Annotated in this window: 59 protein-coding genes (2 of these 59 cut by a window edge); 25 read left to right on the forward strand and 34 right to left on the reverse strand. The window is 45.8% G+C overall.

Annotated elements, in window-relative coordinates:
* Together R7O03_RS07830 and R7O03_RS07835 are read right to left on the reverse strand one after the other, a co-directional pair.
* On the reverse strand, positions 1–144 hold the start of the coding sequence (locus R7O03_RS07830; RefSeq protein ID WP_318131644.1) for a 3-deoxy-D-manno-octulosonic acid kinase. 567 nt of this gene lie to the left of the window's left edge; 144 of the gene's 711 nt are visible here — the first part of the coding sequence; it begins with the start codon at positions 142–144; its stop codon lies beyond the left edge, outside the window.
* Positions 145–155: 11 nt separating this feature from the next.
* Positions 156–563, reverse strand: a complete 408-nt coding sequence (locus R7O03_RS07835; RefSeq protein WP_005395798.1) for a diacylglycerol kinase — start codon at positions 561–563, stop codon at positions 156–158.
* A 107-nt stretch (positions 564–670) separates the two neighbouring features.
* Here R7O03_RS07835 and R7O03_RS07840 point away from each other — a divergent pair, with 107 nt between their 5' ends.
* Genes R7O03_RS07840 through R7O03_RS07850 form a run of 3 tightly spaced genes read left to right on the forward strand, consistent with a single transcriptional unit; the run spans position 671 to position 3,314 of the window.
* Positions 671–1,726: a glycosyltransferase family 9 protein gene (locus tag R7O03_RS07840; protein WP_017820712.1), complete on the forward strand. Its 1,056-nt coding sequence runs from the start codon at positions 671–673 to the stop codon at positions 1,724–1,726.
* A gap of 35 nt (positions 1,727–1,761) precedes the next feature.
* Complete coding sequence (locus R7O03_RS07845) at positions 1,762–2,529, forward strand: glycosyltransferase family 2 protein (protein ID WP_005395793.1); 768 nt, start codon at positions 1,762–1,764, stop codon at positions 2,527–2,529.
* Positions 2,526–3,314, forward strand: coding sequence for a glycosyltransferase family 2 protein (locus R7O03_RS07850; RefSeq protein WP_017634986.1), 789 nt, complete (start codon positions 2,526–2,528; stop codon positions 3,312–3,314). Before R7O03_RS07845 ends, R7O03_RS07850 begins: the two co-directional genes overlap by 4 nt.
* A 31-nt stretch (positions 3,315–3,345) precedes the next feature.
* Here the strand turns inward: R7O03_RS07850 and R7O03_RS07855 are convergent, their stop codons facing one another.
* The 8 genes from R7O03_RS07855 to R7O03_RS07890 all read right to left on the reverse strand — a co-directional run bounded on the left by R7O03_RS07855 (position 3,346) and on the right by R7O03_RS07890 (position 9,687).
* Entirely contained in the window at positions 3,346–4,281 is a 936-nt protein-coding gene (locus R7O03_RS07855; RefSeq protein WP_053307285.1) for a glycosyl transferase family 90, read from the reverse strand.
* Positions 4,268–4,750 carry a pantetheine-phosphate adenylyltransferase gene (gene coaD / locus R7O03_RS07860; RefSeq protein WP_005395788.1) on the reverse strand — a complete coding sequence of 161 codons (483 nt, stop codon included), beginning with the start codon at positions 4,748–4,750 and terminating at the stop codon, positions 4,268–4,270. Before coaD ends, R7O03_RS07855 begins: the two co-directional genes overlap by 14 nt.
* Positions 4,751–4,836: 86 nt before the next feature.
* Entirely contained in the window at positions 4,837–5,646 is an 810-nt protein-coding gene (mutM, locus tag R7O03_RS07865; RefSeq protein ID WP_318131645.1) for a bifunctional DNA-formamidopyrimidine glycosylase/DNA-(apurinic or apyrimidinic site) lyase, read from the reverse strand.
* Positions 5,647–5,748: 102 nt separating this feature from the next.
* A complete protein-coding gene (locus R7O03_RS07870) occupies positions 5,749–6,225 on the reverse strand; it encodes a hypothetical protein (protein ID WP_025998646.1) in 477 nt (158 codons plus the stop codon).
* Between the two features lie 276 nt (positions 6,226–6,501).
* A complete protein-coding gene (gene rpmG, locus R7O03_RS07875; protein ID WP_004410866.1) occupies positions 6,502–6,672 on the reverse strand; it encodes a 50S ribosomal protein L33 in 171 nt (56 codons plus the stop codon).
* 13 nt (positions 6,673–6,685) lie between these two features.
* A complete protein-coding gene (gene rpmB, locus R7O03_RS07880; RefSeq protein WP_005384783.1) occupies positions 6,686–6,922 on the reverse strand; it encodes a 50S ribosomal protein L28 in 237 nt (78 codons plus the stop codon).
* Between the two features lie 302 nt (positions 6,923–7,224).
* Positions 7,225–7,899, reverse strand: a complete 675-nt coding sequence (radC, locus tag R7O03_RS07885) for a RadC family protein (RefSeq protein WP_318131646.1) — start codon at positions 7,897–7,899, stop codon at positions 7,225–7,227.
* Between the two features lie 114 nt (positions 7,900–8,013).
* Positions 8,014–9,687 (reverse strand): methyl-accepting chemotaxis protein, encoded by a 1,674-nt coding sequence (locus R7O03_RS07890; protein ID WP_213869616.1) that lies wholly within the window; start codon positions 9,685–9,687, stop codon positions 8,014–8,016.
* 193 nt (positions 9,688–9,880) lie between these two features.
* On the opposite strand from R7O03_RS07890, the gene coaBC reads away from it, so the two are divergent.
* From coaBC to R7O03_RS07905, 3 genes are all read left to right on the forward strand, one after another.
* Positions 9,881–11,080, forward strand: coding sequence for a bifunctional phosphopantothenoylcysteine decarboxylase/phosphopantothenate--cysteine ligase CoaBC (coaBC, locus tag R7O03_RS07895; RefSeq protein ID WP_005384780.1), 1,200 nt, complete (start codon positions 9,881–9,883; stop codon positions 11,078–11,080).
* Between the two features lie 171 nt (positions 11,081–11,251).
* Positions 11,252–11,842, forward strand: a complete 591-nt coding sequence (gene slmA / locus R7O03_RS07900; protein WP_005379386.1) for a nucleoid occlusion factor SlmA — start codon at positions 11,252–11,254, stop codon at positions 11,840–11,842.
* A gap of 6 nt (positions 11,843–11,848) precedes the next feature.
* Positions 11,849–12,799 (forward strand): Kdo(2)-lipid IV(A) acyltransferase, encoded by a 951-nt coding sequence (locus R7O03_RS07905; protein WP_005379385.1) that lies wholly within the window; start codon positions 11,849–11,851, stop codon positions 12,797–12,799.
* A gap of 84 nt (positions 12,800–12,883) precedes the next feature.
* Here the strand turns inward: R7O03_RS07905 and pyrE are convergent, their stop codons facing one another.
* Positions 12,884–13,525, reverse strand: coding sequence for an orotate phosphoribosyltransferase (gene pyrE, locus R7O03_RS07910; protein WP_054574187.1), 642 nt, complete (start codon positions 13,523–13,525; stop codon positions 12,884–12,886).
* 104 nt (positions 13,526–13,629) lie between these two features.
* Complete coding sequence (gene rph / locus R7O03_RS07915; RefSeq protein ID WP_031780917.1) at positions 13,630–14,346, reverse strand: ribonuclease PH; 717 nt, start codon at positions 14,344–14,346, stop codon at positions 13,630–13,632.
* A 184-nt stretch (positions 14,347–14,530) separates the two neighbouring features.
* On the opposite strand from rph, the gene R7O03_RS07920 reads away from it, so the two are divergent.
* A complete protein-coding gene (locus R7O03_RS07920; protein WP_047103771.1) occupies positions 14,531–15,397 on the forward strand; it encodes a YicC/YloC family endoribonuclease in 867 nt (288 codons plus the stop codon).
* A 55-nt stretch (positions 15,398–15,452) separates the two neighbouring features.
* Here the strand turns inward: R7O03_RS07920 and R7O03_RS07925 are convergent, their stop codons facing one another.
* The 6 genes from R7O03_RS07925 to R7O03_RS07950 all read right to left on the reverse strand — a co-directional run bounded on the left by R7O03_RS07925 (position 15,453) and on the right by R7O03_RS07950 (position 21,724).
* Positions 15,453–15,878 (reverse strand): phosphate-starvation-inducible protein PsiE, encoded by a 426-nt coding sequence (locus R7O03_RS07925; protein ID WP_025768316.1) that lies wholly within the window; start codon positions 15,876–15,878, stop codon positions 15,453–15,455.
* A gap of 168 nt (positions 15,879–16,046) precedes the next feature.
* Positions 16,047–16,886, reverse strand: coding sequence for an ABC transporter ATP-binding protein (locus R7O03_RS07930; RefSeq protein WP_104975751.1), 840 nt, complete (start codon positions 16,884–16,886; stop codon positions 16,047–16,049).
* A 35-nt stretch (positions 16,887–16,921) separates the two neighbouring features.
* Positions 16,922–17,779 (reverse strand): ABC transporter ATP-binding protein, encoded by an 858-nt coding sequence (locus R7O03_RS07935; protein ID WP_005379371.1) that lies wholly within the window; start codon positions 17,777–17,779, stop codon positions 16,922–16,924.
* Between the two features lie 9 nt (positions 17,780–17,788).
* Positions 17,789–19,615 carry an extracellular solute-binding protein gene (locus tag R7O03_RS07940; RefSeq protein ID WP_017634997.1) on the reverse strand — a complete coding sequence of 609 codons (1,827 nt, stop codon included), beginning with the start codon at positions 19,613–19,615 and terminating at the stop codon, positions 17,789–17,791.
* 38 nt (positions 19,616–19,653) lie between these two features.
* Positions 19,654–20,697 carry an ABC transporter permease gene (locus R7O03_RS07945; protein ID WP_005379369.1) on the reverse strand — a complete coding sequence of 348 codons (1,044 nt, stop codon included), beginning with the start codon at positions 20,695–20,697 and terminating at the stop codon, positions 19,654–19,656.
* Between the two features lies 1 nt (position 20,698).
* Positions 20,699–21,724, reverse strand: coding sequence for an ABC transporter permease subunit (locus R7O03_RS07950; protein ID WP_005384771.1), 1,026 nt, complete (start codon positions 21,722–21,724; stop codon positions 20,699–20,701).
* Positions 21,725–22,544: 820 nt separating this feature from the next.
* Between R7O03_RS07950 and R7O03_RS07955 the strand changes: the two genes are divergently transcribed.
* The 13 genes from R7O03_RS07955 (at position 22,545) to R7O03_RS08015 (ending at position 38,561) form a co-directional block, all read left to right on the forward strand.
* Complete coding sequence (locus R7O03_RS07955; protein WP_318131647.1) at positions 22,545–25,148, forward strand: TonB-dependent receptor plug domain-containing protein; 2,604 nt, start codon at positions 22,545–22,547, stop codon at positions 25,146–25,148.
* Positions 25,149–25,219: 71 nt separating this feature from the next.
* A complete protein-coding gene (locus R7O03_RS07960; RefSeq protein ID WP_206949355.1) occupies positions 25,220–25,984 on the forward strand; it encodes a DUF3450 domain-containing protein in 765 nt (254 codons plus the stop codon).
* Positions 25,985–25,987: 3 nt separating this feature from the next.
* A complete protein-coding gene (locus R7O03_RS07965; protein ID WP_318131648.1) occupies positions 25,988–27,349 on the forward strand; it encodes a MotA/TolQ/ExbB proton channel family protein in 1,362 nt (453 codons plus the stop codon).
* Between the two features lie 9 nt (positions 27,350–27,358).
* The gene (locus R7O03_RS07970; protein ID WP_005379363.1) at positions 27,359–27,886 is read left to right on the forward strand and encodes a MotA/TolQ/ExbB proton channel family protein; all 528 of its coding nucleotides are present in this window, start codon (positions 27,359–27,361) and stop codon (positions 27,884–27,886) included.
* 25 nt (positions 27,887–27,911) lie between these two features.
* Positions 27,912–28,319, forward strand: coding sequence for an ExbD/TolR family protein (locus R7O03_RS07975; protein ID WP_005379359.1), 408 nt, complete (start codon positions 27,912–27,914; stop codon positions 28,317–28,319).
* Positions 28,320–28,323: 4 nt separating this feature from the next.
* Positions 28,324–28,956: an energy transducer TonB gene (locus tag R7O03_RS07980; protein WP_005394943.1), complete on the forward strand. Its 633-nt coding sequence runs from the start codon at positions 28,324–28,326 to the stop codon at positions 28,954–28,956.
* An 11-nt stretch (positions 28,957–28,967) separates the two neighbouring features.
* Entirely contained in the window at positions 28,968–30,182 is a 1,215-nt protein-coding gene (locus tag R7O03_RS07985; protein WP_206949358.1) for a tetratricopeptide repeat protein, read from the forward strand.
* Between the two features lie 448 nt (positions 30,183–30,630).
* Positions 30,631–31,254 (forward strand): guanylate kinase, encoded by a 624-nt coding sequence (gene gmk, locus R7O03_RS07990; protein WP_005379347.1) that lies wholly within the window; start codon positions 30,631–30,633, stop codon positions 31,252–31,254.
* Between the two features lie 181 nt (positions 31,255–31,435).
* Entirely contained in the window at positions 31,436–31,708 is a 273-nt protein-coding gene (gene rpoZ / locus R7O03_RS07995) for a DNA-directed RNA polymerase subunit omega (protein ID WP_005379346.1), read from the forward strand.
* A gap of 39 nt (positions 31,709–31,747) precedes the next feature.
* Positions 31,748–33,868, forward strand: coding sequence for a bifunctional GTP diphosphokinase/guanosine-3',5'-bis pyrophosphate 3'-pyrophosphohydrolase (gene spoT, locus R7O03_RS08000; RefSeq protein WP_318131649.1), 2,121 nt, complete (start codon positions 31,748–31,750; stop codon positions 33,866–33,868).
* A gap of 52 nt (positions 33,869–33,920) precedes the next feature.
* Positions 33,921–34,604 (forward strand): tRNA (guanosine(18)-2'-O)-methyltransferase TrmH, encoded by a 684-nt coding sequence (gene trmH, locus R7O03_RS08005; RefSeq protein WP_017820702.1) that lies wholly within the window; start codon positions 33,921–33,923, stop codon positions 34,602–34,604.
* Between the two features lie 253 nt (positions 34,605–34,857).
* Positions 34,858–36,939, forward strand: a complete 2,082-nt coding sequence (gene recG / locus R7O03_RS08010; protein WP_053303399.1) for an ATP-dependent DNA helicase RecG — start codon at positions 34,858–34,860, stop codon at positions 36,937–36,939.
* Positions 36,940–37,172: 233 nt separating this feature from the next.
* Complete coding sequence (locus R7O03_RS08015) at positions 37,173–38,561, forward strand: uracil-xanthine permease family protein (protein WP_318131650.1); 1,389 nt, start codon at positions 37,173–37,175, stop codon at positions 38,559–38,561.
* Positions 38,562–38,632: 71 nt separating this feature from the next.
* Here the strand turns inward: R7O03_RS08015 and envZ are convergent, their stop codons facing one another.
* The 5 genes from envZ to R7O03_RS08040 all read right to left on the reverse strand — a co-directional run bounded on the left by envZ (position 38,633) and on the right by R7O03_RS08040 (position 43,867).
* Complete coding sequence (gene envZ, locus R7O03_RS08020; protein WP_318131651.1) at positions 38,633–39,925, reverse strand: two-component system sensor histidine kinase EnvZ; 1,293 nt, start codon at positions 39,923–39,925, stop codon at positions 38,633–38,635.
* Between the two features lie 102 nt (positions 39,926–40,027).
* Positions 40,028–40,747 (reverse strand): two-component system response regulator OmpR, encoded by a 720-nt coding sequence (gene ompR / locus R7O03_RS08025; RefSeq protein WP_005379333.1) that lies wholly within the window; start codon positions 40,745–40,747, stop codon positions 40,028–40,030.
* A gap of 129 nt (positions 40,748–40,876) precedes the next feature.
* On the reverse strand, positions 40,877–41,272 hold the full coding sequence (locus R7O03_RS08030) for a DUF1090 domain-containing protein (protein ID WP_017635004.1): 396 nt from the start codon (positions 41,270–41,272) through the stop codon (positions 40,877–40,879).
* A 105-nt stretch (positions 41,273–41,377) separates the two neighbouring features.
* On the reverse strand, positions 41,378–41,869 hold the full coding sequence (gene greB / locus R7O03_RS08035) for a transcription elongation factor GreB (RefSeq protein ID WP_005379321.1): 492 nt from the start codon (positions 41,867–41,869) through the stop codon (positions 41,378–41,380).
* Between the two features lie 117 nt (positions 41,870–41,986).
* Complete coding sequence (locus R7O03_RS08040) at positions 41,987–43,867, reverse strand: ATP-dependent zinc protease (RefSeq protein ID WP_318131652.1); 1,881 nt, start codon at positions 43,865–43,867, stop codon at positions 41,987–41,989.
* Positions 43,868–44,096: 229 nt separating this feature from the next.
* Here R7O03_RS08040 and R7O03_RS08045 point away from each other — a divergent pair, with 229 nt between their 5' ends.
* Positions 44,097–46,418 carry a Tex family protein gene (locus R7O03_RS08045; RefSeq protein ID WP_318131653.1) on the forward strand — a complete coding sequence of 774 codons (2,322 nt, stop codon included), beginning with the start codon at positions 44,097–44,099 and terminating at the stop codon, positions 46,416–46,418.
* 104 nt (positions 46,419–46,522) lie between these two features.
* On the opposite strand, the gene R7O03_RS08050 is transcribed toward R7O03_RS08045, so the two are convergent.
* Positions 46,523–46,987 (reverse strand): ATP-dependent Lon protease, encoded by a 465-nt coding sequence (locus R7O03_RS08050; protein ID WP_318131654.1) that lies wholly within the window; start codon positions 46,985–46,987, stop codon positions 46,523–46,525.
* A gap of 124 nt (positions 46,988–47,111) precedes the next feature.
* Positions 47,112–47,879 (reverse strand): pimeloyl-ACP methyl ester esterase BioH, encoded by a 768-nt coding sequence (gene bioH, locus R7O03_RS08055; RefSeq protein ID WP_005384724.1) that lies wholly within the window; start codon positions 47,877–47,879, stop codon positions 47,112–47,114.
* Positions 47,880–47,963: 84 nt separating this feature from the next.
* Here bioH and R7O03_RS08060 point away from each other — a divergent pair, with 84 nt between their 5' ends.
* The 4 genes from R7O03_RS08060 to cysQ all read left to right on the forward strand — a co-directional run bounded on the left by R7O03_RS08060 (position 47,964) and on the right by cysQ (position 50,989).
* On the forward strand, positions 47,964–48,689 hold the full coding sequence (locus tag R7O03_RS08060) for an amidophosphoribosyltransferase (protein WP_025998648.1): 726 nt from the start codon (positions 47,964–47,966) through the stop codon (positions 48,687–48,689).
* A 97-nt stretch (positions 48,690–48,786) separates the two neighbouring features.
* Positions 48,787–49,371: a Fe-S biogenesis protein NfuA gene (gene nfuA, locus R7O03_RS08065; protein ID WP_005379313.1), complete on the forward strand. Its 585-nt coding sequence runs from the start codon at positions 48,787–48,789 to the stop codon at positions 49,369–49,371.
* 176 nt (positions 49,372–49,547) lie between these two features.
* Positions 49,548–50,117, forward strand: a complete 570-nt coding sequence (gene nudE, locus R7O03_RS08070; protein ID WP_005379309.1) for an ADP compounds hydrolase NudE — start codon at positions 49,548–49,550, stop codon at positions 50,115–50,117.
* A 44-nt stretch (positions 50,118–50,161) separates the two neighbouring features.
* Entirely contained in the window at positions 50,162–50,989 is an 828-nt protein-coding gene (gene cysQ / locus R7O03_RS08075; RefSeq protein WP_005379308.1) for a 3'(2'),5'-bisphosphate nucleotidase CysQ, read from the forward strand.
* Between the two features lie 303 nt (positions 50,990–51,292).
* Here cysQ and R7O03_RS08080 read toward each other — a convergent pair whose 3' ends face one another.
* The 9 genes in view from R7O03_RS08080 to gspF are tightly spaced (at most 59 nt apart) and all read right to left on the reverse strand, a layout consistent with a single transcriptional unit that may run on beyond the window.
* Entirely contained in the window at positions 51,293–52,054 is a 762-nt protein-coding gene (locus R7O03_RS08080) for a type II secretion system protein N (protein ID WP_017635007.1), read from the reverse strand.
* A 1-nt stretch (position 52,055) separates the two neighbouring features.
* Positions 52,056–52,547 (reverse strand): type II secretion system protein M, encoded by a 492-nt coding sequence (locus R7O03_RS08085; RefSeq protein WP_318131655.1) that lies wholly within the window; start codon positions 52,545–52,547, stop codon positions 52,056–52,058.
* Positions 52,548–52,554: 7 nt separating this feature from the next.
* Positions 52,555–53,757 carry a type II secretion system protein GspL gene (gene gspL, locus R7O03_RS08090; protein WP_165401605.1) on the reverse strand — a complete coding sequence of 401 codons (1,203 nt, stop codon included), beginning with the start codon at positions 53,755–53,757 and terminating at the stop codon, positions 52,555–52,557.
* Positions 53,726–54,736, reverse strand: coding sequence for a type II secretion system minor pseudopilin GspK (gene gspK, locus R7O03_RS08095; protein ID WP_005379302.1), 1,011 nt, complete (start codon positions 54,734–54,736; stop codon positions 53,726–53,728). Before gspK ends, gspL begins: the two co-directional genes overlap by 32 nt.
* The gene (gene gspJ, locus R7O03_RS08100; RefSeq protein WP_104975742.1) at positions 54,729–55,406 is read right to left on the reverse strand and encodes a type II secretion system minor pseudopilin GspJ; all 678 of its coding nucleotides are present in this window, start codon (positions 55,404–55,406) and stop codon (positions 54,729–54,731) included. Before gspJ ends, gspK begins: the two co-directional genes overlap by 8 nt.
* Positions 55,393–55,782 carry a type II secretion system minor pseudopilin GspI gene (gene gspI, locus R7O03_RS08105; protein ID WP_170960382.1) on the reverse strand — a complete coding sequence of 130 codons (390 nt, stop codon included), beginning with the start codon at positions 55,780–55,782 and terminating at the stop codon, positions 55,393–55,395. Before gspI ends, gspJ begins: the two co-directional genes overlap by 14 nt.
* The gene (locus R7O03_RS08110) at positions 55,769–56,368 is read right to left on the reverse strand and encodes a prepilin-type N-terminal cleavage/methylation domain-containing protein (RefSeq protein WP_017635010.1); all 600 of its coding nucleotides are present in this window, start codon (positions 56,366–56,368) and stop codon (positions 55,769–55,771) included. Before R7O03_RS08110 ends, gspI begins: the two co-directional genes overlap by 14 nt.
* Before the next feature lie 29 nt (positions 56,369–56,397).
* Positions 56,398–56,841: a type II secretion system major pseudopilin GspG gene (gene gspG, locus R7O03_RS08115; protein WP_005379298.1), complete on the reverse strand. Its 444-nt coding sequence runs from the start codon at positions 56,839–56,841 to the stop codon at positions 56,398–56,400.
* A 59-nt stretch (positions 56,842–56,900) separates the two neighbouring features.
* Positions 56,901–57,671, reverse strand: partial view of a type II secretion system inner membrane protein GspF gene (gene gspF / locus R7O03_RS08120; protein WP_033905910.1) — the 3' portion only. Its footprint extends 447 nt past the window's final position; 771 of the gene's 1,218 nt are visible here — the last part of the coding sequence; its start codon lies off the right edge, out of view; its stop codon occupies positions 56,901–56,903.

Consider the following 57,671-nt stretch of genomic DNA (forward strand, 5'->3'; position numbering starts at 1 on the left):
TGTCGTGCCTCGCCCCGTCGCACTGCCAACCACCTTGTCGGAGGACTGCCAGTATTCCTCATCAAATATCGGTTGGCTAGGGTCTGTAATGATCTCGTCATCAAACCAGATCACTTGGTTGTTGTTTTTATACTGTTGAATCATACGCTCACCCTCTAGCCTAAATACCGGCTGGCTAATATATACAACCAAGTAAATGCAGCAAACGCCAAAGCAACCATAACGGCAGCAGAGCCTATATCTTTAGCTCGACCACTGAGTTCATGCCGTTCAATACCGATACGATCAACCACTGCCTCAATCGCTGAGTTTACAAGCTCTACAATCAAGACTAATACCACGACCCCGATCATTAAGATACGCTCAACCATGCCGACATCCACTAGCCAAGCCAAAATCACGGCGATACTCAACAGAGCCAACTCTTGTCGAATGGCAGCTTCATGCTTAAAAGCCGCTTTTAATCCTTGGATCGAATAACCCGTCGCTTTAACGATACGCTTTAGCCCGGTGTTACCCGGCTTGCCAGATTCTTGCGATTGATGTGGTGTTGTCTTTGACATTGCAGAACACTTATCAGTACTTAGCTATATTCGAGCCGTGTATTTTACATTTATTGGGGATGTCTGCATAATTTACCTGCCTCTATTCATCGAATCAGACAATAATTATGTTCACTTCTGCCCCATCGTCACTATGCGTCTTGCGTTTGTCCGCTATCGGAGACGTTTGCAATACTATCGCCAGCATTCAAGCTATTCAGAAACACTGGCCTTCGACCCAGATTACTTGGATAACGGGTAAACTTGAAGCCCAGTTATTAGCCGCCATCGATGGTGTAGAAGTGATTGTTTTTGATAAAAAAGCGGGACTTGATGGCTACAAATCACTTTGGCGACAGCTGAAAGGCAGAGAGTTTGATGCGCTATTGCATATGCAGTACGCGATTCGAGCGAGTGTCGCAACGTTGGGCATTAAAGCAAAATACAAACTTGGTTTCTCTTCTGATAGAAGCCAGGACTTTCAAACACTATTTACCAATGTCAAAGTGCCTTCCCCGCAATCTCTGCATGTCGCAGATGGCTTAATGGCCTTTGCCCATCAAATTGGGGTACCAAAGGCAGGACTAGACTGGGTACTTTCTTATTCAGACCACGATCAAGCTTGGGCAGAGTCTCATATTTCTCGTAGTAAACCTAACCTGCTGATTGTGCCTGGTGCGAGCAAAGCTTATAAAAACTGGAACGCGGAAGGTTATGTGGATGTGATTCATCACGCCAGAGCAAAAGGCTGGAACGTGATTCTGGCAGGCAGCCCTGCTCAGGTAGAATTGGATCTGGCAGAGGCCATTCAATCTCGCTTGGAAGAACCGTGTCTAAATTTAGTTGGACAAAGTTCAATTCTGCAAATGCTTGCGTTAATAGATAAGGTTGAAATGGTCATCGCCCCCGATACCGGACCAGCACACATGGCGAATGCAATGAAAACACCAATCATCGGGCTCTATGCACACCATAATCCGCTGCGAGTGGGACCTTACCGTTATCTAAAATACGTTGTCTCAGTGTATGAAGAAACGATCTTTGCGGAAACAGGTAAAAACAGTCACGAGTTAAGCTGGCGAACTCGCGCTAAAGATGAAACGGCAATGAACCGCATTACCAGCACTCAAGTAATGAGCATGTTCGATCAAGTCTTAGAAGATTTGTATCCTCAATACCAGTAAACTTACTGTCTTGATTTGTTAAGAAGGAAATGACCTTGTCCAAACCAACCTTAGCCGTTGCCTTAATTGTAAAAAATGAAGAGAAGCACTTACAAGCTTGTCTAGACACAGTAAAAGATTGGGTCGATGAGATTGTCCTTCTAGACTCGGGCAGCACTGATCGCACCGAAGAAATCGCCCGACAATACACAGATAAGTTTTACACCAACCTAGATTGGCCAGGATTCGGTAAACAGCGCCAACTGGCGCAGCAATACGTTACGGCAGACTACGTTTTGTGGCTTGATGCGGACGAACAAGTCACTCCAGAGCTAAAAGAAAGTATCTTACACGCGGTATCAGCCAATAAGCCGAACGTTTTATACAAACTTAATCGACTAAGCTCAGCGTTTGGTAAGTTCATCTACCATTCTGGTTGGTCTCCAGACTGGATTGTGCGCTTATATCGCACCGAATATACACAATATAATGATTCGCTCGTTCATGAAAAAGTTGATGAGAAAAACTATCAAACTGAAAAACTGGATGGTCGACTGCATCACTACACTTACGAGCACCTTCATCATTACATCAATAAAACCACTGGCTACCTCAAGGCCTGGACGGATGAACGTGAAGGTAAAAAGAAAGCGGGGTTAACGACCGCTATCGTTCACGCTCTTGCTAGCTTTTTGAAGATGTATGTTCTCAAACGAGGCTTCCTTGATGGCAAGCATGGCTTCATTCTAGCTTGGCTAAGCATGCACTCTACTTTTGTAAAATATATCGATCTCTACTTACGTGAACAGGCAAAAAAATCATGAAAACGACTTTAATTATCACCACTTACAACTGGAAAGAAGCATTAAAAGCGGTGTTAGAAAGCGTGAAACGTCAAACCGTTTTGCCTGACGAAGTAATTGTTGCAGATGACGGTTCTCGAGACGATACCAAAGCAATGATCGACCAACTGCGTGACGGCTTTCCAGTACCACTTATTCATAGCTGGCACGAAGATAATGGCTTTCAACTTTCAATGAGCCGCAACCGCGCGATCGCCAAAGCATCAGGTGACTACCTCATCATGATTGATGGCGACATGGTGCTGTCCCAAACGTTTATTGAATCACATAAGCAAGTCGCAAAACCAAATTGGTTTGTGCAGGGCGGACGTGTGTTAACGGATGAAAGCTGCAGCAAGGCCATCATGGAAAACGGCTTAGTGCCTTCCATTTTCAGCAAAGGCATTCGCAATCGTAAAAACTGCATCACCAACGCTTTGCTATCGAAATGGTTCTCTTACGAGCGCAATAACGATAAAGCCACTCGCGGTTGCAACATGGCGTTTTGGCGACAAGATGTCATCGAGGTGAATGGCTTCAACCAAGATTTTGTTGGATGGGGACGCGAAGACAGCGAGTTTGTTCATCGCATGTTGAATGCGGGTAAGTCACGTCTTTACCTAAAATTCGCAGGTGTAGGCTACCACTTGTACCACGTAGAAAACTCTCGCGCGTCACTCGGACAAAATGACGAGATTTTAGAGAACACCATTAAAAACAAGCTTAAACGCTGTGAGAATGGTGTTGATCAATTTCTAGAAGCTTAAGATTATAAAAAAGGGGCGTTTCGCCCCTTTTTTATTGTTGCTGAGATAAAGCGAAGTACTTATCGGCAACCATCAATGAGATCAAACGCTCTTTACGTTTATCTTTGAACTGCTCAACCCACTGGTGCGCATTTTCAATGATCGCTAATGCTTCTTGCTCATTCGCTAGGTAATAATCCATCTTTTCGGGCAAATCCGAATAGTCATCCTTCACTTCAACATAGTGGACGCCTGCCTCTAACTTACCTTCCATAAACCAAGTCTCATATTTTGGCTTTGACATAATAACCAAGGAGTTAGACGACATAGCCCACTTAAGGTTGGTGGCCACATCATTGCCTTCTATACAGAGCAAAAACTTATACTGCAGTTGCTCTTCAATACTCATAAAGCCCTTTTCCCATGGTTTCCCTTCTACCGGGCGGGTCTGGCCAATATTGCATTGCGGATGGTTGTAAAACGCATGAATCACCTTTTTACGATGCGGCTGAAAACCCACGCCACGCCACGCTACCATGTCCTTTTTATCTTGATAGCGAACAGGATCATCAATAAATTTAAAATGACGAACTTGATTAAGTTTCAACACCACTGAATTTTGGTTGCTACCAAAAATAGGGCGGCTTTTTATAAAGCTCGGTACATTGGGAATGTGTGTAACATCACCGTTGATGTAGTTAAACGCAAAACTGGAAGGGAAATAGCGTACAACTTGGCGAAGATCGAAAAAATACGTCCAACCTTTCGTTTTTTTGAATGTATCGACAGTCGCGTAACTTTGTTCTCGGCTATCGACTGAAAACGGCGTTTCACACTTGTTGTAATAGTTCACCCGCTCCAGGCAGAGTTGCTTCTCGGCTTCAGTTAAATTCGAAAGTAAACGCTTGGCTTGTGCTCGATATACAAAACGAGGGATAAGTATCGAGAGAGCGTTTGAGAAATAATAAGGGAATTTACTGTCTTTCATTCAGTTTTTCCCCAATCGCGATGGCTACTGGCTTGGGAACGAACTGATCGATACTTCCGCCATGAATGGCCACTTCTCTCACGATAGTCGACGATAGAAACGCAAACTCTTCTTCAGGTGTCAAAAATACACTTTCGATACCTGGTAACAGCTTTCGATACATGTTGGTCAGTCCAAACTCGTATTCAAAGTCTACCGTTGTTCGCAAACCACGAATAAGAACCTTAGCTTGCTCATCTCTCGCGAAATCCACTAATAACCCAGAGAACCCCTTTACCGTCACACCAGGTAAATGCGCTACAACGTCCTGCATCAGTGCAACACGCTCTTCCAATGAAAACATGGTGTTCTTCGATGGGCTTGCGGCTACGCCAATCACAACCTCATCAAACATTTCGTGAGTACGTTCTATTAGATTGAGGTGACCATTAGTCACTGGATCAAAAGTGCCCGGATAAATGACTTTCATATAATTTACTAAGTTATTCGAAACTGATTGAATTATTGAGGCTCTAGCGCAAGATTACAACAACTTAAGCTCGATATTAGCTCGTCTTACTTCTGACACTCACCACAAAAGAAGGTATTACGCTGCCCTATTTTTAGCTCTTGAAGTCGTTCGCCGCATTCTGGGCATGGCTCTCCGGCTTTTCCGTAAACCAATAACTCTTGTGCAAAGTAACCCGGCTTTCCATCGGCTTGCGCAAAGTCTTTCAGCGTAGTCCCACCTTGCGTAATGGCAATCTCAAGTATCATTTTGATATTTTCAACAAGTAACCCCCACTCTTGAGAAGTTAGCTTACCTGCAGGCCTTGAAGGGTGAATTCGAGATTTAAACAACGACTCATTCGCGTAGATGTTCCCGACACCAACCACGACTTTGTTGTCCATGATGAACTGCTTGACGGCGACACGCTTATTTTTAGCTTTCTCCGCTACATATTCCGCATTGAACTCTTCAGTTAAAGGCTCAGGCCCCATGTTTGCTAGTACAGCATGTGACTCGTCAGGAGCACACCACAGCCATGCCCCAAAACGACGCGGATCGTTATAACGCAGTATTTTTCCACTGCTTAGTTTGAGATCCACATGATCGTGCTTTGCTGGCGGAAAGTCAGCATCTAGGACACGTAAAGACCCAGACATGCCCAAGTGAACAATGGCTGTACCTGTGTTTGTCTCGATCAGTAAGTATTTCGCACGACGACTAATCGCACGGATCACCTGCCCTTCCAATTTTTTAAGCTCTGTAGGAATATCCCAGCGCAATTTAGGCGTTCGAAAAGTAAACGACTGGATCGTTTGTCCAACCATGTGGGGGCTAATTCCCATACGACTGACTTCAACTTCTGGCAACTCAGGCATTAGATTCTCCAATTCACCGGCTAATAGTTCTCGCTGCTAGCATAATCGAAAAGAAAAACGATAAATAGGGAAGCTTATTAGGGGTATAGGCGCAAAAAGGCTCTACTCTGGCATAAGGTAGTTTTCATCGACGGAGATAGCGACCCATTTGTCTTGCCAGGTTTTAAATAGCCAAAAATCAGGTAAACGAAAGAAAGTCACCCGCTGCGGCTCTTCGAGATCCTGATACCAAACTTCTACCGTTTCAGGTACCGCCAGGTTAGGTTTTAAATGATCGTACTGTTCTGAGGTAAGCTCGGTCCCTTCCAATGATTGCCAGCGTGATACAAGTTCACTGATCGGTGCATCAACTTTGATGTTGGATTGCCACCGTCCATCATGCAGCTCGAACTCCCAGCCACTATAGTACAAAGACTCCACCGTATAGTCGGAGCGAAGTACATTTGGGTAAGGGTCTGCTTGATCTGTTAATAGGTAAGTTTTGATCCACATCGGCGCATTTAAGATCACTATAAACGCGATAATGCCCAGAATAAGAATATTGTTCCATCGGCGGCGACGAGCCGGACTCACACGCATAACCATCTCTACTCTCTTATCGTTATGAGTAAATTACCAAAGAGTATTGAGCTTGACTAGAACAACGGTGTGCAAGTGTGTAGGGAAGTGGTAACTAAGCGGCAGAGAGCGATCAATCAAAAATTCGAGTATAGAGTCGGACCAGTAAAATAACTTCAGCAGTACTTTATAATCCGATGACGTACTGAACACTTTATCTTCAGCACTTTTATTCAGGTAATAAAAAACCCAACTCGAAAGTTGGGTTTTTCAATTCATCAAAGAGACTGAAACCAATTATTTGATTTTTGCTTCTTTGTACATAACGTGCTGGCGAACTACTGGATCAAACTTTTTGATCTCAAATTTGCCTGGCATGTTACGCTTGTTCTTATCAGTTGTGTAGAAGTGGCCTGTACCTGCAGAAGATACTAGACGGATTTTCTCACGAACGCCTTTCTTTGCCATTGCTTATTTCCTCTTAAACGTTTTCGCCACGTGCACGCATGTCTGCAAGAACAGTATCAATACCTTTCTTGTCGATGATGCGCATACCTTTAGCAGATAGACGTAGTTTAACAAAACGTTTTTCGCTCTCTACCCAGAAACGATGAGTTTGTAGGTTCGGCAGAAAACGACGCTTAGTAGCATTTCGTGCGTGTGAACGGTTGTTACCCGTTACTGGACGCTTACCAGTTACTTGGCATACTCGTGACATGAATGTCTTCTCCAAAATCGTTTCAGCTCGATATCAACCTTGGTGGCCGAACCTCTCTATCTCTCGAAAAGAAGTTAGAGGTTAAGAACCGCTATGGAAAATCCATACAAGGCTATCAAAGGTCGCGCATTATACTAACTTGATATGCATTGCTCAAGACCCGAACAGATCCTTTTTACAGGTTTTCGTGATCTTTTTTTAGACAGCAGATTTTTTTAGCAGTCCAAGCTGAATTCAGTTAAAAATTTAGTGGCGTGGATGATAGCAGATTTTTAGCAACTAACAACCTAAAAAACGCACAGTTACATCCAGCCTCTTTCAGCAAAAGAGACACTTTCCCCATCTCCGATGACGAAATGGTCCAAAATACGAATATCCACCAATGCTAATGCGTCGGTGAGACGCCTTGTAATCCTTCTGTCAGCTTGGCTCGGCTCAGCGACGCCTGAAGGATGATTGTGCGCTAGAATCAAAGCCGCCGCGTTATGATGCAGAGCACGCTTGACGACTTCTCTCGGATACACCGACGCTGCATCCAACGTTCCTTCAAATAAAATTTCATCTTTTATCACTCGGTGCTGGTTATCGAGAAAAAGAATATAAAAAGCCTCTCTGTGCCGATCCCTTAAAATAGAAGACAGATATAACTTAGTTTGGTCGGGGCTGGTTAAGGCATCACCACGCTTTAGCGTCTCCGCCAAGTAACGTTGTGTCATTTCTAGTACCGCTTGCAACTGAACATACTTGGCTTGCCCTAATCCTTTGTGACGACAAAACTCTTCTTCTGATGCTGAAAATAGTTGTCTGAGCGAACCAAAGTCTTGAATAAGGAAGTCTGCAAGCTCAATCACGTTCATTCCGCGGGTGCCTGTGCGCAAGAAGATGGCCAGCAGTTCGGCATCGGTCAAAGCTTGCGGCCCTCGTTGCAGTAGCTTCTCCCTGGGCATGGACTCATTTGGCAAAGCTTTCAGTATCATCTGATGTCTCTTTATATGGAAAGTGTCCCTATTCCACAAAACAAAAAGCGAAAGTCGAGTATGACTTTCGCTTTCTTCGTACCATCAGTGCTTTCCATGCAACTTAACAGTTCATCAGAGTTTAAAGTTGCCAACCAAGCCGTGAATTTCCGTTCCAGACTGTGATAGCTGCGTGCTGATTGACTCGGCATGCTGCAACGTCTCATTAATGTTGTTCACGATCTGTTGAATAGCCACTAAGTTTTGGTTGATGTCTTCTGCAACCGCACTTTGTTCTTCTGCGGCAGACGCGGTTTGAATACCCATATCTCGAATTGTTCCGATAGAATGATGAACACCAGAAAGAGATTGCTGAATGAGCGCAGATTCTTCCGCCGTTTTGACACCTCGTTTTTGGCTCACCGACATCGTACTGACCGCTCTTGATACACCATTTTGTAGCTGCTTGAGCATGTCGCCAATTTCATGAGTACTATTTTGCGTACGACTGGCTAACGAGCGCACTTCATCCGCAACGACGGCAAACCCTCGACCTTGCTCACCGGCTCTAGCCGCTTCAATCGCCGCATTTAGGGCCAACAAATTCGTTTGCTCGGCTATCTCGCCAATCACATCCAGCACTTTGGTTATTTTTTCGGTCTGTAAACTCAACTCAGAAATTGCATCTGACGTGCTGTCTATCTCCGTCACGAGTTCGGTAATGCCTTCTATTGCTTGCTCGACCTCATGTTGAGCGGCGGTGACTTGACTGTTGGCATCGTCAATTGCCTGCGCGGTCGCATTGGTATTGCTGGCTACTTCTTTGGCAGTCATGCTCATTTGCGTCACTGCCGTCACGACTTTGTCCGTCTCTAAACAGTGATCCTGCATTTGACCGCTCGCTTGGCTGGTCTGAGTGTTCAGGCTTTGAGAAACGGTCTGTACTGTCGTCGCAGAGCGATGAATGTCCTGCATCAGTGGGTGCAGCTTATCCATAAACTCATTAAACGCGGCCGCCACTTCACCGACTTCATCCTGACTTTCGACTTTTAAACGAGCCGTTAAGTCACCGCCGCCTGCGGCAACATCTTTTAATGAAGCCGCGACATGTTGTAATGGCTGAATGCCTTTAGACACCACGATACTGGTGAGAACACTGGTAATGATCAATCCAATAACGGAAATCAACACGGCAGATAATGTATGCTCTTTTAGCTCTTGAGTCTTTAACTCTCTGTGCATCGCAACTTGCTGGTCGATGTCATCAATATAAACGCCAGTACCTAAAACCCAGTCCCATTTCGATAGATATTCTGCATAGCCCAACTTAGGCGCTTGTGCGTCAATGGTCGGTTTGTGCCACGAGAAATAGAGGAACCCATCCCCTTTTTGAGAAGCGTCAATCAAGCCCGCAATAACTGCGACCCCATTTTCATCTTTTAAGTCGTAAAGGTTTTTACCCTCTAATGCAGGTTTGATGGCGTGCAACGTATTCACACCTTGAGAGTCGTAGGCAAAAAAGTAGCCATCGCTTTCAAAGCGCATGGCTTTCAGAATTTCTTTTGCTGCCTCTTTATTACTTCCATTTACATCCGTGTCGTATAACGGTTTTATCGCCGTCACGCCCATCATCATATAGGCTTGTAACTCTTTCTTTTTCGTTTCGATGAGCTCTTGCCTGTCTCTTGCCAGCTCCGCTTCCAAACTTTTACTGCTGTTGATGTAATACACCACTGAGATCAACGTGGTGATCAACAACAGCGGAATTAGGGTTATCAGCAGCAATTTGTTTCGACTTTTCAACACCATGGTTTCCACTACCTCTTTTTCTTTTCAGACTTGCAAACTCCGCGCAACTTGTCTGTGAGGTAGGCGAGAATTTTCCCTTCCTCGGTCAGATTAATACTCTGGAGTTTGATGTGAATTATCTTCTCGTTATATATGCTCGGGCGGTCAGACTTTGAATTGTGTTAAAATCCGGTCATCAAATTGGAGATCTCACATGCAAACACTAGCAGGAAAGAAAATTCTACTCGGCATCAGTGGCGGTATTGCCGCGTATAAATGTGCGGAGCTAACCCGTCGCCTCATAGAGAGAGGAGCGCAAGTTCAAGTTGTAATGACGAAAGCCGCAAAAGAGTTCATTACCCCTTTAACCATGCAAGCCGTTTCGGGCCGTCCTGTCTCGGACAGTTTACTAGACCCAGCAGCGGAAGCCTCTATGGGCCATATTGAATTGGCCAAATGGGCAGATTTAGTGCTATTAGCGCCCGCGACCGCGGACTTAATCGCGCGCATGTCCGCAGGCATGGGGAACGATTTACTTACTACGCTCGTGCTCGCGACGGATTCCCCTGTTGCTGTTTCTCCTGCGATGAATCAACAGATGTATCGCAATATCGCAACCCAAGAGAACATCGCTACGTTAGCGCGTCGTGGTATGCACATCTGGGGCCCTGCGGCAGGAGAGCAAGCCTGTGGTGATGTGGGACCAGGTCGAATGCTGGAACCAATGCAGCTAGTACATCTATGTGAACAGTTCTTTCAACCAAAATTGCTAGAAGGTAGGTCGATACTCATTACCGCCGGACCAACTCGCGAAGCGATTGATCCAGTGCGTTACATTACGAACCATAGCTCCGGGAAAATGGGCTATGCATTGGCGAGCGCCGCAGCGCAGATGGGAGCAAAAGTCACCCTCGTGAGCGGTCCTGTCAGTTTAAATACGCCCGTAGGTGTTGAGCGCATAAATGTTTCCAGTGCACAAGAGATGCACGAAGCCGTTATGACACATGCAAACCAGCATGATGCCTTTATTAGCTGCGCTGCCGTTGCCGACTACCGCCCACAAACGATCGCGTCTCAAAAGTTGAAAAAGACAGAAGACAACGACGAAATGGTCATTAATATGGTTAAAAATCCTGATATTGTTGCATCTGTGGCAGCAATGACGGAGAAGCGTCCGTTTACCGTCGGTTTTGCGGCTGAAACCAATGATGTAGAGACCTATGCTCGAGGCAAGTTAACAAAGAAAAACCTCGATATGATCTGTGCAAACGACGTTTCGGTTGCAGGGCAAGGATTTAACAGCAACGACAACGCAATTACCCTTTACTGGCCTGAAGGTGAACTTGCGCTCGCTTTAGAATCAAAAGAAGCATTGAGCTTTAAAATTCTCGAAAAAATGCATCAATTGATGTAACTAACGTTTGAAAACCCTGCCAATTTTTTACAAAAGCTGGCATAAATTTGGTACAAAAATGACAACTAAGGGTGTTAAATCTCCCATTCCACCCTTAGTGGTCTAGTTTGAGGCGAAATAGCGTCTTATAATCCCCTCCGCTCAACTTTGTATTTTGAAAGGAAGTAACTAATGGCCGGCAGTAAAAAATCCAACCGTCGTGAAGAAATCTTACAAGCATTGGCAGAAATGCTTGAATCAACAGATGGCGCTTCACGCATTACTACGGCAAAACTGGCCAAGCAAGTCGGCGTTTCAGAAGCCGCGCTGTATCGTCATTTCCCAAGTAAAGCGCGCATGTTCGAAGGGTTGATTGAGTTCATTGAAGAAGCCTTGATGACACGTATCAACCGTATTCTAGACGACGAAAAAGATACACTAGAGCGTATTCGTATGGTGATGCACCTTATTTTGGCGTTCTCTGAACGTAACCCAGGTCTGACACGCATTTTGTCGGGTCATGCTCTAATGTTTGAAAATGAACGTCTACGTGAACGCATCAATCAACTCTTTGAGCGTATAGAAACACAATTGCGCCAAATCCTGCGTGAACGTAAGATTCGTGAAGGGAAGTCCTTCCCTGTCGAAGAGCGCATCCTAGCCGCGCAAATTCTGGGGCAAGTTGAGGGGAGCCTAAACCGCTTTGTGCGTAGCGACTTTAAATACCAGCCGACTGCAAACTTTGACGAGTACTGGGCGCTTTTGAGTGCACAAATAAAGTAAAAGACTATGAGTAAAGACAAATACACGCAGCCCGAGTTTTCTCTTTCACTTCTTCACCCTCGTAACTGGGGCGTATGGCTTGGTTTTGGTCTGTTGGCCATCCTCGTCAATATTCTTCCTTATCGGCTGCTGCTTTCATTAGGTCGTTCACTCGGTAAACTTGGCATGCGCTACGGTAAAAAGCGTGTCCACGTTGCTCAGCGTAACTTAGAATTGGCCTTTCCAGACAAAACACCTGAAGAGATTCAACATATTGTTGAAGAGAACTTCAAAAATACCGGTATGGCACTGATAGAAACCGGAATCACTTGGTTCTGGCCGACTTGGCGCTTTAAAAACCTGATCGTCGAGAAAGATCTCGGCGCACTGCGTGAAAAAGCCAAAGAAGGTAAAGGCGTCCTACTTTGTTGTGTCCACGCTCTTAATCTAGAGATCACTGCGCGTGCTTTCGCCGTGTTAGGCGTGGCCGGGTACGGCGCGTTTCGTCCGCATAATAATCCTGCTTATAACTTTATCCAGTATTGGGGACGGACACATAACGGCAATAAACTGATTGATCGTAAAGATGTAAAAAAGATGATTCGTGTTTTACGCAGCGGTGAGCGTCTGTTCTATTTACCGGATCACGATTACGGTCGCAAAAAATCAGTATTTGTGCCCTTCTTTGCCGTAGACGATGCGTGTACGACAACAGGCACGAGCATTCTGGCGTATACCTCAAAATGTGCGATCATCCCAGGCTCAGGGTTTCGCAATGACGAAGGAAAATACGACATCATCGCCGATAACTGCATTGAAGCCGATTATCCACAAAAAGACGAAGTCGCCGCTGCCGCTTATATGAACAAGTATGTGGAAGAAGTCATTCTACGCGCTCCAGAGCAATGGATGTGGCTCCATAAACGCTATAAAACCATGCAAGATGAGCATGTCGAGAAAGGCATTCGCTATAAGTAAGTGGTCACGGCGATAAATCCAAAAACAAAAAAGGGCAGATGAATATCCATCTGCCCTTTTTACTTTTTCAGAAAAAGTAACCAATTAAATGCCGTATTCTGCGCGGTACGCTTTGACTGCTTCTAGATGCTCTTTGTCTGTGCCTTTCTCTTCAAGGAAAGTCACAAGGTCAGTCAGGCTAACGATTGAGATGATTGCACAACCAAAATCACGCTCCACTTCTTGGATCGCAGACAACTCACCTTTGCCTTTTTCTTGGCGGTCAATCGCAACCAACACACCAGCAAGGTCTGCACCATTCGCCTTGATGATTTCCATCGATTCACGAATCGCGGTACCCGCTGTGATTACGTCATCCACTAGCATGATGCGACCTTCAAGCGCAGAGCCTACAAGGTTACCGCCTTCGCCGTGATCTTTCGCTTCTTTACGGTTGAAGCAGTAAGGCGTGTCGACGTCATGATGATCCGCCAGCGCGACTGCTGTTGTCGTCGCGATTGGGATACCTTTGTACGCCGGGCCAAACAGCACATCAAACTCAATGCCAGAATCAGCAAGCGCGGCTGCGTAAAAACGACCAAGACGCGCTAGGTCACGACCAGTATTGAAAAGACCAGCGTTAAAGAAGTACGGGCTTTTACGGCCAGATTTCAAAGTAAACTCACCAAACTTAAGAACTTCTTTCTCAAGTGCAAACTCAATAAATTCACGCTGGTATGCTTTCATTATTTTCTCTCTATGTCCTTGGTTTCTTGTGTCTCTTCTCGACAATCATTCATTTCTCTATTGTCGAGATAAAAAAATAGCCCCCATAATGGGAGCTATCTAAATCAATTGGCTAACGCCGCCTTCTGCGCTGCGACAATTTCCGTAATGCCGACTTTCGCCGACTCGAGCAATGCCATCAGCTGTTCGTGACTGAACGGTTCACCTTCTGCGGTGCCCTGAATTTCAATCATCTTGCCTTCTTCGGTCATTACGACGTTCATGTCTGTGTCTGCCGCTGAATCTTCAACGTATTCAAGATCACACAATACTTCATCGCCTAGCAAGCCGACAGAAACTGCCGCTACGTGGCCTTTCATTGGATTCGCTTTTAGCTTACCGCTATCCACTAGGTGTTGGAATGCATCGGCCATTGCAACACTTGCGCCGCTGATGGATGCAGTACGCGTACCACCGTCTGCTTGGATAACGTCACAGTCAACGGTGATCATGAACTCACCCATGGCTTTTAGATCGACAACAGCACGTAGGCTTCGCGCGATAAGACGCTGAATTTCCATCGTACGGCCGCCTTGTTTGCCACTTGCCGCTTCACGACGAGTACGAGAATGTGTTGCTCGAGGTAGCATGCCGTATTCAGCTGTAACCCAGCCTTTACCTTGACCTTTTAGCCAACGTGGCACAGATTCTTCGACGGTCGCATTACACAACACTTTGGTGTTACCGAACTCAACTAGCACTGACCCTTCAGCGTAAGCTGTGTAGTTACGAGTAATTTTGATAGGGCGAACTTGATCCGCCTTGCGATCGTTTGGACGCATGGGCATCTACCTTAAATATGAGGAGAAGACGATTTGGTTGGGCGAAGATTATAACGGAATCGATTCCGGATTCATAGGTTACGCCGCTGGCACAACATAAACAATCCATACATCCCGCGCACCTATCGACGCAGCGTGATACACTCTTGAAGTAATTTTCAAAAAATGAAGACAGGAAAATTCGATGATTTACAGTATGACAGCGTATGCACGCAAAGAAGTAAAAGGCGATTGGGGTTCTGCGGTATGGGAAATCCGCAGCGTGAACCAGCGTTATTTAGAAACATACTTCCGCATGCCAGAACAATTTCGCGGGTTAGAGCCGGTTTTACGTGAGCGCTTTCGTAAGCGCTTAGCGCGAGGCAAAGTAGAATGTAATCTGCGTTTTGAAGCAAACCCTGCCGCAAAAGGTGAGCTTAGCATCAATGAAGCGCTTGCTAGCCAGGTAATTAAAGCCGCTGAACAAGTCATGCACATGACTGGTGAACTGAGCCGAATCAATCCATTTCAAGTCATGCAATGGCCGGGGGTAATGGAAACGCCAGAGCAAGACATGGATGCGGTAAATAAAGTGCTACTAGAAGCGTTTGATGGCGCAATGGATGAATTTATTGAAGCGCGCGCTCGTGAAGGCGAGAACATGAAGGCGCTGATTGAACAGCGTTTGAACGCCATTTCTGCAGAAGTCGTAAAAGTGCGTGCGCGCATGCCAGAAATTTTAGAATGGCAACGTGAGCGTCTGTTCTCTAAATTTGAAGATGCGAAAGTAGAGCTAGACCCATCTCGCGTTGAGCAAGAGCTTATCCTTCTGGCACAGAAATCAGACGTAGCAGAAGAGCTAGACCGTCTTGATTCTCACGTAAAAGAAACCACAAACATTCTGAAGAAAGGTGGCGCAGTCGGTCGTCGTCTAGACTTCATGATGCAAGAGTTCAACCGTGAATCGAACACGCTAGCGTCGAAATCCATCAGCACCGACATCACCGCATCGGGCGTTGAACTGAAAGTTCTAATTGAACAGATGCGTGAGCAGATCCAAAACATTGAATGATCTAAAAGTCATCGAGTATTGAAACAAAAAAGCCCCGCTAATACGGGGCTTTCTTTTATTCGTCTTTTTCCAAGGTACTGTTATCAACGTAGGGCCAATAATGGTGCCCAATTCTGATCAGCAAAGTAGCCGCAGCCAAAATAAACGCAGCCAGAGATAACCACACAACCAAAACCGCATCCAGCTCTTTCATTCCGAGTGTGATGTAGCGGGCGATCGCCATCATCGCGATATAGATAGGATAGCGTACCGGAATTTTACCATTCATCACGAACTGCTGCACCATGGCGAGCACTTCCAGATAGATAAACATCAAAAGAATATCTGTGAGTAAGACACGCTTCTCTACAAATACGTGCACAAACTCTTGCATCATGGCGTACAACGTCGCCAAGGTAATAGAGACTAATAACACCGCCTCCAAAATATGGAAGATTTTCAGGAAAGGTCGACTAAAGGATTTCGGTAAATTCGACGGCATGGTCCATTATCCAAACAAAGAAAATAGGTCTTGAGTTTAGCATGCGACGATCTTCAATCAATCAGAATAAACATCAGTGCGAATCGACTCCAAGTTCTGGTATTTACTCATAAAAACGCTCCGCTTATTTGGCGGAGCGTTTTTGTGTTATAGGACCTGTGGCATCACTTACGCCACTTGCTGCTTTTTTTCAGCTACGCGCTTTTTCTTCCGATATTTAGGGTGAGTGATCGGAATCGCAGATAGGAGTTTTTTGGTGTATTCGTTTTGCGGGTTTGCATAAATTTCTTTAGCACTGCCTGCTTCTACCACTTTACCAAAATACATCACGGCAACTTTGTCAGAAACATGTTTCACCACCGAGAGATCGTGAGAGATAAATATGATCGCCAAGTTCATTTCTTGTTGCAGCTGTAGCAATAGGTTCAAGATTTGCGCCTGTACCGACACATCTAACGCAGATACCGATTCATCACAAATCAGTAATTTAGGCTTCAATGCAATCGCGCGAGCAATACCGATACGCTGCCGTTGTCCGCCTGAAAATTCATGTGGATAACGGTTTACTGCCGTTTCTGGTAATCCCACTTTGATTAAAAGCTCTTTTACCCACTGTTTACGCTCTGTTGGCGTGCCAATTTTATGAATAACAAACGGTTCTTCCAGAATCATACCGATGGTATGACGCTGATTGAGTGACTCCATTGGGTCTTGAAAGACGATTTGCATGTCTTTACGCAGCGAGCGCATCTCTTTAACAGACAATTTAGTGATGTCTTTACCTTCAAAGAAAATCTTACCTTCTGTTGGCTCGTATAACTTTAAGATCGTGCGACCAAGAGTGCTTTTACCACAACCTGACTCACCAACTAGCCCCAGTGTTTCACCTTCAGAAACAGACAGTGAAACCCCGTCTACCGCTTTGATGGTGTAGCCTTTCTTGAACAGCCCTTTACCAGAAACAAAGTGCTGCTTAAGATTTTCAACTCTTAATACTTCTTTTGCCATAACATCCTCTTTTATGACTGGTTCACTTTGCCCAGTTAACTGGCAAACATACTGGCATCAATAGGCTTGATATCGATCATCTGCTTTGGCTCATTATCTAAGCTCGGCATCAACCCCATCAAACGCTCTGTATATGGGTGCTGCGGGTTATCAAACAACTCAAAAATTTCTGCTTTTTCGACAATACGTCCGCCATACATCACGGCAACATCATCACACACTTCTGCCACAACCCCGAGATCGTGAGTGATGAAGATCATCGCCATGCCCGTTTCTTCCTGAAGCTCGTTCATCAGTTCAAGGATAGACGCCTGAACCGTAACATCCAACGCTGTAGTCGGTTCATCACAAATCAGAATATCCGGCTTACAGGCCAATGCCATCGCGATCATGACACGCTGGCGCATACCACCAGATAGGTTATGGGGATACTCATTCAATCGCTTCTCTGGCATTGGAATTTTTACTTTTGCCAGCATTTCAATCGAGTACGCCTCCCGCTCCTTTTTGTCGAGCTCAGGTCGATGGAGCTCAAGCACTTCACATATTTGACGACCAATGGTGTGCACTGGGTTGAGCGCAGTCATCGGGTCTTGGAAGATGATCGAAATGCGATCGCCACGCATGGCGTACATCTCTTCCGCAGGCAAATCAACTAGGTTGGTGCCGCGATAATTCACTTCACCTTTAATGATGTTGCCATATGGCTTAGGTAATAGCCCCATGATCGACATTGAGGTTACGCTCTTGCCACTACCTGACTCTCCTACCAGACCGAGTGTACGTCCAGCTCTCACATCAAAGTTCACACCATGCAGAACCTTCACTGGCCCATCATCGGTGGTAAATTCAACTTCGAGATCTTTAACACTTAGGATTACATCGTTTTCCATAACCAATCCTTACAGCTTATAAGTGTCATCTACGACAACAACAGGTTCAAAAGCTTTGCCTGACTTCATCGCTTGTTTCGTTTCTTTTTTGATATCACTATCAATCCAGTAAGTGCCATCGCCTATGATTGCACCACTGAACAGCGCCTCTGTCATGCGATTCATTGGCTTATCTGGAAACTTTAACCAGCGCCAGTGACCATAGCGGACATAAGGAACCATGTAGCCTGGGACGATAACGTGAGCATCAATGATGTCACGCTGAATCTCATGACCTAGCTGGATCTTTTTATCCATATCCATGCCAAAACGATACTCGATGATCTTTTCATCCAGTTCAGGCGTGCTGTAGTTTGTGAAAGAGTTAGTTTGCGGCTTGTTCGCATTGACTGAATGGAAATACTCCCAATACGTTGGGATCTCAGACGTACCCATATCTAAGAAAGCCAAATCGTGCTTTTTCTCACGTACGTATTTGAACATGGATGAGCCATCAACTAACTTGAGCTCAATATCCAGCCCTGCTAACTTGGCTTGCTCACGCAAAAAGGCAATACGAGGAGTATGAACAGGTGTTCCGTAGGTCAGCTCGAAGCTTAAGCGCTCACCTTTATCATTGACACGAATACCATCAGAACCAATTTTGTTAAAGCCTGCGGCTTCGAATGCCTCGGCCGCTTTTGCGGGATCAAACTTCGGTGCCTTAGCATCTGGTAGGGTGTATTTACCATGACCATAACCGGTCGGGTTCGGTTTACGGGAGTAGTCGCCACGCATGACATTCTCTATCATGCCATCAAAGTCAATCGCGTAAGTAATGCCCTTGCGAATGTTTAAATCATCCAGCAAAGGCATCGCGGTGTTCATCCATACACCACCAGCCCCAACTGGAAATTGGTTGTAACCCCAGAACTTTTGAATGTATCCCTTTTGGTAAGGTTCCGTATTCGATTTATCATGCCATAAGCTTGGTAAAACAAGACCAAATGCGTCCAGCTTCCCTTTCTCAAAGTGCTTCATCGCGATATCACTGTCGCGAATCACTGTGATGCGGATTTTGTCGACATTATAACGATGTTGATAATACTTATTGCTGTAACCCCACCAGTCTTCACCGACATGTTTGAAGGTAACACTTTTACCTTTTTTAATGTCATCTAGGTAGTATGCACTGGTCGTTGGTTCACTTTTAAAATTGTAGTAGCGGACAAAGTTGTCATGTATACCGTCACCATTTTCATCTTTTGAAGGGTTAGCATAAAAATGTGCGGGGCGTGGGCGCAGAGCCCCCATTCGTAACAGCAACTCTTCCGGATTGAACTCTTTCGCCGCCTTAACAGCAAACGTATGAGTGTCGTACTTGATAACATCCGCAATCGTTTTGTTGTAGTAATCGTTGTACCAAGGTTCCAAGATGTCCTTGGAACGATAAAACTTCAGCATGAACACGAAATCGTCGGCAGTCACAGGTTTGCCGTCCGACCATTTGGCTTCAGGGTTGAGTTTAAAATAGACCGTTTTGTTGTCACCTGCTAACGCCCACTCGTTAGCAAGCTCAGGTATGAACTCTAAAGTATCTGGGTGGCGGACCACCAAGCCTGGTGTTTCATCTAAGATAAAAGAACGTAGCCCTGCATTAGCGTCTGGACCAACACTACGTAACGTCTGCGGGAAACTTGACATAAAGGTGCGATAAGTCCCTCCACGTTTCGCTTCTGGAGAACCATATTGAGGCTCATCCCAGTTTGTTTGCCAGTTTAAGTCGGTCGGAAGCGTTGCTGACATTGCACCAAAACTCAGGGCGCTCAGCGTGGACGCTAAAAATAATTTCTTCATAAAACTTCCCTTTTTTATGTTTTGCTCACAATGCTCGCTTAAACATAGCGTGTGAATTTTTTCGGGTCGAAAGCCGCTCGAATGGCTTCACCAATAAAGGTCACCATTACCAGAACCAGAACAATAGAAGTCACTACTGACGCAACAATCCATGGCGAATCTAAGTTTGACTTACCTTGTTGCAGTAGTTCACCCCAACTTGGCGTTGGTGGCATCAAGCCTAAGCCTAGGTAATCGAGAGCAGTCAGTGCTGTGATGTTAGCTGCAATAGTGAAAGGCGCTAGGGTTACAATCATCACCATCGTATTTGGCAAGATGTGATTAAACAAGATACGTCCAGTCGATGCCCCTAAAGCACGTGCCGCCATTACGTATTCTCGTGCCGCTTCTTTATAGGTCATGGTCCGCATGTACCATGTCATCCCCATCCAAGTGAAAAGCACGTTAATAGCGACAAAGAGAGCAAACGTCGGTTGAACGATTGAGACAAGAATCATAATGACGTACAAAAACGGGACCATTGACCAGATTTCGATAAGTCGCTGTACAAACAAGTCAAATTTACCGCCCCAAAAACCCATAGCACAACCGACTGCAGTACCGATCGCGTAGGAAATGGCCATCGTAAGCAACGCAAATCCCATCGCCGTTCTGAATCCGTAGACGAGTCGCGCCAAAATATCGCGACCTATCACATCTGTACCTAAATAATGCTTATTTTCGGCACTAGGTGCTGTTGGCGGGAAATCACCACTAAAATCTTGTTCATATGGGTTCCACGGCACAAGCGGCAAAATAACAAAGTTGTCGCCCCCTTCAGCCTCAAACGCTTTTTGCAGTACACGATAATCGGCTTCACTGGATGACTCTTGGCCGAATTCGCTACCTAAACGTACGTCACTGACAACAGGAAAATAGTAGCTACCATCGTACTTGACGACTAGCGCTTTACTGTTGATCAAAAGTTCGGCGAATAGAGAAAGGATCAACATGATAGAAAGAGCAACAAACGACCAATAGCCTCGTTTGATCTCTTTAAAGTGACGAATTTTCTTTTGAGTTAATGGACTAACTTTAATCATGTTACGCTCCAAACTTCACACGTGGGTCGACTAAAGCAACACAAATATCTGAAATGATGTTACCAATGAGCAGTAACAACGCATTAATGGCGACAATACCCATAACAACAGGGTAATCACGCTCCATGATTGATTCGTAACCCAATAAGCCAATGCCATCAATATTGAAGATAACTTCAATCAGGAAAGCACCGGTCATGAAGAACAACAAAGAGTTACCAAAGTGACTCGCGATTGGAATTAAGCTGTTACGCAACGCGTGCTTACGAACTGCTTTTTTGAAAGGTAATCCTTTCGCAATTGCGGTGCGGATGTAATCTGAGGAAAGGTTTTCCATCAGGTTATTTTTCATTGTCATCGTCAGCGTGGCAAAATCACCAATGAGGTAACAGATCAAAGGCAACACCGCATGCCACATAATGTCTTTAGCGCGTTCAAAGAAGGTTTCGTAATCGTCGAAGTCATCGCCGACAAAGCCTCCCATCGGAAACCATTCCAAGTGATAACTAAATAACGTGATCAGCAATACACCCACCACATAACCTGGTAGCGCGTAGCCTACGAAAATGAGTACTGAAGAAGCGGAATCAAACACAGAACCGTGCTTGAGCGCCTTATAGTAACCAAGAGGAATCGAGATAAAATAACTAATAAAGAAGGTCATGCCGCCATAAAACAACGACACTGGCAAACGCTCTGCGATCATGTCCGAGACAGGCTCGTAGTAACGTGTCGACTCGCCAAGATCTAGCATTACCAAACGACTTAACCACTCGACGTACGCTTCCGTTACTGGTTTATCCAGGCCATAAAACGCATTCAGCTCCGCGATTTGATCGTCAGAAAGGGCCGTATTACCACCCGCAGACGTCATTGATGCGGCGCCGTCCCCCTGGGACTGCATTTGTGACAACATGCGTTCAACAGGTCCGCCAGGCACGAAACGAGTGATAGCAAAGATGAGAATAGTTATCCCGAGAAACGTTGGGATAACCAACGCCAAACGGCGTAAAAAGTACGACAGCATATACAACTTGCTCCTTGTCTACTGTCCAGTTCAAACGGAGTGAAAGAGGATATTTTCCGCCCAAAATGGTGCATATTTATCTCGTAGTAACTAAAACTGTTGAAGCACACTCCCTGCGCCTCAAGAGCTAGACTTTTCTACTACTGCAATAATTTCAGCGTCATATTTATCTTGAATCCACATCAGCTTCAAGTGTTTGAAACCAAAACATGACAAACTTCCTTCGATGTCGAAAAACAGAAATGTTTTTGTAAAAAATTATAAAAAACCACAAAAATAATTCATACAGAATATCAATCTAGGCTGTTTAGAGCCAAAACCCTACATAAAAATGCACCCTACACACATAAATAGACACATAATCCAAGGTTATATTTGACCTAAAAATACGAGTGAGCCCTTTAATAGCAATGGGTATCATATTTTGATACCACCTAATAAGTTCGAGCTAACAAAGTATGGATTCGATATAAAACTCATCTCAGAACAATTCACTGGAAAAATATCTTTTTCCAGATTCAATTACCCACTAAAAAACCATAGGCAAGATAAGTCATTAAAGTTTATAAGAAACACAAAATACGGTGTTTTATTGAAATTTAATCTCGATTCATAAACCTTATTCGGTTTTTTATTCCGCCTTTTAAATAAAGCCTGGTTATTTACATCTTTTTTACATTTAAGCATCCCCGTTTACCACTGGTTTGACTTCCTTTTTTCATCTCGGTTATACATTGGCCGAACGTTAACGAAATATTAACGTCACATTTGGCCGCTATGCGGCCAGACATAGGAAATAATAATAATCGGAGCAACAAGGATGTATAAAAACACAACCGCTTTATCTGTTGCGATAAGCCTTGCTTTGGGGACAGCAGCAGTTGCAACCCCAGCAACAGCACTGGCAGAAGAGCAGCAAGTTGAAAAACTTCAAAAGATGAAAGTTACTGGTTCGCGCCTAACGCGCGCATCTATGGAAGGAAGCACACCAGTAGCTGTAATTGGCAGAGCCGAGATTGAACGTGCCGGTGATGTGTCTATTGCAGATGTATTACGCAAGTCCTCTTTCAACTCATTCGGTTCACACAGCGAGCGTTCAGGTAGCTCAGCACAAAGCCAAGCGACCATCTCTCTAAGAGGTCTAGGTTCTGAGCGTACTCTCGTTCTAATTAACGGTAAACGTCTTCCTGGCTCTGCAGCTATGGGTGGTGGTGCCGCAAATATTAACGTAATCCCATCAGCAATAGTCGAACGTGTAGAAGTCATGGCAGACGGTGGCTCTGCAGTATACGGCTCTGATGCAGTTGCTGGTGTTGTAAATATTATTCTGAAAGAAGAGTTTGACGGCATTAATGTAACCGTTGGTTCTGGTATCCCAAGCCAAGAAGGTGGTGATGAGAAAAACGTTGCCCTAGTCATGGGCACTAGTGGAGAAAAAGGAAACATCATGTTCTCATTTGAACATGACAGTAAAGATGAAATTTATCAACGCGATCGTGATTACCTCAGCTCAACAAACACCGATTCCGCAAACTACTTCGACATGTCTGGCGTTAGTATCTACGGTCGTAACGTCTATCATGATGGTCAGTTAAAAGCACTAAACGGCTATAATACTGATGCATCATGTGACCCATCTAAAGGGTTTGTTGGCCTCACAAACTATCCTGGTCTTGGGGATATCTGTGGTTATGATTACACTTCAGAAGCAGCTCAAACAGCTTCTCTGGAACGAAATACTGTATTTATAAACGGTAATATTTTTGTAACTGAAGATACTACCTTCAATGCTCAAGTGCTTTTAAACCGTAACGAAAGTTTCAGTCGTTTCGCTCCAGCTGCTGGCATCTTCTCTGTAGACCCGAATACAGATGGCGGCGCAGATTTCTTTGCGGAGAATGGCTTAGACCCAGCGGTAGGCCCAGCATCTGTATACTACCGTTTCAACAACGTGGGAACACGTGATAACAATGTTAAAGACTTCCAAGCAGATTTCAAAGCAGGTCTAGATGGCACACTTTACACAGACACTTTGGGTGATGTTATTTGGGAAACGGGATATCACCTAAACTTCTCTAACAGTTCAGAATTAGGTACTGGCTACGTATTTGGTTCAGCAGCATCACAACTGGTTGAGTCTGGTCAGTTTGCAAACGGTGAGTTTAGTTCAGACGCGACAAGCCTGCTTTCTGCAGGTACAAGCCGAGAAACTCAAATGGAAATGCATCAGTTCTTTGGTGGCCTTCAATTTGATGTAGCGGAAGTTGGTGATGTGCTAATTCCTCTGTATGTCGGCGCTGAATTTACTACCTATGATTACTTTGATAAATATGACCCTCAAAGTGAGGCAGGTAACATTATTGGTAGTGCAGGTAACTCTGCTGGTGGAGACCGTGAAACATATGCTCTTTATGCTGAGTCTTTGATCGCTTTTACTGATGAGTTGGAAATGAACTTAGCGGCTCGTTACGACCATTACAGCGATTTCGGGCACGAAGTATCTCCAAAAGTATCTTTCCGTTACCAACCACTTGATAACTTGATGTTCCGCGCAGGCGCTGGCCTTGGCTTCCGAGCTCCGACATTATCAGACCTTTATGCTGCAGATAGCTACTCATCAGACTTTGCGAAAGATTACACCTACTGTGCGCAAAATGGCATTTCATATGCTGATTGCCCAGAAACGCAATACGACGTGACTCGTACATCAAATGAAGATCTTGACGCTGAAAAATCTGTATCATTTAACTTTGGTGTAAGTTTCTCACCAATAGAAGATCTAGATGTAACAATGGATTATTACAACATTAGCATTGATGATGTAATTACTCTAAATACGCTACAAAGCATGATTGACGAAGAGCGTAGCTCTGGCAATAAAAACCCAAATATTGTTCGTGATGCTAATGATCGGATTATCGAAGCGACAGCAGGCCTTCAGAACCTTGGAACGCTTGATACATCGGGCATAGACTTGAAATTGGGATATCGCTATGACTTTAATTATGCAACTGTTAGATACGATTTCATGGGAAGCTACGTTTTAGACTTTAGCCAGCCTGAATATATAGGTGGCCCTGTTAACAACCAAGTAGGTCGTAACGGCATGCCTGAGTACCGCTTCAATACAGGTGTTGGCTTGAGCTTCCTAGAAGATCATGACATCTATCTATCTGCAGACCACATTGCAGATCAGGCACAAGATGTTGACGATGACTATAAAAAAGTCGGCCATATTTCTTCACAAACCACATGGAACATTGCATATAACTACTTAGCCCCATGGGATGCTAAGTTTACTGCAGGTGTGCGTAACCTAACAGACGAAGACCCTGCTTTTGAAGCTGACGGTGTGACTTACGATGAAGACTTATACAGCATTCAAGGCCGCGTTTACTTCTTGAAATACTCTCAAAACTTTTAATCAAACCTTTGGCGCAGGTATCTTTCCTGCGCCCTATTCGACTGACTTTATACACTAACAAGGATGCTACTATGACGTTAAAGGAATTTGGCGTAAGTGCAGTAACTGCCGCGATTCTCACGGTAAGTGGAGCAGCGGCGGCTGCTGACTCTGGAACCGTCGTCGCCAACCAAGCAAAAGCAACGAAGTCTTCACAGGCTTCGCAACAAAAAATCGACAATTATGCCGAAAGTACTGAAGGCATGTTGGCAGAATATAAAGGCTTACTACGTCAAATCGACAGCATGAAAGTCTACAACGAGCAAATTAACCGTATGGTTCAATCACAGCAAGGTGAATTGGACTCATTAAATAACCAAATTGCTCAGATCGATCAAACGGCAACAGAAGTAGTACCACTAACACTTAAAATGATCGATGCACTCGATGAGTTTGTGACTCTCGATCTGCCTTTCCAGAAAAAAGAACGTAATAAACGTGTCCAAGAACTGCGTCGTCTCATGGATCGCGCCGACGTAACGACTTCTGAGAAATTCCGTAAAGTGATGGAAGCCTACCAAATTGAAGAAGGCTTCTCTCGCTCAATTGAATCTTACAAAGCTAGCCTAGATAGAAATGGGGAAACCGTGACTTACGACTTCCTACGTATTGGTCGCACGGCGCTTTTATTCCAATCTCCAGACGGTGGTGAGACAGGTATGTGGAACCAACAAACACGTCAATGGGAAACATTACCGGAAAGCTACCGCATAGCGGTACAGCAAGGCCTTCGTATCGCGAAGAAGCAAGCGCCACCAGCGCTAATCAAATTGCCTGTATATGCTGGGGAGGAATAAGAGATGAAAGGATTCAAAACTCTAGCCGCTGGCCTACTAGCGAGCTTATTTATGGTTTCTGGCGTACAAGCAGAAGCGCCTAAAAACTTATCTGAACTACTTAAAAACGTAAAATCAGAAAGCATCGTTGAGTCAAAAGAGAACAAAGCCCGTGAAGCTGAGTTCAAGAACAATCGCGATAAGCAAGCGACATTATTGCAACAAGCTCGCGAAGAGTTAGCTGCGCAGCAAGCTCTGGGCGATCAACTTAAAGCAACCTTTGATGAAAACGATAAGCAGCTAACTGAACTAACAGAAACCTTACGTGTTCGCTCTGGTACTTTGGGCGAAATGTTTGGTGTGGTCCGGCAATATGCGGGCGAGTTTAAAGGCTTATTTGCAGCCTCTCAAAACGCAGTTCAGTTCCCAGAGCGTGACGCTCTACTAACGAAACTGGCTGAAAGTAAAGAACTGCCATCAACACAAGAGCTAGAAGCATTCTGGCATACCATTCTTCAACAAGTGGTTGCCTCAGGCGAGACAGCAACAACCCAAGCAACGGTTGTTTATGGCGAAGGTAAAGAAGCGGTTCGCGATGTTACTCTTGTCGGTGAATTTAACGCGATTGCCGATGGTAAGTACGTTACTTATGTACCTCAAACAGGTAAGTTCGAAGAACTCTCTCGACAGCCTCGCACCAATATTACGCGTCATGTTGCAGGCTTTGAGTCAGCGTCAAACAGCTATGAGCCACTGTTTATTGACCCATCCCGTGGTGTAATTCTGTCTCTACTTGTACAAAGCCCTACCGTTCAAGAACGTATTGATCAAGGTGGCATTGTAGGTTACGTCATCCTTGGTATGGGTGCAGTTGGCGCTATCATTGCTCTAGTTTGCTTCCTACGCCTTCAAGTGATTGGCGGTAAAATGCGTAAGCAAGCGAAATCAGAAACCGTGATTCCTGGCAACCCATTGGGTGAAGTTATCCAAGCTTACCAAGAACATAAAGGTGACAACCTTGAAGATCTGGAAGCGAAGCTGGACGAAATCATTCTACGTAATGCTCCAAGCATTGAGCGCTTCATCAGCTCAATCAAGCTTTTTGCTTCTGTAGCGCCTCTACTTGGTCTACTGGGTACGGTAATGGGTATGATCGGCACATTCCAAGCCATTACTCTGTTCGGTACCGGCGATCCGAAACTGATGGCTGGCGGTATCTCTGAAGCTCTTGTTACAACCATGCTAGGTCTGGTTGTCGCAATTCCATTGCTGTTCCTTTACACCATCGTACACAGTAAAGGTCGTCGTTTGGTTCAAACTCTTGAAGAACAGAGTGCAGGCTTCATCGCTCGCTATCAGGAAAAACTACATAAAGCCGAAAGCTAAGGAGGCGTTATGTGGTGGTTAGTTGGAGAACTTGAATCAATTAGGCGCTTCTTGGGAATGGGTGGCGATGTACTCGTCGCCATCTTCATCCTCAGCTTTATGCTGTGGGCAGTATTGTTAGAACGTTGGTTCTATTTTGCTGCCGTCGCTCCAAAAGCCATGAAAAAAGCCGTTGGCTCATGGCAGGGGCGATCAGAGCACCAGAGCTGGAACGCTAAGATGATCCGACAAGAAATTGTTTCTCGTCAGGACATTGAGAATAAAAAGGGCCTGCCAATCGTGAAAGTGTTGATTGCGCTTTGTCCCTTACTGGGTTTGCTCGGCACCGTTGTTGGCATGATCCAAGTATTCGACATCTTAGCGGTAACAGGAACAGGAAGCCCTCGAGCAATGGCCTCGGGGATCTCAAAGGCAACAATCCCAACTTTAGCCGGGATGGTGGCTTCTCTATCAGGACTGTTCTTTAGTTCACGTCTTGATCATTTAGCCAAAGTCACAACGCAAAAGCTGGAAGATAAGCTAAAGCATATTGCCTGAGTAAATGGAATTAGAGGTATAGGTCATGAAAAGACGCTATAGCAGTGATAGCAGTGATGAAACCGCTATTGATATGACACCGATGCTCGACATCGTATTCATCATGTTGATCTTCTTTATCGTAACAACATCGTTCGTCAAAGAAGCTGGTCTAGAAGTAAACCGCCCTACGGCAAGCTCTGCGCAAACCGTGAAAAAAGGTAACATCATGGTCGCAGTTGGTGCGGCGGGTGATGTTTGGGTTGATAAACGCCGCATCGAAGTGGACGCGGTTCGCGCGAATATTGAACGTCTTCGTGCAGAAAGCCCTGATGGCGCAGTTGTTATCCAAGCCGACACAGAAGCAAATGCTGGCGTAGTCGTGAAGGTTATGGACCAGATCAAAATGGCAGGTGTAGAAAGCATCTCCATTGCCGCAACCAATAAGGATTAAGCTTATGCGGTATCTGGCCTCAATTGCACTGGCGCTCATTGTCTCCCTCGGGTTGTTCTGGGGGATGGACAAGCTAGTAAACAAAGAGCGCCACGAGTTAGTGTCGAATGATGACCTGCGTATGGTCGAGTTTATTCGCATTAAACCAGACGAAAAAATACAGGAGAAAAAACGCGAACTTCCAAAGCCACCACCGCCTAAGCGTCCGCCGCCGCCGCCAGAAATGAAAGTAACGGCAACGGTCAAACCGGTGATGGATCAAATCCCAATGGACATGCCAAAACTTGATCTTCCAGTTAACGTAACCGGTGGTTCAGTACTTGGACACTACACCCAAGGTGGTGGTGCTAAGTTGGCAGGTAGCGGAGGCCCAGTTCCTCTTGCAACTTTCCAGCCTCAAATGCCTCGTAAAGCAGCGAGATCGGGATTAGAAAAAGGTATCGTACTCGTAGAGTTTACGGTTAACGAACGTGGTGGCGTACAAGACGTCAAAGTCTTAAAAGAATCTCCACGTAAGTTGGGCTTGGGTAAAGCGGCGAAGAAAACTGTATCAAAGTGGACTTTCAAACCAAAAATGGTTGATGGCCAAGCGGTTAGCTCTCGTCTTTCTCAGGAAATCGAGTTCTCTACGAACTAAGGAGTCGCAATATGAAAGCATATACTAAGTTGTTGGCTTCTCTGGTGTTTATCTCAGGCGCGTATGGCGCGCCTGCTTTTGCCAATACTCCTGAGTTGTCTGACAGAACATTCCGAACCGTGAACAAAGTTCAGGAACTGATTGCAACTGAAAAATACTCGGATGCTATCTCTAAGCTGAACTCTGCCTTGGGAAGTACCAAGAAAAAGAAATACGACCGCGCTGTGTTACTGCAACAGATGGGCTTTCTGTATTCTTTAAAGGACGACTACCCAAAAGCAGCGAAATACTTTGCTGAAGCACTCAAGTTAGATGCTTTACCAGTACCCGTAGCTCAACAGGTTCGTTACAGCCTTGCACAGCTTTATCTAGCAGAAGGCAAATTTAAGCAATCCGTTAATACAATGAACGAGTGGTTCAAGATTGCTGAAACAACAGAGGAAAAACCTCAAGCACATGCTTACATCACATTAGCAAGTGCTTACATTCAACTAGAAGATTACCGCAACGCAATTCCGCCAACCAAAAAGGCAATTGCAATGACGAAGAATCCTAGTGAATCTTGGTATCAACTGTTGATGTCTGCTCACTATGAATTAAAGCAATTCAAAAGTGTCGCTAGCGTGCTAAAAATTTTAACGACTAAGTATCCGCAAAATAAGCGTTACTGGACCCAGTTGTCTGGTATCTACATGGAATTAAAGCAAGAGCGCAATGCCCTTTCAACTTTAGAGATGGCCTATAAAATGGGACTTCTTGATGGTGAAAAAGAATACTTACGCCTAGTTAATTTCCAAGCTTATCAAGGGGTGCCTTTTAGAGCAGCGAAAACACTTCAACACTTGATCGATGAAGGGCATGTAGAACGAAATGCTACAAATCTGGAAAAGTTAGGTTCGTTTTGGCAGCAAGCACAGGAGTTAGGTCACGCTATTGATGTTTACCAGCAGGCTTATAATCTTGCTCCTGCAGCAAAAACTCAAATAAAAATTGCTCGTTTAATGATTTTAGATAAGCAATATACAGAAGCGACGAAGTTTGCTCAAAACAGTGCTCCAGACGCAAAGCACGATCAAAAGGCGGAGCTGTCTTACATTCGTGGAATGGCATATTTTGAATTAAATCAGCCAACCAACGCTCTTAAGGCAATGAAGAGTGCTGCTCAATCTCCTGATATGAAGGCGGTCGCAAGGCCTTGGATAAATTTCCTAGAATCCCAAGGATAATTTGAAGATTAAGTGTGAGTCAGTCGCACGCCTGGGGAAGTGAAAGCTTCCCCTTTTTTCCGTCTTATCATTATTAACCCCTATTTTTAACCAGAGTCACTCACGCAAGCCAAATCGGGACTCTAAACCTAAAATCAGCACACTAAACGGTTGTAGAAATGGTTTTAATAACAGAGTGCGCGGATGGTAAGTCCTGTACCACGCTCCTTCTTCGCTGTTTAGGAACACTCTGGCGTAAGTAACTATTTCATCTGGGACGATCACAGACAGAAAGATCAACTGGTAACAAAATAGAGATCATGATACTCTTCGCCTCCATTTTTCTGGCGGGATTATCACCAATATCCACCCCTTTGGTGGTTGATTTCTCAATGCCAGTGCTATCGTTATAAGAATGTCGAACTTTCCTTCGGCACTCAATCAATCCAATCAAAAGTGGAACAGTACAATGGGCAAAGGTACTCTCTATATCGTATCTGCACCTAGCGGCGCAGGTAAATCTAGCTTGATCTCAGCGATGTTGGAACGCAACCCAACCTACGCAATGAAAGTGTCTGTGTCTCACACCACGCGCAACATGCGACCTGGTGAAGAAAATGGTGTCCACTACCATTTTGTAGCGAAAGATGAGTTTGAAGCCCTGATCGCTAAAGGTGACTTCCTAGAATACGCAGAAGTGTTTGGTAATTATTACGGCACATCTCGTGTATGGATTGAAGAAACACTAAATAAAGGTATCGACGTTTTTCTAGATATCGACTGGCAAGGCGCACGCCAAATCCGTGAACAAATGCCAGAAGCCAAAAGCATCTTCATCCTGCCACCATCAAACGGTGAGTTAGAGCGTCGCTTGAACACTCGTGGTCAAGATAGCGATGAAGTGATCGCAAAGCGTATGGCTGAAGCCAAGTCGGAAATCTCTCATTACAACGAGTACGACTACGTGATCGTAAACGACGATTTTGATACCGCTTTGATGGATTTTAAAGCTATCTTGCGTGCTGAAAGATTGAAGGAAGAAAAGCAAGCTGCTAAATATAAAGGTATGCTTGACGCGTTGTTAGCAGAGTAACTTCAAAAAAGTCACGCTGTAAAACATAAAGAATTTCCCGTTTTTTGCCCAGTGCGAAAAACACAATAAACTACCTGAGAAAGTCCACAAACGGTGGCTTGTCTAATTGCTAGTAAATAAAGTAGTTAGGTTGTATACTTTCTCGTCATTCTAAAATTTTAGTTAACTATTTGGAGTCCTCATGGCACGCGTAACTGTTCAAGACGCTGTTGAAAAAGTTGGCAACCGTTTCGACCTAGTACTGATTGCGGCTCGCCGCGCTCGTCAAATGCAAACTGGCGGTAAAGATGCACTAGTGCCAGAAGAGAACGATAAGCCAACGGTTATCGCTCTACGCGAAATCGAAGAAGGTTTAATTACTAAAGAAGTTCTAGACGCTCGTGAACGTCAAGAACAGCAAGAGCAAGAAGCGGCAGAGCTAGCGGCAGTAAGCAGCATCGCTCACAACCGTTAATTCTGACTTTAGAATTCAACAACCTCCCGGGCCTATAATTTGTATCTATTCGATAGCCTCAAAGACGTTGCCCAAGAATACCTAACAGAGCCTCAGATTGAGGCTCTGCGTCAATCTTATGTGGTAGCGAGAGATGCCCATGAAGGGCAAACCCGCTCTAGCGGTGAACCATACATCATCCACCCTGTCGCAGTGGCTCGTATCTTGGCCGAAATGCACCTTGATATCGAAACCCTCCAAGCTGCTTTGCTGCATGACGTCATTGAAGACTGTGATGTAACTAAAGAAGATCTCGAAGAGAAATTCGGCAATACTGTCGCAGAATTGGTTGATGGTGTATCTAAACTGGACAAACTCAAATTCCGCGATAGGAAAGAGGCTCAGGCTGAGAACTTTCGTAAGATGGTTCTGGCCATGGTGCAAGATATCCGCGTCATTCTGATCAAACTGGCTGACCGCACGCACAACATGCGTACGCTTGGCGCGCTTCGACCAGATAAAAAGCGTCGTATTGCTCGTGAAACGTTAGAAATTTACGCGCCCCTCGCTCATCGTCTTGGTATTCACAATATCAAAACCGAACTCGAAGAGTTGGGCTTTGAGGCGCTATATCCCAACCGCTACCGCGTACTGAAAGAAGTGGTTAAAGCCGCACGTGGTAATCGTAAAGAGATGATCCAACGCATTCACAGCGAAATAGAAGGCCGTCTGCAAGATTTTGGCTTGAATGCTCGCGTCGTTGGTCGTGAGAAAAACCTGTTCTCTATCTACAACAAGATGAAAACCAAAGAACAGCGCTTTCACACCATCATGGATATCTATGCGTTCCGAGTCGTTGTTGATACCGCTGATACTTGTTATCGCGTTTTAGGCCAAGTACACAGCTTGTATAAGCCACGTCCTGGTCGCATGAAAGATTATATCGCGGTACCAAAGGCGAACGGCTACCAATCGCTACACACTTCCATGGTTGGTCCACACGGCGTACCTGTTGAAGTTCAGATCCGTACTGAAGATATGGATCAAATGGCGGACAAAGGTGTCGCGGCACACTGGTCTTACAAAGACAAAGGCGACAAGTCTGGTACCACTGCGCAAGTGAAAGCTCAGCGTTGGATGCAAAGCCTGTTAGAGCTACAACAAAGCGCGGGTAACTCATTCGAATTCATTGAAAACGTAAAATCCGATCTTTTCCCAGATGAGATTTACGTCTTCACACCAAAAGGTCGTATCGTTGAATTGCCTTTAGGCGCAACGGCTGTCGACTTTGCCTATGCCGTACATACCGATGTAGGCAACTCTTGTGTTGGTGCTCGTGTTGACCGTAACCCTTACCCATTGAGTAAGGCATTGAAAAACGGTCAGACGGTGGAAATTATCAGTGCCCCTGGTGCGCGTCCGAATGCGGCATGGCTGAACTATGTCGTGACTTCTCGTGCCCGCACTAAGATTCGACAAGTACTGAAAACGATGCGTCGTGAAGAGTCGATTACTTTAGGTCGTCGCCTACTTAATCACGCACTTGGCCGTCACTCGATTGATTCAATTTATCCAGAAAATATCCAAGAAGTCTTGAATGATCTTCGCCTAGAAAGCATCGATGATTTATTGGCTGCTATTGGATTGGGTGAGTTGATGAGCATTGTGATCGCACGTCGTCTCCTTGGTGACACCGAAGAGCTCACGACAACAAGTTCAATCCCAACGGACTCGAAGAAGAAGCTTCCGATTCGTGGCGCAGAAGGCTTATTGCTGACGTTTGCAAATTGTTGTCATCCTATCCCAGATGATCACATTATTGCTCACGTATCGCCTGGTCGTGGTTTGGTTGTTCACCGAGAAACATGTCCGAACGTTCGTGGTTATCAGAAAGAGCCAGACCGTTATATGGCTGTCGCTTGGTCTGAAGACTACGATAAAGAGTTCATTGCTGAACTTAAAGTCGACATGCTTAACAACCAAGGTGCTCTTGCAGAACTGACCAACGTGATCTCGAAAACAGGATCAAACATTCATGGCCTTTCAACGGAAGAACGTGATGGTCGTTTATACACTGTGACTGTGCTGTTGACGACGAAAGATCGTGTCCACCTTGCTGGTATCATGCGTAAGATTAAGGCAATGCCTCAAGCAACCCGAGTCAGACGCAGAAAGAACTAACCTCTATCGCCACCTACTCTGTTAGGTGGCGATTTTTTATACCTCAATAAATATGAACCTAGAACGTTACAACCGTATTCACCAAGTCCTAAAAACTCGCCAAACTGATCTGACACTTTGTCTCGAAGAAGTACATAAGCCAAACAACGTCTCTGCTGTGATCCGCACCGCTGACGCGACAGGCTTACACAAAGTTCACGCAATTTGGCCAGACAAAATGCGTACGCTGAGCCATACCTCAGCAGGCGCGCGTAACTGGGTTGAAGTGGATACTCACGATTCGATTGAAACTGCGATTACCGAACTCAAAGCGCAAGGTATGCAGGTTTTGGTGACCAATCTTTCGGACACCGCCGTCGATTTTCGCGAAATCGACTACACCAAACCAACGGCAATCATTTTAGGCAGCGAAAAGGTTGGCGCTTCGGAGCAAGCCAAACAGCTTGCCGATCAAGACATTATTATCCCGATGGTGGGCATGGTGCAGTCACTAAACGTATCGGTTGCCAGTGCCGTAATTTTGTATGAAGCGCAACGTCAACGTGAAGCCGCAGGTATGTACGACCGAGAAGAAAGCGCTCTGCCTAAAGAGACAATCAACCGTATTCTCTTTGAACGTGGTCACCCTGTTCTGGCAAAAGTCGCGAAACGAAAAGGGCTTGTTTACCCACCACTCGATGAAGAAGGTCAAATCATCGCCGATGACGCGTGGTGGCAAGAGATGCAAAGCAAGTAAAAGACTTTCGTCATTCTAAACAGCGGCGAAGGAGCGTGGTTCAGGATCTAATTCTCAAATATACAGATGCTAATAGTGTTAACTTCAGCGACATACTTGTTGGAAATAGAATCCTGATGTCGCTAAAGCTCCCCGGAATGATAGGTTATCAGTCAAATCATGACACTAACTAAAGCATGACTATTTTTTCCTGTACAAAAACACAGCTCCATGGTTAACATACTGCTATGTTAACCATTTTCTTGAGCCCTCTATGTCCGCCCAAATGTTATCTGCCGTCCCATTAACCTCCCTTTCTGGAGTTGGCGCGAAAGTCGCAGAAAAACTCGCCAAAGTTGGCTTACATAGCGTTCAAGATTTGCTGTTTCACCTTCCGTTACGCTACGAAGATCGTACTCGTATTTACCCTATTGCCAAACTGCATGCTGGCCTTTGGGCGGCCGTGCAAGGTAAGGTCATGGCAGTCGACACTATCTTCGGTAAGCGCAAAATGCTAACGGTAAAAATCAGCGACGGTAATGGCACTATCACGCTGCGCTTTTTCAACTTTACCGCAGCCATGAAGAACAATTTCACGCAAGGTAAGTTAGTGCATGCTTACGGTGAAATTAAGCGCGGTGGCATGGGTTTGGAGATTGTTCATCCTGACTACAAGTTTTACGTCAGCGAGCAAAAGCCCGATGTAGAACAGAGCTTAACCCCTGTTTATCCCACCACCGATGGATTGCGTCAAATCACATTACGCAACCTTACCGAACAAGCTTTAGCCCTGCTTGATAAAACCGCAGTGCAGGAATTACTTCCAGCGGGGTTGTATGACCATCAAATCACGATGTCGCAAGCGCTGCACACCATTCATCGCCCACCACCAACCATTAATTTAGATGAGTTTGACGAAGGCAAACATCCTGCCCAAATCCGCTTGATCATGGAAGAATTGCTCGCACAAAACTTATCGATGCTGGCGGTGCGTAGCAAAGGTCAGAAGGATTCAGCGCTACCTCTCGGTCCTTGTAATAAACTAAAAACGCAGCTTTTAGCCCAACTGCCTTTCTCTCCTACAAACGCTCAAACCCGAGTCGTACAAGAGATTGAAGCCGATCTAGAAAAACCGCACCCAATGATGCGATTAGTGCAAGGCGATGTTGGTTCGGGGAAAACGTTGGTTGCCGCTTTGGCCGCTGTTAGAGCCATTGAGCATGGCCATCAGGTGGCACTCATGGCGCCAACCGAACTATTGGCCGAGCAACACGCTATCAACTTCGCAAACTGGTTTGAAACCATGGGCATTCAAGTCGGTTGGTTAGCGGGCAAACTCAAAGGTAAGGCAAAGGAAGCCGAGTTGGCTCGTATTGCCAGTGGTGAAGCAAAAATGGTAGTGGGTACTCACGCGCTATTCCAAGAGCACGTTGAATTTCATCACCTTGCCTTGGTCATCATTGATGAACAGCACCGCTTCGGTGTCCATCAGCGATTAGAATTGCGTGAAAAAGGCGCAAAACAAGGCGCCTATCCACATCAGTTGATCATGACGGCGACGCCTATTCCTCGAACCTTAGCGATGACCGCTTACGCCGATCTGGAAACTTCCGTGATTGACGAGCTACCACCGGGTCGAACGCCGATTCAAACCGTTGCCATTCCTGATACAAAACGTGACGACATCGTCGAGCGTGTCCGAAATGCCTGCTTAAACGAAGGCAAGCAGGCATATTGGGTGTGTACCCTGATTGATGAGTCGGAAGTATTAGAAGCGCAAGCCGCGGCAGATACCGCAGAAGAGCTTCAACGTAAGCTACCGGACGTAAAAATTGGTCTAGTACACGGACGAATGAAGCCGGCAGAGAAACAAGCGGTGATGCAAGATTTCAAAGACAATAAACTGCATTTGCTGGTCGCAACGACAGTGATTGAAGTTGGTGTGGATGTGCCAAACTCTAGCTTGATGATCATAGAAAACCCTGAACGTCTTGGTTTGGCACAATTACACCAGTTAAGAGGTCGCGTGGGCCGAGGTTCCGTTGCTAGCCATTGTGTGCTGCTGTACCACTCTCCGCTGTCAAAAACCGCGCAAAAACGTCTCGGAGTACTACGTGAAAGTAACGATGGCTTCGTCATTGCGCAGAAAGACCTAGAAATTCGTGGCCCTGGAGAACTATTGGGTACAAAGCAGACAGGTCTTGCTGATTTCAAAATCGCAGACTTAGTTCGAGATCAACGCCTGATTCCCGAAGTTCAGCGTATTGCGCGTCATATTCATGACAATTACCCGACTAACGCAACAGCGATTATCGATCGCTGGTTGGGTGAGCGGGATATTTACTCCAAAGCGTAATGACTGAAAGCGAGCCAAATGGCTCGTTTTTTTAATACGCCAAAAACAAAGCAAACGTTTGCTTTTTGAGTAAATCTCTCTATAATCGCGCACAAATTTTTAAGTGTGTTAGATCACACTCCACCAACCTGAGTTGACTCTGATTAACAGCAATCACAGGTAACGACGTCAACTCCACCCTGCTCTCCCATTCAGCGAGAACTAGGGAAATATTGCGACTAGCGAGACAAACAATGACAACTTCAAACCGATCTTCGGAACTGGTCTATCAACTCAACGATCGACCACCTTTGCCTCAAACCATTTTTGCCGCACTTCAGCACTTATTGGCGATGTTCGTTGCGGTTATCACTCCGTCACTGATCATCTGTCAGTCTTTGGGTGTACCTGCAGACCAAACGAATACCATCATCAGCATGTCTTTATTTGCGTCAGGCGTGTCTTCGTTTATTCAAATTCGCACCATTGGCCCAATTGGCTCTGGTTTGCTCTCTGTTCAAGGTACCAGCTTTAACTTTTTAGGTCCTATTATTGGAGCAGGCCTATCGCTGAAAGCCGGTGGAGCAGACATCAGTACCATGATGGCTGCCATTTTTGGTACGATTTTAGTCGCATCATTTGCAGAAATTTTCCTATCTCGCGTGTTGGAGCATGCCCGCCGAATCATCACTCCTCTTGTTTCAGGCATCGTCGTCACTCTTATCGGTCTCACACTGATTCAAGTCGGCTTAGTATCAATGGGCGGTGGCTACGCAGCATTAAATGAAGGAACCTTCGGCAGCTTAGACAAACTTGCTCTGGCTGGGACGGTACTTGGATTAATTGTGATTTTAAACCGCTCGAAAAACCCATACATCCGTGTGGCTTCAATCGTGATTGCGATGCTAGTGGGTTACATCATGGCGTATTTTATGGGGATGGTAGATACTTCTCAGCTAGGCGCAACCGAGATCGTAGCACTGCCCGTACCAATGCAATATGGCTTATCGTTTGACTGGTCTCTGTTCATTCCGCTGGTACTGATTTTCTTTATTACCGCACTAGAGGCCATCGGTGATATTACCGCAACATCTGAAGTGTCTGGTGAGCCAGTAAAAGGCCCAGTGTACATGAAACGCATTAAGGGCGGTGTGTTAGCAGACGGCTTAAACTCTGCAATCGCAGCCGTTTTCAACAGCTTCCCGAACTCAACGTTTAGCCAGAATAACGGCATCATCATGCTAACAGGAGTCGCGAGCCGCTACGTGGGTTACTTTATTTCAGGCATGTTAGTGATTCTTGGCTTGTTTCCTGGCGTCGCTAGCTTTGTTCAGTTGATTCCTGAGCCAGTACTTGGCGGCGCAACGATTGTCATGTTTGGTACGATTGCTGCCGCTGGTGTGCGTATTATCTCTCGTGTTGAGCTCGATCGCCGCGCAATTCTGATCATGGCCTTATCCTTCTCAATGGGACTTGGTATCGCACAAAAACCAGAGATCCTGCAATTTATGCCAGAATTTATTAAGAGTATTTTCTCAACTGGTGTTGCAGCAGGTGGCATCACAGCGATCATTTTAAATCTACTTCTGCCAGAGAAACTGGAAGACGAAGATGAACTTCATCAGGAAGTGAAAGAGTCTTAAGATTATTGAGAATAAGAAAAGCCCAACCTATTTAGGTTGGGCTTTTTGTTTAAAGGGTGCAGGCCATCGACTTACTTGGTAGGAAAGCTGATTTGAGCGATTAAACCGCCTTCACTGCGATTACGCATCACCACAGAACCTGAATGTTGGCTGATTATACGCTTCACAATCGCCAACCCTAGCCCAGTGCCTTCACTACCGCGAGCGGTGTCACCACGCGTAAAGGGTTCAAATAACCTCGCGATTTGAGAATGCTCGATACCCGGTCCGTTGTCCTCTACTGAAATCCACACTAGCTGCTTATCTGCTGTCACACCAGTGCTGATTTTGACCCAGCCATTGCCATAACGTAGCGCATTCACAACTAAGTTACTGATCGCCCGCTTAATCGCAATCGCGCTTCCTTTGGCTGGCGGCAAGTTAAGATTAAGATCTGTTTCAATTTCAACCTCATAACCACCTTCAGAACTGGCGACGTCACTGGCAATCGTACTGATATCAACCGCTTCAAACGATTCTTGGTTCACCGGTTTGAGATAATCCATAAACTGACTGATGATCTCATTACATTCTTCCGTATCGCTAATGATCCCCTCCGCAAGATAGCTGTCCTCAGGAGACATCATTTCTGTCGCTAGGCGAATACGCGTCAGAGGCGTTCGTAAGTCATGGCTAATCCCCGCCATTAATAAGGCTCGGTCTTCTTCTAGCTCTTGAATACCTTTCGACATTTGATTAAAGGCTCGAGTTACAGAGCGAATCTCCGATGCGCCTTTCTCTGCTAAGGGGGGCGGGATCTCACCTCGACCGACGTCTTTCGCGGCTCTCTCTAAAGCCAAAAGTGGACGGTTTTGCAAACGAATAAACAACCAACCACCAGCAATGATCAGCAGCGCCATAATCAAACTGTTACGAAACAGCGGGGCAAAATCTTCTTCTTGCAGCTCAGATAACGGAATACGAATGATGGAGTTCGGCAACTTTTCGATGTGCATCCACAAAATGTAACTTTCATCGCCAAGCAATAAGCGTACTTCTGTAGGCGAACCCAGCTCTTGGCTCATTTCTTCAGACATCAAATCAATCGACATTGCGTGATGAAATTCAATCGCCTTATCGCTGTCAAGGCTGTGAACCGTCACCCCTAATCTTTCTAATAATTGACGCCTTAACGGTGCATCAGACTTTAAAGGTCCTTCATTATCAAGCACCAAATTGAGCTCATGGGCGAGAATTTTATTGAACTGCTGCAAACTCGGCATCAACGCGTAGTTAAAAACGGCGTAGTAAGAGAAAACTTGGCTCGCGAGAAGCAAAGAGATGAACAGCAGAATAGATTGTGTCAGTGAACTTCGGATGCGCATGGAACGTTCCTAGTGGTCCTAATCGCGAAATTTCAGCCTTCAAAGGGAAGGTAATGAAGGCTGAAGTTGCTATAGCCAAGTGCTGGCTATGGAGTGAAGAGGTTACACCTCTTTGCCGTCTGGGACGAAAACATAACCTAGGCCCCATACGGTTTGAATGTAGCGCGGCTTGCTCGGATCGTCTTCTAACATGCGACGTAAACGTGAGATTTGTACGTCAATAGAACGTTCCATTGCAGAATATTCACGGCCACGCGCCATGTTCATCAATTTGTCTCGTGACATTGGCTCACGTGCATTCATCACGAGCGCCTTTAGAACAGCAAACTCTCCAGAGGTGAGTGGCATTGCCTCATCACCGCGGAACATCTCGCGAGTGCCTAGATTGAGCCGGAATTCCCCGAACTCCACCACTTTTTCTTCCGTGCTTGGTGCACCCGGCAACTCTACGGTTTGGCGTCGTAATACGGCCTTGATGCGAGCCAATAATTCGCGTGGGTTAAACGGTTTTGGCAAATAATCATCCGCCCCTACCTCAAGACCTACGATGCGGTCCACTTCATCACCTTTCGCGGTGAGCATTAAGATTGGCAACATATTGTTCGCGTGGCGTAGACGACGACAAATTGACAAACCGTCTTCACCTGGCAACATTAGGTCCAGCACCATTAAGTGAAAGTTTTCGCGCGTTAGTAGGCGATCCATCTGTTCGCCATTGGCGACACTTCGTACCTGAAAACCTTGCTCAGAAAGGTAACGCTCCAATAGAGCACGTAAACGAGCATCGTCATCAACCACTAAAATTTTATGATTTTCTTGCATTGAAACATCCTTTCAGAAGCGTCTATTGTCGAAAATGTATCACTGTTTTTCCTAACGTGCTCAAGCAAATTGTTACTCTTTTTATCTTAAGCGCTTTATTCTCTCTCTAGCAGGTATTTTCAGCACCTACTATTGACCATAATTCCATTCCAGTTCACGTTTGGCCTCAAGCAGCTCTTGCTGTGCCTCAGCCAGCTTGTGACGTTTTTTCTCAATTTTGTCTGCTTTCCCTGAATGCTGAGCTTCGACTAATTCTTCCTCTCGCTCCTCAACTTCTTTAGTCTTTTCTTCCACTTCTGCTTGCAGCTCTTGGCGCAGCTCACCTTCCGAGCATTCATTCTGGATAGCGGAAAGTGCTTGCTCCAAGCCTTTAATGCGATGCTCATTACCTTGCGCTTTTGCATACTCAAGCTGCTGCTCTACCGCTAACTCTTTAGCGTCACAGCCTTTCACTTCATCTTGAGCAAAAACTGAAAGTGAGAAACCTATTGTTAGTGCAGCACTACACATGACTGCTTTGTTCATTTTACTTCTCCGAGAAAGGCACCATGCCTTTATACCAAATATTCTGACGTTGAGACCCAAGTCACTTCTAGTGAACTTCATGAGACTTGAATCGGTGATAAAGCCTCAGTCTTCCGAGGCCGGTTGAGTGTATTCAATTGAGTTGATGAACCACTCTTTTTCACCTTCTGGGGTGCGTACCGTGAACTCTTCATCCACTTGTTTTTTCAACATCGCTCGCGCCATAGGTGAATCGATAGAGATGTAGTCTTTCGCATCGCCATAAATCTCTTCAGGCCCGACAATACGAAACTTTTTCACTTCTCCTGCCTCATTTTCTATTTCCACCCATGCACCAAAAAAGACTTTGCCTTCTTGTTGCGGAGAATAGTCAACGATCGTGACTTCTGGCAGGAATTTACGAAGGAAGCGGACACGACGGTCGATCTGACGGAGTAAACGTTTATTGAAGGTGTAATCCGCATTTTCTGAGCGATCGCCCAGGCTCGCAGCCCAAGTGACGATCTTGGTGATTTCCGGACGCTTTTCATTCCAAAGGTAATCATGCTCTTGTTTGAGTTTGTTGTAACCTTCTCGTGTAATCAGCTTAGTTTTCAAATTAACTCCTATCTCAACTAAAAAATGCTGCTCTTTGGCAGCATTAAGGAGATGATATACCCAAAGATCCAATGTTGTTCAGGCTTTGGGTATCAAGGTGATAAGGCGGCCAGAGTGTTACTTTTCGTAATCCGGTTTTTGCGTCACGATGTAATTCGTATCACTCGAAACAACCGCGCCATGTTTTAGGAAGTTTTTACCTAAAATCATGCTGTAATGGAAGCGACCTCGGTCCTGTAAGTTGACTCGGATCTTCTTCTCTAATTCGCCAAGCTTAACATGCATTTCAACCACAGGGCGTACGTTCGCTTTCTCACCTTTCTTCGCTTTAATACGCATGACATCAACAACAGGCTTAGTAAACGCCTGTTTCATGCCAAGATCGTTCTCATAGGTAAAGCTCACCATGTCTTTGCCGTCTTTCTTAAACTGCTTGATGTTCTTAGCATTGATTGAGCTTACATCTGCACCCGTGTCTAACTTCACAGGGAAAGACATCCCCTCAACTTCCGCCACTTCGATGTGGCCAGCTTTGAAAAGTGGCCTTGCATCTAGTAGATGGTCTGCGCGAGTGTTCAGCAACACACCACCCTTGGCTATGTCATGACCAAAGACGAAAAAGGGTTGAGTGTCACCCTCATCAAGCACATCGAGCGCAAACTTCATTGATGTGTCTTTCCTACCGAGAAGAAAGTCTCCTTCAACAACAGGGCGCACCGCGCTGCCAACCTTGAGCTTTTTCAACACTGGTTTGGTGATTTTTTCTTCTTTCCCCTCATCGTTCATTAAATAAAACGTGACGGACTCATCCTTACCTTTTTCTGTTACTTCAAACCCATTTACACGCAGTAATGGCGTTTTCACAGTAAAAGTGGGGTAAGCAGGGACGGTATAACCATCAATGGTGACCTGTTCTTCTGGTGAAACGACAAGAGGTTTTGATTTGAGCGAGCTTTTGAACGTTTTTTCTACGCCACCCAGTAGATTTTCTCTGTCCGTATCAATAACAAAGTGCTGACTCGCGACGTCCCGACCTAAGCGAATTTGCGAACTGAACTTACTGCGATCACGCAGATACACCAACCAACGTTGAGTTTCATTTTCGCCGACTTTGACGGGTAAATAGACTAAAGGGCGCTCGCTTTTGGTCGTTTTCAGCATTCGTACCAAGGGTAATGTCATTGGATGACGCTTGCCATTCTCGCCCTCTAACATAAAAGAGACTTCGTTATGCTTTTTGTCTACCTTGATGTCCAGTGCATGGACGTTGGTATAACGGCTAGAAGTTGAGATGCTGATCTTATATGGCACACCTTCGACTTCAACCGTCTCTTTTTTGCCAATCATTTTTGCGCGTGGCTGTTCTTGAAGGTAATCGTAACCAGCGAAGACCCATGCGTTATCATCGAGATAGGTTTTACCAATCAAGATAGGAGAAGAGAATTGCGTACGCTTGGTCAGGTTCACTTCCGTATCAACGGTGTGACCAGCGATTGTCATCGGCATTTTTATTGTCGGGCGTAGGATGGGCTTTTTGCTTGTTCGGCTGCGAATCGCGCTCACTCTTTCCAGATCATCGGTAATCTGTATTTCCTTCCCTGTATAAGGGTGAGGAACCGTAAAGCTAACCTTTACTTGATATGGCTTAAAGCTGTCGGCGTCCCACTTTGCCTTCGTACCACCTAAGTCATCGACAATCGCCCAAAGTAACTCGTTATCTTTCAAATCTTGGTAATCTGGGTGTGAGCTACTGACATGGATATTCTCCGCATGCATCGATGTCGTATCTGCACCAGTATCAATCTTGCCAATAAATGGCACCGCTTTTAGTTCCGGAATGTCACTGTAGTAGACGCTCTCCACACGCCCTAGTACCAATTTGTTATCGAGCTGATAAACGGGAGCTTGTGTGGTTCCTGAGATAGATTGCGCCCAATTAAGCGGGGCGACAAGTAAGGCACTCGTAAGCGCTAACGCCAAAGACATTTTTTTCATCATGATTATCCGTATAAGCCGAGGTACATTTAGTGATATCAACAACCGTGGAATTAGGTTAGTCGATAACTGCGGATATAAGTTCTCAATTTAATTACAGTTTTGACATAAATCTGACTGATGTCCACCAGCGCCCGGTAAATTTTTGCCTCGTTAATTTAAAACATTGCAAATTCTTCGAATGACCCCAATGTTCTATACAACCCAAACCGAATTAAAAGAGAAAACACGGATGAGCCAAGCTATCTGTCGCATGATTGCTCAAGAACTGAATGTTCGCCCAGAGCAAGTCAACGCCGCTGTCACCCTAATTGATGATGGCAACACTGTCCCTTTTATTGCACGTTACCGCAAAGAGGTGACGGGGGGCCTTGATGATACCCAGCTGCGTACTTTGGACAGCCGTCTGTCTTACCTTCGTGAAATGGATGATCGCCGTCAAACCATCCTCAAATCAATCCAAGAGCAAGGCAAACTGACGCCAGAGCTAGAACAAGAGATCGCGCAGGCAGACAGCAAAACTCGTCTTGAAGACTTATACCTACCTTACAAACCCAAGCGTCGTACGAAAGGTCAGATCGCGATTGAGGCTGGTCTTGAGCCACTCGCAGATCAACTTTGGAATCATCCACAAACCGAGCCAGAAAGCGAAGCAAGCAAATACCTTGATGCAGACAAAGGCATCGCAGACACCAAAGCTGCATTGGATGGCGCTCGCGCGATCATCATGGAGCGCATCGCAGAAGACGCAAACTTACTGGAAAAAATTCGCAACCACTTAAATCGCAATGCGGAACTGGTTTCACGAGTCGTTGAAGGCAAAGAGCAAGAAGGCGAGAAGTTTAAAGATTACTTCAACCACAACGAGCCCCTAAGCAAAGTGCCATCGCACCGCGCACTGGCGATGCTACGCGGCCGTAACGAAGGCTTCCTGACATTGGCGATGAACGCTGATCCAGAACAGGAAGAAGGCGCTCGTCAGTCTTACTGCGAAACGATTATCGCCGACCATTATGGCGTAACGCTAAGCAGCGCACCGGCGGATACCTGGCGTAAGCAAGTGATCAGCTGGGCATGGCGCATCAAAGTATCGATGCACATGGAAACCGAGCTAATGGGCGCAATGAAAGAGCGCGCTGAAATCGAAGCGATTGAAGTATTCGCCACTAACCTAAAAGACTTGTTGATGGCAGCACCGGCTGGCCCTCGTGCAACACTTGGCCTCGATCCGGGTCTGCGTACAGGTTCAAAAATCGCGGTTGTCGACTCAACAGGTAAAGTGCTTGCAACCGAAACCATCTACCCTCACCCACCACAAAAACAATACGACAAGTCAGCACAAATCGTTGATCAGTTGGTGCGTAAGTACAATGTGGATTTGATTGCGATTGGTAACGGTACGGCTTCACGTGAAACCGACAGCTTTGTCGCAGACGTCATCAAACGTGGCAACCTGAAAGTTCAGAAGATCATCGTAAGTGAAGCGGGGGCTTCGGTTTACTCCGCGTCTGAGCTTGCAGCAAAAGAGTTCCCGAATATGGACGTATCACTGCGTGGTGCAGTGTCGATTGCACGTCGTTTGCAAGATCCATTGGCTGAACTCGTGAAAATTGATCCGAAATCTATTGGTGTGGGTCAATACCAGCACGATGTAAGCCAATCTATGTTGGCAAAACGCCTAGATGCGATTGTGGAAGACTGTGTAAACGCGGTTGGTGTTGATGTGAACACTGCTTCTGCGGCGCTACTGACGCGCGTAGCAGGCTTATCAAGCACCATCGCGCAGAACATTGTCGACTTCCGCGATGAGAACGGCCGCTTCGAAGCACGTACAACCTTGAAGAAAGTACCTCGTTTAGGTCCTAAGGCGTTCGAGCAGTGTGCGGGCTTCCTGCGTATTATGGATGGTAAGAACCCACTTGATGCGTCTGCGGTTCACCCAGAAGCGTACCCAGTGGTCAAAGCGATTTCTGAGAAGAACAACAAAGACATCAAAGCACTGATTGGTGATTCAAGCTTCCTTAAAGGTCTGCATGCGGTCGATTACACCGACGATAACTTCGGCGTTCCAACCATTACAGACATCATCAAAGAGTTAGACAAGCCGGGTCGTGACCCACGTCCAGAATTCAAAACGGCGACCTTTGCAGAAGGTGTAAACTCGGTATCTGACTTGGAACCGGGCATGATTCTAGAAGGCGTGGTGTCTAACGTAGCCAACTTCGGTGCCTTCGTTGATATCGGCGTTCACCAAGATGGTCTTGTGCATATTTCTGCACTGACAGATCGTTATGTGTCTGACCCACGTGAAGTGGTGAAAGCGGGCGACATCGTCAAAGTGAAAGTGATGGAAGTTGACGTGCAGCGTAAGCGTATTGGTCTATCGATGCGTATGAACGACGAACCGGGTCAAGACAACCGCAGCCAACGCTCATCAGCAGCGCCGCGTCGTAATGACCAACAGCAGCGTCGTCAGCCTCGCCGTGATGACTCATCATCGAACAGCGCGATGGGCGGTGCGTTTGCGGCGGCGTTTGCTAAAGCGAAAAAGTAACCTTACCTAGGCTTCACCGCTAACGAGCTTTCATAACTAAAAAGAAAACGCTCCAATCAGTCAACCTGCTTGGAGCGTTTTTGTTTGAGTAGGATATTGAGTCGTCATAATACTGCTATCACTTCTGACGGGGTATGGGGAGCGACTGCATGACCATAATGAAACTTGATCACCTTCCTGCGCTTTTCCATTAATCCTTCATTGATCGCAGCATCCAAAATGCGCTTTGGTAAGCGAAAGCGGATCGCGTAGCCTTTCCCCTGGTCTTCACTATACGATTTGAGCGCAAGCAAACTAAAAAGCCGTTCTAGTGTATCTTCCGGCTCTTCTTGATAACGCGTGTCGACTTCCGTTGCCATATCATAATCAGGATGCTCTGAAGGATCCCAAGAAGACTGACGTCGGCGCTTGTCATCACCTTTTACTTTTCGCTCTGCATTGGTTTTGGCCAATGCGACCGTTGGCGTTACAGGCTCTCGGACTTTATTGTCGCGAGCTGCTTGTTCCGTCTGCACATTCACGGATGGGGCGATCAGTGGCACACTTACGTTGGTCGGTGACACAATCATTGCGAACCCTCCTCAGAGTCGCCCAACTCGTCAATATGGCTTAGCTTTATTGGCTAATAAAACCTCACCAGCCTTTATATCGACCACTTTTTAAACAACTTGAGGTATTTCCGCTCGTACTTGCTCAATCGTGAGCAAACTCTCGGATTTGAACACAAAATTCGTCATGTTCGGTGATAAAAGGCGCATGAGAGGACTGATTAAAAACAAACTGCTGGGTATGAGGCAACTGTTCACTTAAATCGTTAGCTACTTTAATTGGCACCAACCCATCTAAACGGCCATAAAGACGCAACATTGGAACAGAAAGAGACGTCAACGCATCGCGCAGATCCACATCAGCAAGGATGTTTAGCCCAACCAACAGCGATTCAGGGTTTGGCTGAGGGCGCGATAGTACCGCTTGCTTGAGCTGTTTAACGTCTTTACGCGCTGATGGGCTGCCCATCGCTTGCAACGCCATAAAGCGCTCAATGGTCAGTGAGAAATCTTCTAGCAACTGAGAGGTGAACGCACTCAGTACATTCGGTTGAATGCCACGCCACGGTTTTTCTGCGGCAAATTTTGGTGAGCTGGCAACCGTAATCAACTTAGCCACGCGCTCGGGCATATTTAATGCCACATGCGTCGCCACTAAACCTCCGAGGGACCAACCAAGCCAAATCGCTTTCTCTGGCGCACCTTGCACCACCAAGTTAGCAATATGGTCTAAATCTTCAGCATGAGATTCGGCGCTATGTCCGTACCCCGGAAGGTCAACCACATGAACTCGGAAATAAGGTTGAAGAGACTCGACTGTCTGCTGCCATACCGCACCATTCATGCCCCAACCATGAAGTAACACCAAATCTGGTCCCTGACCAAATGACTGCCAGTGTAATTTCGTGCTCATGCTCTCAATCTCTCCCACTTATTTTATTCCCTACGGCTTCAGCCAAGCGTTAGGCTGAGTAAAATATCACCATGAATAAACGCTATGTTATCTCATCACTGGCAAAACATCATGCATCGCGTATTGAGCAGTCAATGCGGCCTGTGTCGGTTCCCTATTCAAACACCAAGCCACACAAATACTCTGCGCTGGTGCGAGCACTGTTTAAAATACCTAACTCCGGTAAAACGATGTCAACGCTGCGGTTTATCATTACAGAAAGAAGAAATGAGTACGGATAGTATTTGTGGTGAATGTCTTTCAGAGCCACCGCCATGGCAAAGGCTATACACGTTAGGCGATTACGACTTTCCCCTTTCACGGGAAGTACAACGCTTTAAAGATCACGGAGAGTCTTGGCATGTAAAAGCATTAACCGAGCAACTGGCACAGCGCATCACCACGCCAGCTCCAATCATTACCAGTGTGCCATTGCACTGGCAGCGTTACCTGCGCCGGGGTTTTAATCAAAGTGATGTTTTAGCCCGACACCTCGCCAAGCAATTGCAGACTAATTTTGATGCGAAGGTCTTTCGTCGAGTAAAGCTCGCCCAATCACAGCGTGGTAATACCAAAACAAGCCGTGAACAAAACTTAAAAGGCGCGTTTATTCTCAATAAGCAACCTCACTCTTCCCATGTTGCCATCGTCGATGATGTAGTCACCACAGGCAGTACCGTACGACAATTATGTCATTTACTACTTGAAGTTGGCGTAGAAAGCATCGATATTTACTGCATCTGCAGAACACCTGCTCCTCGTTCTCTCTAGATCGCTTCGCCATGCCTTAGCATCAAAAAGACTAGACCCATACGTCAACAAGAGTAGAATAGCAGCAGTAACCTACAAATTTACTCGGGTATTCGTCGTGTCAAATATTACTATTACAGAAACTGCGCAAACGCATTTCGCTAACCTTTTAGGTCAACAACCTGAAGGCACTAACATTCGTATTTTCGTTGTGAACCCAGGTACACAAAACGCTGAGTGTGGCGTGTCTTACTGCCCACCAGAAGCAGTAGAATCGACCGACACTGAACTCTCTTACAGCGGTTTTTCAGCTTACGTGGATGAGCTGAGCCTGCCATTCCTTGAAGACGCTGAAATCGATTTTGTTACCGATAAAATGGGCTCTCAGCTAACGCTAAAAGCACCTAACGCTAAAATGCGTAAAGTTGCGGACGACGCACCACTGGTTGAGCGCGTTGAGTACGTTATCCAAACTCAAGTGAACCCACAGCTTGCTGGCCACGGTGGTCACGTAAACTTGGTTGAGATCACTGAAGACGGTGTTGCGATTGTTGCATTTGGTGGCGGTTGTAATGGCTGTTCTATGGTTGACGTAACACTAAAAGAAGGCATCGAGAAAGAACTGCTAAACCAGTTCATTGGTGAACTAACCGCAGTTCGTGATGCTACAGAACATGACCGTGGTGATCACTCTTACTACTAAGAGTAAACACTGTCAGAAAGTGGGAGGCTTCGGTCTCCCATTTTTGTATCGATACTGAGGTGATGCTGAGATGCTTAGCTCGACTCGTAAAATCCGCTAGAAACTCAGGCGGAGTTCTCATATATTAAGAATCTTACGCATCTCGTAAACGCCAACGACACCAAGGAGCCAGCGTCATGCCGAAACGAACCCCACCAGAGATACTCTCATGCCAGACGGTTGCAAAATCCAAACTGTTTGCTGTGGAAGCGCTCGACCTTCGTTTTTCCAATGGTGAGCACCGTACTTATGAGCGTATGAAGCCAAGTGGACGAGATGCTGTAATGGTAGTCCCTGTAACAGAACAAGGCGATTTATTACTGGTGCGTGAATACGCCGCTGGAACTGAACGTTACGAGCTAGGTTTCCCAAAAGGGCTGATTGACCCAGGAGAAACACCACACCAAGCTGCGGATCGTGAGTTAAAAGAAGAAATCGGCTTTGGCTGTAATCAGTTAACCCCGTTGAAACAAGTTATCCTCGCGCCATCTTACTTTTCGAGCAAAATGACTCTATTTTTAGGACAGGCGCTTTATCCAGAGAAGCAAGAAGGCGATGAGCCTGAACCACTGGAAATTGTGCGTTGGCCACTTGCGCAAGCCGAAGAGTTATTAACTCACATGGATTTCTGTGAAGCACGAAGCATCACAGCGCTAATGTTGGCACTGAAACACTTACCAAACACCACTCACAAGCATAACCAATAACGGTCATTAGAACCGAATAACACTGTGAGTAAGGACTATCACTTATGCCAATGACAAAAGATCTATCTCACCTACTTCCTCAAGTCATCGAGATTGCCCGCAGTGCTGGGCAAATGATCCTCGAAATATATGAAAAGAAGCAATACGAGGCCTACACCAAAAGTGACGAAACTCCCGTAACAAGTGCGGATATTGCAGCTCACAAGTTCATCACTGAACGCTTGAGTGATCTGACGCCTGACATTCCCGTGTTGTCAGAAGAAGACGCAGACATAAGCTTAGAGCAACGCGCTCAGTGGGAACGTTATTGGTTAGTCGACCCTCTTGATGGTACTCAAGAATTCATCGCTCGCAGTGGTGACTTTGCCACTATTATTGCGTTGGTCGACAACAATCGACCAACCATGGGCGTCGTTTACGGTCCTGTATCTGGCGTGACTTACTACGCTTATAATGGCAAAGGCGCCTGGAAAATTCCCGACATGTCGGACAGCGTCAAAATCCATACACACAAACACGAACAGCCAGAGCAAAGCATCGCAATTGCTATTAGTCGTCGCCAAGACATCAATCGTATTACTAACCGTATGAGCAGCGCCTGGAATTACGACTTAATACCGCTCGGTTCTGCGGCATTGAAAGCATGCCTCGTCGCGGAAGGGGCGGTAGATTGCTATCTCCGACTAGGTCCAACAGGTGAGTGGGACACCGCTGCGACACAATGCATTGTTGAAGAAGCTGGCGGACGTATTCTCAGCACGCAATTAGAACCGCTGTCATATAACGAGCGGGAAACACTAGAAAACCCGAACTTTATTGTTCTTGGTGATGCGGATTTACCTTGGAATGAGATTTTACAACGCAAAGATTAAGCGCCCTATCGGTAAAATTTAGAGCACAAAATTCTAGCAATAGAAAGGCCACGAATATCTTCGTGGCCTTTTCTTTTTGACCTTCTGTACAGCACTTGGAGTATTTGGCCTACTATGTTCCAATTACTTGTAAAGCTGAACGAAAGAAAACAAATCAATTAAAAATCATGGCTTTAAACTTTCACTCATTCCCAATCAAGATCGAATGTACAGCGAATAGAGGTTTTAGCTTATGATGATCCAAAAGCAAAAAGAGCTGCACAATAGCAGCTCTTTTAAGATATTGGATTTTGTCACGATAGGTTAGAAGCGCCCTTGGTAATTAAACTCATATTGACCTTGAGCATTCGGCTTACCCAGCCATTTCAGTTGCTCCCCCATGCTGGATGGGAACTCTGCACCAGGTTTGAACCACGCTTTGGTTGAGTACCGTTGATTAGGCATCAGTTCAGCGGAAAACGCCGCAGAGACTTGTTTGCTGCTCTGCTCACCAGTTGCCGTCAATACACTATCCTGACAGTTTATATCGGCAATCACAGGACCGAGATCTAAGCTGCCAACGGGGCTTTGAATACCACTGGCATTCCATACTAAAGTGCCTTCACCGTTCTTACACCAAGGCGCAGCATAAGTCGCATGACGAATATTCAGCTCAAGCTGCCCATCAACACCAACAGGCACAGGGAGGCGCGCTTGCTCAACAACTTTTACCGCCGGAATCGAGGCAACTAAGTTTTTGGCATAAGGGCCATCACTTAAGCTATAGCCGACAAAACCGCGCCCACGAACGTCCATTTCACTACCACGACCAAAGCGCACAGCAAACTCAGCTTTACCTGTCAGTAGACTCGACCATTGGAAATCCCAATTAACTTCTCCAAGGTTCTGGCGCTGCCAACGAATACTAGCAGCTTGACCTTGCCATACCGAACCGTTGGCTCCTTGAATGTCCAGGCCTCTCACTGTTGGTGCTTGTTGTAACACCCAAGAGACTGGTAATCCCATTAAAAGACTGACTGAAAAAAAGACGATAAAGATAACAACGTAAAGTACTGCTCGCTTCACCTTAACCTCGCTTAAACTGAAGGCGGTTTACATCGATCATGCCCGCTTGCTCTGTTCGGTCGATATCTAAAAATTCGACTTCAATACCCTGTTGCTCTTTCAAGTAACGTAACCAATCCACTAGTTGATTAAACGCGAGTGGTTTGATCCACACTTGAACGCTCTCATTACGAGGTTGTACGCGAATCAACTCAACTTTATAACGACGAGCTGAAGAAGAAACCAACTGATTCAACGGTTGACTAGAGTAGCTCACACCGCTGCTTTTTCGCAGTACAGTGATGCCATCCGCTTTATCTTGTACCCAAGCTAGCAACTGTTTTTCGCTTTGAATACGTGACTGAGCTAGCTCCGCACGTTGGCTCATTGGCTGTAATAAACCCCAATAAATAATACCGATAACGGCAATAGCGCCACATCCCATGACCAAACGCTGCTCACGCTGCGAGATGCTGCTCCACCAAACCTGAGCTTGAGAAATTAAGTTTTTCATCATCACCTCACAAACGCTTCAAAACAAAGCTGCCAACCACAACGTTATCGCTACGGTTCAACTGACCTTGCTCAACATTAAACTTCTCTGCCAATTTCACACGAGCCTGCTCAAAAGGTTGGAAGTCTGAACTACGAGCCTGAATACGTACTTCGCCACGTTGTCCGTCGTATTTAAAGCTAGTGATCTCCAAGTCGCTGACCTGACCAAGCGTCGCGGGTAATGCCGCCAACCATGACAACATTGCCTGCTGACCACTTCCACCAGATAAGCGGCGCTCTTCATCATCCATTTGTCGTTTGAGGTAACTAACGGTAGGAATGCGTCGTTTATTTGGGAACACCTGGCGGAAAATACGCTCACTCTCCTCACGATACGCTTGAGCTTGTGCTTCGTACTTGTGGACCACGAGCAACTGCTGCGCAACCATGACGACGATAAGCACCCCCGCAGCAATGGTGGCTTTTTGCCAGAGCTTCCAGTATTTACCCCAAGAAGATTTCGGCTTGAAGATCCCAGTCAGCAAATTGACTTTGCTTTCTGTCACCCCCTTCGCCAGTAAAGCCATCGTCATTTCTTCTGGTTGCGGATCCCATATTTCAGGTAACGCAGATTCCGGGACCGAGCTAAAGCAATCGAGCTTCCAACCTTCATGATTTTGTAGATAAGAAGAGAGGTAAAGGTCTAACCAAGAAGCGTCGACAACCGCGCCCTCTGTCGCAGAGTGACGAATTAGCCATTGCTCGCCAATCATTGCAGCACTGCTGTGATCTCCACGAACCGGTAACGCAAGCACATCGGGTAAAATGCGTTTAATGGCGATACCTTGGCTTGAGAAACGTTGCAGTACAGTCTGAATCCAAGCACGTTCAACTGCGCAAATCTGCGCTTTATCCGCTTGTTTACCCAACACGCTAAAGTGCAGGCCATCAACGTCCTGAGCAACTTCGTCTTCCACTAAGTACGGTAACATAGCCTCGAATTGGCGTGTTGCACCAGGTGGTATATCCACTTGCGTCAGGACTACATCATTACTCGCCAACAGCGCCACAACTTGGCGCTGACCAGCATATGAGACCAATTCATCTAAGTGTTCCCACCCGGCGATTTCACCGCTAGCAATCACTTCCTGTTGATCTGTCGACCACACCACCCAAGGAATGGTACTTTGTTGTTCGCTACTCAGCCGAACGGTCAGAAACTCGCTCACTGATCCCTCCAAAACGACGGCGAACTACGGTCACCGTTTCTCTATTTGTACTTTGCAAAAGGCTTCGGATACGTACACGTGATTCATCCACCAACACTTGTGCATCCAATTCAAAAAAGGCGCTATCTACACCCAAATAGCCTTTGGCGTTTTTCTTTACATCTTCACTTAAGCCAGCCATTTCTGACTCTGCTAAAAATTCATCAATGCTATCCCACCCATCAAATGGGCGTTTTTCAATTAGCTGAATCGCATCACTACTGCTTAAGTTTGGTGAGAACATTGCCACCAAAATCGGAGCTTGCTCAACATCAATCGTATTCACGTTTAAACGCCAGTCATCACTTGGTAATGCACAGACCAGCGGCTCCAATTTTTGGAAAATTTCACCGCTCACCTGATAGACAGCCCGTAACTCGGAAGCATCTGCCATCCAACCATTTGATGCCAAATAGGAAGGTTTCATCGCTTCATATGTGCTGTCTTCAACCCCAGTAGTCGAACGGACAGAGTCATCAGCATCAATGTATTCCCAAGTAGAGTCTGCAATGATTTCTGCTTGATATGGCTCGACATCCAACTCTTCTAATAGGCGCTGCAATACATTCACTAAATATGGTCTTGTAATTTGCTGACCCGTTGGTTGCACACGACTCAATACATTTAGATTAAAGCACGCTTGCTTGTCTCTAATTCGTCCCGCCGCTTGACCATAATCTAACGGATAGACTTGCTCTTTTATCGCCCACGGTTGACTCATATTAATCGTGTCGGTGTCTTTATAACTTTGTTCGATACCCACTTTTGCTAGCGCCTCGACGCCAAGGCTGTACCAGTACGCTTGCTGGTAATTGATTTGATTAGCGCCTCGCTGAAACTGCAAGAACAAACGTTCCGACATACTGGCAGCAACCGTCGCCATAATCGCCAGCAACATCAACACTATAATCAAAGCAACACCGCGTTGACGGTTAACCATTATTGCTGTCTCCTGAACTTTCATCTTTCTGACTCAATGTGCCATCAGGAGTGAGATAAGTGCGGGCAATTTCTCCATAGTCTTTGAGAGTGAGAACAACAGAAACCGCTTTCGGCAGCGCTTTTTCTTCAGCCCACTCTTTTTTCCATTGCTTACCATCATAGAAACGCATATCAAATGACTCGACCTGCGTTAGCAATGGAGTAACAGTACCTTGTTGCCCAACCGGCGTATCAGGATAGCGCCACCATACTCGCTGCAGTGTTTCTTCTTTTAAGCGATAGCCAACCTTGGTTACTTCTCCACGAGGGAACTGCTGCTGAGGGTTGTGCCAACCTAAACGGGCAAACATCAGTCCTTTGGTATCGGAGTCCAACAGGTAATCGGACCAAAAAATTAGCCGGCTAGCAGGCTCTTCACCATTAGTACGCGTTTGACGCATCGCCATTTGACGAAAATCGTTATCCATCATCACCATGGCACGCTGAATTTCGTTTAAGCGTTGGGTTCGTTCTTGTGATAGCGCATTGCTACGCTGTACTTGCGATACCACTTGGTACGCAGCGACACTTAAACTGGCAAAGATGGCAATCGATACCAACACTTCAATAAGTGTAAAACCTTTTACCCTTTGGCGCGTATTTGCGCGGGGATTATTATTGCGCCACATAGCTTCGTACCGTTACTATAGGGCTCGCGCTTTTCTCTACCGAGACGCTTACATCAAATGCTTTCAGCAATGGCTGCGTCGTGGCGACTGGCGTGACTTTCCAGAACCAAGTGCGTCCTGCCAGCTCTTCTGTGCCGTTTTTCGCTTTGAGTTCTCCGGTATTCAACATCACATTTGCCATCTGATTATCCACAACCATGGCTGCAAACATTTTTTCTTCTAAATAACTGATTGTATTAATATGCTGGCTCACGGAGCGAATGACACTGATGGCAGCGGTGGCGAAAATTGCCAGTGCGACCAATACTTCCAGTAAGGTCATGCCTCTCGTCCGGCGATGACTCAAATTTAGGCGAGCTTGCTTAAAATTGCGCATTCTCATCCTCTTTCACTTCTTCGCCCGGGGCTAATAACAAAATTTGTCCACTTTCTTTGCCAATGACTCGCCAACCGTCATTAAAGGCATCACCATTTTGCGGAAAAAAAGACAGGGTAAATGGCGTGACTTCGGCGCTGGAAAAGATAAACACTTGCGGTGGCTCAATTTTCTTTTCGTCCTCTTCTTCTGCGAACATGTCTTCATCAAAAAGAGAACCTGGTTTGAATAAGCGCTCATCATTATCCCAAGCACCACCGCCGAGTTCGAGTTGTAGCGTAATATCTTCTTCTAGCTTGGTTTTGCTCGGAATCTGCTTTAATTTCAGAGGCTGCCAACCTTCTGAGGTTAAACTCAGTAGAGCGTAGGTCGATTTGGCATCATCCACTCGAACGCCAAAATCTTTACCGCTCAGCACCGCTTCTTCATTGAGCAGCTGTAAACGCTGAAAAAAGCTTTGAGCATACTGTTTGGAAAGATCTTTTTGGCTAGTCGGTAACGTCGAGATCACGGCCACAGCCGTAAGAGATAGCAAAACCAGCACCAATAGAATTTCTATCAATGTAAAACCGTTATGTTTTCGCATTTGTTTCATTAGTGCTGGCTTAGGCTCAATTATTGGAAATCTTGCATGTTCCAGTTGCCAATATCTGCAGCTGGACCTTCTCCACCCTCTTGGCCATCTGCGCCTAGAGTGAAGATATCGATTGTACCGTTATCACCTGGGCTTAAGTATTGGTACTGGTTGCCCCAAGGGTCATTAGGAAGACGTTTGATGTAACCACCATCACGGTAGTTGCGTGGCTCTGGGTTAGATGGCTTACTAACCAATGCTTCTAGACCTTGGTCCGTTGTTGGGTAAACGCTGTTATCCAACTTGTACATATCTAAGGCATTTTCCAACGCGACAATGTCCGTAATCGCTTTTTGTTGGTCAGCCTTCTCTTTGTTACCCAATAGGTTTGGAACAACAAAACTTGCCAAAATACCTAGGATAACCACAACAACCATCACTTCTAAAAGTGTAAAACCCTGTTGTTTACTACGCTTAAACTTCATTTTTTTCTCCGAAAGTTAGATTAAAGCCATGCCGTTAGTAGACACGTCTTAATTCGAAATTATCCGCTCATCAAGTTATTCATTTCTAACATTGGCATCAAGGTCGCCATCACAATGAACAACACTAATCCAGCCATTAATGCAATCAGCGCAGGAGTAAACACACCCAGAGCAATATTGACTGTTGATTCAAAGTTTTGATCTTGGTTATCGGCTGCCCGCGTCAACATGCTCTCTAATTCACCACTTTGCTCACCACTGGCGATCATGTGTAGCATCATTGGTGGAAACAAGCGGGTTTGGTCCAACGCCTTACGCAGACTAGCGCCCTCTCGAACGTTATCCGCTGCAAGCAACACTTGCTGCTTCACATAACGGTTAGACATAACATCTACCGCAACGCGCATACCCTCTAGAATTGGAATCGCACTGGAAGTACAGATCGAAAGCGTTCGTGCGAATCGTGCGGTATTCAAACCTCGAGAGATCTTACCTATTAGCGGTAAGCTCAAGATTTTTCTGTCCCAAGCTAAGCGAAAGTCTGGCTTTTGCAACGCCAGTTTGAGGCCATAGAAAAGCACCACCAGCACAACGAAAATAATCAGCCCCCAATCTTGCACAAACTCACTGGCTGCCAGTAAAAATTGCGTCGATTGAGGTAACTCTTGGCCCATCTGAATGATGGGTTCAATGATTTTAGGAACCACTGTCGCCAATAAGAACGAAACGATGACAACCGCGAATACCACCAAAACTACAGGATAAATCATGGCTTGAAGCAATTTAGATCGCATCTTTTGGCGGTTTTCGACATAGTCTGCCAAACGCTC

The organism is Vibrio sp. Vb2960 (genome assembly GCF_033337665.1).
Lineage (GTDB): Bacteria > Pseudomonadota > Gammaproteobacteria > Enterobacterales > Vibrionaceae > Vibrio > Vibrio alginolyticus.

Excerpts from the sequence above, each read along its gene's own strand:
- R7O03_RS07835 (WP_005395798.1), bottom strand. The coding sequence starts at position 563 with ATGTCAAAGACAACACCACATCAATCGCAAGAATCTGGCAAGCCGGGT.
- R7O03_RS07840 (WP_017820712.1), top strand. The coding sequence starts at position 671 with ATGTTCACTTCTGCCCCATCGTCACTATGCGTCTTGCGTTTGTCCGCT.
- R7O03_RS07850 (WP_017634986.1), top strand. The coding sequence starts at position 2,526 with ATGAAAACGACTTTAATTATCACCACTTACAACTGGAAAGAAGCATTA.
- R7O03_RS07855 (WP_053307285.1), bottom strand. The coding sequence starts at position 4,281 with ATGAAAGACAGTAAATTCCCTTATTATTTCTCAAACGCTCTCTCGATA.
- coaD (WP_005395788.1), bottom strand. The coding sequence starts at position 4,750 with ATGAAAGTCATTTATCCGGGCACTTTTGATCCAGTGACTAATGGTCAC.
- mutM (WP_318131645.1), bottom strand. The coding sequence starts at position 5,646 with ATGCCTGAGTTGCCAGAAGTTGAAGTCAGTCGTATGGGAATTAGCCCC.
- R7O03_RS07870 (WP_025998646.1), bottom strand. The coding sequence starts at position 6,225 with ATGCGTGTGAGTCCGGCTCGTCGCCGCCGATGGAACAATATTCTTATT.
- rpmG (WP_004410866.1), bottom strand. The coding sequence starts at position 6,672 with ATGGCAAAGAAAGGCGTTCGTGAGAAAATCCGTCTAGTATCTTCTGCA.
- rpmB (WP_005384783.1), bottom strand. The coding sequence starts at position 6,922 with ATGTCACGAGTATGCCAAGTAACTGGTAAGCGTCCAGTAACGGGTAAC.
- radC (WP_318131646.1), bottom strand. The coding sequence starts at position 7,899 with ATGATACTGAAAGCTTTGCCAAATGAGTCCATGCCCAGGGAGAAGCTA.
- R7O03_RS07890 (WP_213869616.1), bottom strand. The coding sequence starts at position 9,687 with ATGGTGTTGAAAAGTCGAAACAAATTGCTGCTGATAACCCTAATTCCG.
- coaBC (WP_005384780.1), top strand. The coding sequence starts at position 9,881 with ATGCAAACACTAGCAGGAAAGAAAATTCTACTCGGCATCAGTGGCGGT.
- slmA (WP_005379386.1), top strand. The coding sequence starts at position 11,252 with ATGGCCGGCAGTAAAAAATCCAACCGTCGTGAAGAAATCTTACAAGCA.
- R7O03_RS07905 (WP_005379385.1), top strand. The coding sequence starts at position 11,849 with ATGAGTAAAGACAAATACACGCAGCCCGAGTTTTCTCTTTCACTTCTT.
- pyrE (WP_054574187.1), bottom strand. The coding sequence starts at position 13,525 with ATGAAAGCATACCAGCGTGAATTTATTGAGTTTGCACTTGAGAAAGAA.
- rph (WP_031780917.1), bottom strand. The coding sequence starts at position 14,346 with ATGCGTCCAAACGATCGCAAGGCGGATCAAGTTCGCCCTATCAAAATT.
- R7O03_RS07920 (WP_047103771.1), top strand. The coding sequence starts at position 14,531 with ATGATTTACAGTATGACAGCGTATGCACGCAAAGAAGTAAAAGGCGAT.
- R7O03_RS07925 (WP_025768316.1), bottom strand. The coding sequence starts at position 15,878 with ATGCCGTCGAATTTACCGAAATCCTTTAGTCGACCTTTCCTGAAAATC.
- R7O03_RS07930 (WP_104975751.1), bottom strand. The coding sequence starts at position 16,886 with ATGGCAAAAGAAGTATTAAGAGTTGAAAATCTTAAGCAGCACTTTGTT.
- R7O03_RS07935 (WP_005379371.1), bottom strand. The coding sequence starts at position 17,779 with ATGGAAAACGATGTAATCCTAAGTGTTAAAGATCTCGAAGTTGAATTT.
- R7O03_RS07940 (WP_017634997.1), bottom strand. The coding sequence starts at position 19,615 with ATGAAGAAATTATTTTTAGCGTCCACGCTGAGCGCCCTGAGTTTTGGT.
- R7O03_RS07945 (WP_005379369.1), bottom strand. The coding sequence starts at position 20,697 with ATGATTAAAGTTAGTCCATTAACTCAAAAGAAAATTCGTCACTTTAAA.
- R7O03_RS07950 (WP_005384771.1), bottom strand. The coding sequence starts at position 21,724 with ATGCTGTCGTACTTTTTACGCCGTTTGGCGTTGGTTATCCCAACGTTT.
- R7O03_RS07955 (WP_318131647.1), top strand. The coding sequence starts at position 22,545 with ATGTATAAAAACACAACCGCTTTATCTGTTGCGATAAGCCTTGCTTTG.
- R7O03_RS07960 (WP_206949355.1), top strand. The coding sequence starts at position 25,220 with ATGACGTTAAAGGAATTTGGCGTAAGTGCAGTAACTGCCGCGATTCTC.
- R7O03_RS07965 (WP_318131648.1), top strand. The coding sequence starts at position 25,988 with ATGAAAGGATTCAAAACTCTAGCCGCTGGCCTACTAGCGAGCTTATTT.
- R7O03_RS07970 (WP_005379363.1), top strand. The coding sequence starts at position 27,359 with ATGTGGTGGTTAGTTGGAGAACTTGAATCAATTAGGCGCTTCTTGGGA.
- R7O03_RS07975 (WP_005379359.1), top strand. The coding sequence starts at position 27,912 with ATGAAAAGACGCTATAGCAGTGATAGCAGTGATGAAACCGCTATTGAT.
- R7O03_RS07980 (WP_005394943.1), top strand. The coding sequence starts at position 28,324 with ATGCGGTATCTGGCCTCAATTGCACTGGCGCTCATTGTCTCCCTCGGG.
- R7O03_RS07985 (WP_206949358.1), top strand. The coding sequence starts at position 28,968 with ATGAAAGCATATACTAAGTTGTTGGCTTCTCTGGTGTTTATCTCAGGC.
- gmk (WP_005379347.1), top strand. The coding sequence starts at position 30,631 with ATGGGCAAAGGTACTCTCTATATCGTATCTGCACCTAGCGGCGCAGGT.
- rpoZ (WP_005379346.1), top strand. The coding sequence starts at position 31,436 with ATGGCACGCGTAACTGTTCAAGACGCTGTTGAAAAAGTTGGCAACCGT.
- trmH (WP_017820702.1), top strand. The coding sequence starts at position 33,921 with ATGAACCTAGAACGTTACAACCGTATTCACCAAGTCCTAAAAACTCGC.
- recG (WP_053303399.1), top strand. The coding sequence starts at position 34,858 with ATGTCCGCCCAAATGTTATCTGCCGTCCCATTAACCTCCCTTTCTGGA.
- R7O03_RS08015 (WP_318131650.1), top strand. The coding sequence starts at position 37,173 with ATGACAACTTCAAACCGATCTTCGGAACTGGTCTATCAACTCAACGAT.
- envZ (WP_318131651.1), bottom strand. The coding sequence starts at position 39,925 with ATGCGCATCCGAAGTTCACTGACACAATCTATTCTGCTGTTCATCTCT.
- ompR (WP_005379333.1), bottom strand. The coding sequence starts at position 40,747 with ATGCAAGAAAATCATAAAATTTTAGTGGTTGATGACGATGCTCGTTTA.
- R7O03_RS08030 (WP_017635004.1), bottom strand. The coding sequence starts at position 41,272 with ATGAACAAAGCAGTCATGTGTAGTGCTGCACTAACAATAGGTTTCTCA.
- R7O03_RS08040 (WP_318131652.1), bottom strand. The coding sequence starts at position 43,867 with ATGATGAAAAAAATGTCTTTGGCGTTAGCGCTTACGAGTGCCTTACTT.
- R7O03_RS08045 (WP_318131653.1), top strand. The coding sequence starts at position 44,097 with ATGAGCCAAGCTATCTGTCGCATGATTGCTCAAGAACTGAATGTTCGC.
- R7O03_RS08050 (WP_318131654.1), bottom strand. The coding sequence starts at position 46,987 with ATGATTGTGTCACCGACCAACGTAAGTGTGCCACTGATCGCCCCATCC.
- bioH (WP_005384724.1), bottom strand. The coding sequence starts at position 47,879 with ATGAGCACGAAATTACACTGGCAGTCATTTGGTCAGGGACCAGATTTG.
- R7O03_RS08060 (WP_025998648.1), top strand. The coding sequence starts at position 47,964 with ATGTTATCTCATCACTGGCAAAACATCATGCATCGCGTATTGAGCAGT.
- nudE (WP_005379309.1), top strand. The coding sequence starts at position 49,548 with ATGCCGAAACGAACCCCACCAGAGATACTCTCATGCCAGACGGTTGCA.
- cysQ (WP_005379308.1), top strand. The coding sequence starts at position 50,162 with ATGCCAATGACAAAAGATCTATCTCACCTACTTCCTCAAGTCATCGAG.
- R7O03_RS08085 (WP_318131655.1), bottom strand. The coding sequence starts at position 52,547 with ATGAAAAACTTAATTTCTCAAGCTCAGGTTTGGTGGAGCAGCATCTCG.
- gspK (WP_005379302.1), bottom strand. The coding sequence starts at position 54,736 with ATGGTTAACCGTCAACGCGGTGTTGCTTTGATTATAGTGTTGATGTTG.
- gspJ (WP_104975742.1), bottom strand. The coding sequence starts at position 55,406 with ATGTGGCGCAATAATAATCCCCGCGCAAATACGCGCCAAAGGGTAAAA.
- gspI (WP_170960382.1), bottom strand. The coding sequence starts at position 55,782 with ATGCGCAATTTTAAGCAAGCTCGCCTAAATTTGAGTCATCGCCGGACG.
- R7O03_RS08110 (WP_017635010.1), bottom strand. The coding sequence starts at position 56,368 with ATGCGAAAACATAACGGTTTTACATTGATAGAAATTCTATTGGTGCTG.
- gspG (WP_005379298.1), bottom strand. The coding sequence starts at position 56,841 with ATGAAGTTTAAGCGTAGTAAACAACAGGGTTTTACACTTTTAGAAGTG.